General features: G+C 42.4%; 38 protein-coding genes and 3 tRNA genes (1 of these 41 cut by a window edge). 18 read left to right on the plus strand and 23 right to left on the minus strand.

Annotation, left to right across the window (positions count from 1 at the left end):
• The 3 genes in view from DBZ36_RS05420 to DBZ36_RS05430 are tightly spaced (at most 20 nt apart) and all read left to right on the plus strand, a layout consistent with a single transcriptional unit that may run on beyond the window.
• Positions 1-743: the 3' portion of a sulfite exporter TauE/SafE family protein gene (locus DBZ36_RS05420; RefSeq protein WP_120353903.1), read on the plus strand. 76 nt of this gene lie to the left of the window's left edge; only the last 743 of its 819 coding nucleotides appear in the window; the start codon falls outside the window, past its left edge; its stop codon occupies positions 741-743.
• 20 nt (positions 744-763) lie between these two features.
• Positions 764-1,993 carry a pyridoxal-phosphate-dependent aminotransferase family protein gene (locus tag DBZ36_RS05425; RefSeq protein ID WP_120353904.1) on the plus strand — a complete coding sequence of 410 codons (1,230 nt, stop codon included), beginning with the start codon at positions 764-766 and terminating at the stop codon, positions 1,991-1,993.
• A complete protein-coding gene (locus tag DBZ36_RS05430; RefSeq protein ID WP_120353905.1) occupies positions 1,994-3,250 on the plus strand; it encodes an allantoate amidohydrolase in 1,257 nt (418 codons plus the stop codon).
• Between the two features lie 49 nt (positions 3,251-3,299).
• Here the strand turns inward: DBZ36_RS05430 and DBZ36_RS05435 are convergent, their stop codons facing one another.
• On the minus strand, positions 3,300-3,965 hold the full coding sequence (locus tag DBZ36_RS05435) for a class I SAM-dependent methyltransferase (RefSeq protein WP_120353906.1): 666 nt from the start codon (positions 3,963-3,965) through the stop codon (positions 3,300-3,302).
• 403 nt (positions 3,966-4,368) lie between these two features.
• Between DBZ36_RS05435 and DBZ36_RS05440 the strand changes: the two genes are divergently transcribed.
• From DBZ36_RS05440 to DBZ36_RS05450, 3 genes are all read left to right on the plus strand, one after another.
• Positions 4,369-5,307 carry a LysR family transcriptional regulator gene (locus tag DBZ36_RS05440; RefSeq protein ID WP_120353907.1) on the plus strand — a complete coding sequence of 313 codons (939 nt, stop codon included), beginning with the start codon at positions 4,369-4,371 and terminating at the stop codon, positions 5,305-5,307.
• Between the two features lie 86 nt (positions 5,308-5,393).
• Positions 5,394-5,816: a MarR family winged helix-turn-helix transcriptional regulator gene (locus DBZ36_RS05445; RefSeq protein WP_120353908.1), complete on the plus strand. Its 423-nt coding sequence runs from the start codon at positions 5,394-5,396 to the stop codon at positions 5,814-5,816.
• 323 nt (positions 5,817-6,139) lie between these two features.
• Complete coding sequence (locus DBZ36_RS05450) at positions 6,140-6,616, plus strand: ribosome recycling factor family protein (RefSeq protein ID WP_120353909.1); 477 nt, start codon at positions 6,140-6,142, stop codon at positions 6,614-6,616.
• 7 nt (positions 6,617-6,623) lie between these two features.
• Here the strand turns inward: DBZ36_RS05450 and DBZ36_RS05455 are convergent, their stop codons facing one another.
• From DBZ36_RS05455 to DBZ36_RS05470, 4 genes are all read right to left on the minus strand, one after another.
• The gene (locus DBZ36_RS05455; protein ID WP_120353910.1) at positions 6,624-7,130 is read right to left on the minus strand and encodes a DUF3087 family protein; all 507 of its coding nucleotides are present in this window, start codon (positions 7,128-7,130) and stop codon (positions 6,624-6,626) included.
• A gap of 123 nt (positions 7,131-7,253) precedes the next feature.
• A complete protein-coding gene (locus tag DBZ36_RS05460) occupies positions 7,254-8,483 on the minus strand; it encodes an OmpP1/FadL family transporter (protein ID WP_120353911.1) in 1,230 nt (409 codons plus the stop codon).
• Between the two features lie 196 nt (positions 8,484-8,679).
• Positions 8,680-9,399 carry a lipopolysaccharide kinase InaA family protein gene (locus DBZ36_RS05465; protein ID WP_120353912.1) on the minus strand — a complete coding sequence of 240 codons (720 nt, stop codon included), beginning with the start codon at positions 9,397-9,399 and terminating at the stop codon, positions 8,680-8,682.
• A 102-nt stretch (positions 9,400-9,501) separates the two neighbouring features.
• Entirely contained in the window at positions 9,502-10,449 is a 948-nt protein-coding gene (locus DBZ36_RS05470) for a Rossmann-fold NAD(P)-binding domain-containing protein (RefSeq protein ID WP_120353913.1), read from the minus strand.
• Between the two features lie 108 nt (positions 10,450-10,557).
• On the opposite strand from DBZ36_RS05470, the gene DBZ36_RS05475 reads away from it, so the two are divergent.
• The gene (locus DBZ36_RS05475; RefSeq protein WP_120353914.1) at positions 10,558-11,451 is read left to right on the plus strand and encodes a LysR family transcriptional regulator; all 894 of its coding nucleotides are present in this window, start codon (positions 10,558-10,560) and stop codon (positions 11,449-11,451) included.
• A gap of 61 nt (positions 11,452-11,512) precedes the next feature.
• Here the strand turns inward: DBZ36_RS05475 and DBZ36_RS05480 are convergent, their stop codons facing one another.
• Together DBZ36_RS05480 and DBZ36_RS05485 are read right to left on the minus strand one after the other, a co-directional pair.
• A complete protein-coding gene (locus DBZ36_RS05480; protein ID WP_120353915.1) occupies positions 11,513-11,890 on the minus strand; it encodes a hypothetical protein in 378 nt (125 codons plus the stop codon).
• A gap of 390 nt (positions 11,891-12,280) precedes the next feature.
• Complete coding sequence (locus tag DBZ36_RS05485) at positions 12,281-13,414, minus strand: M14 family metallopeptidase (protein ID WP_199711807.1); 1,134 nt, start codon at positions 13,412-13,414, stop codon at positions 12,281-12,283.
• A gap of 196 nt (positions 13,415-13,610) precedes the next feature.
• Between DBZ36_RS05485 and DBZ36_RS05490 the strand changes: the two genes are divergently transcribed.
• The 4 genes from DBZ36_RS05490 (at position 13,611) to DBZ36_RS05505 (ending at position 18,765) form a co-directional block, all read left to right on the plus strand.
• The gene (locus tag DBZ36_RS05490) at positions 13,611-15,077 is read left to right on the plus strand and encodes a bifunctional metallophosphatase/5'-nucleotidase (protein WP_120353917.1); all 1,467 of its coding nucleotides are present in this window, start codon (positions 13,611-13,613) and stop codon (positions 15,075-15,077) included.
• A gap of 17 nt (positions 15,078-15,094) precedes the next feature.
• Complete coding sequence (locus tag DBZ36_RS05495) at positions 15,095-17,032, plus strand: GGDEF domain-containing protein (RefSeq protein ID WP_120353918.1); 1,938 nt, start codon at positions 15,095-15,097, stop codon at positions 17,030-17,032.
• Between the two features lie 65 nt (positions 17,033-17,097).
• Positions 17,098-18,075: an autotransporter outer membrane beta-barrel domain-containing protein gene (locus tag DBZ36_RS05500; RefSeq protein ID WP_147394997.1), complete on the plus strand. Its 978-nt coding sequence runs from the start codon at positions 17,098-17,100 to the stop codon at positions 18,073-18,075.
• 27 nt (positions 18,076-18,102) lie between these two features.
• Positions 18,103-18,765: a lipid-binding SYLF domain-containing protein gene (locus tag DBZ36_RS05505; RefSeq protein ID WP_120353920.1), complete on the plus strand. Its 663-nt coding sequence runs from the start codon at positions 18,103-18,105 to the stop codon at positions 18,763-18,765.
• 81 nt (positions 18,766-18,846) lie between these two features.
• On the opposite strand, the gene DBZ36_RS05510 is transcribed toward DBZ36_RS05505, so the two are convergent.
• The 3 genes from DBZ36_RS05510 to DBZ36_RS05520 form a co-directional block, all read right to left on the minus strand.
• Positions 18,847-18,923 (minus strand) — tRNA-Met (locus tag DBZ36_RS05510).
• Positions 18,924-18,949: 26 nt separating this feature from the next.
• Positions 18,950-19,026: transfer RNA gene (locus tag DBZ36_RS05515), tRNA-Met, on the minus strand.
• A gap of 20 nt (positions 19,027-19,046) precedes the next feature.
• Positions 19,047-19,123 (minus strand) — tRNA-Met (locus tag DBZ36_RS05520).
• A gap of 459 nt (positions 19,124-19,582) precedes the next feature.
• Here DBZ36_RS05520 and rlmKL point away from each other — a divergent pair.
• The 4 genes from rlmKL (at position 19,583) to rmf (ending at position 24,178) form a co-directional block, all read left to right on the plus strand.
• The gene (gene rlmKL / locus DBZ36_RS05525) at positions 19,583-21,679 is read left to right on the plus strand and encodes a bifunctional 23S rRNA (guanine(2069)-N(7))-methyltransferase RlmK/23S rRNA (guanine(2445)-N(2))-methyltransferase RlmL (protein WP_120353921.1); all 2,097 of its coding nucleotides are present in this window, start codon (positions 19,583-19,585) and stop codon (positions 21,677-21,679) included.
• Complete coding sequence (locus DBZ36_RS05530) at positions 21,676-21,924, plus strand: glutaredoxin family protein (RefSeq protein WP_120353922.1); 249 nt, start codon at positions 21,676-21,678, stop codon at positions 21,922-21,924. The genes rlmKL and DBZ36_RS05530 overlap by 4 nt, the downstream gene beginning before the upstream one ends.
• Complete coding sequence (gene uup / locus DBZ36_RS05535; protein WP_120353923.1) at positions 21,918-23,831, plus strand: ATP-binding cassette ATPase Uup; 1,914 nt, start codon at positions 21,918-21,920, stop codon at positions 23,829-23,831. Before DBZ36_RS05530 ends, uup begins: the two co-directional genes overlap by 7 nt.
• Before the next feature lie 170 nt (positions 23,832-24,001).
• Complete coding sequence (rmf, locus tag DBZ36_RS05540) at positions 24,002-24,178, plus strand: ribosome modulation factor (protein ID WP_120353924.1); 177 nt, start codon at positions 24,002-24,004, stop codon at positions 24,176-24,178.
• An 89-nt stretch (positions 24,179-24,267) separates the two neighbouring features.
• Here the strand turns inward: rmf and fabA are convergent, their stop codons facing one another.
• The 4 genes from fabA to rnt form a co-directional block, all read right to left on the minus strand.
• Complete coding sequence (gene fabA / locus DBZ36_RS05545) at positions 24,268-24,804, minus strand: bifunctional 3-hydroxydecanoyl-ACP dehydratase/trans-2-decenoyl-ACP isomerase (protein ID WP_120353925.1); 537 nt, start codon at positions 24,802-24,804, stop codon at positions 24,268-24,270.
• Between the two features lie 84 nt (positions 24,805-24,888).
• On the minus strand, positions 24,889-26,850 hold the full coding sequence (locus DBZ36_RS05550) for an AAA family ATPase (protein ID WP_120353926.1): 1,962 nt from the start codon (positions 26,848-26,850) through the stop codon (positions 24,889-24,891).
• 9 nt (positions 26,851-26,859) lie between these two features.
• Positions 26,860-28,188: a Na+/H+ antiporter family protein gene (locus DBZ36_RS05555; protein ID WP_120353927.1), complete on the minus strand. Its 1,329-nt coding sequence runs from the start codon at positions 28,186-28,188 to the stop codon at positions 26,860-26,862.
• 28 nt (positions 28,189-28,216) lie between these two features.
• The gene (gene rnt, locus DBZ36_RS05560; RefSeq protein ID WP_120354471.1) at positions 28,217-28,831 is read right to left on the minus strand and encodes a ribonuclease T; all 615 of its coding nucleotides are present in this window, start codon (positions 28,829-28,831) and stop codon (positions 28,217-28,219) included.
• A gap of 177 nt (positions 28,832-29,008) precedes the next feature.
• Here rnt and DBZ36_RS05565 point away from each other — a divergent pair, with 177 nt between their 5' ends.
• Positions 29,009-29,893, plus strand: a complete 885-nt coding sequence (locus tag DBZ36_RS05565; RefSeq protein WP_120354472.1) for a flagellar protein MotY — start codon at positions 29,009-29,011, stop codon at positions 29,891-29,893.
• Here DBZ36_RS05565 and DBZ36_RS05570 read toward each other — a convergent pair.
• The 8 genes from DBZ36_RS05570 to rsxA form a co-directional block, all read right to left on the minus strand.
• Positions 29,890-31,743: a diguanylate cyclase gene (locus tag DBZ36_RS05570; protein ID WP_120353928.1), complete on the minus strand. Its 1,854-nt coding sequence runs from the start codon at positions 31,741-31,743 to the stop codon at positions 29,890-29,892. The two genes, DBZ36_RS05565 and DBZ36_RS05570, sit on opposite strands and share 4 nt — an antisense overlap.
• Positions 31,744-31,884: 141 nt before the next feature.
• Positions 31,885-32,520, minus strand: coding sequence for an endonuclease III (gene nth / locus DBZ36_RS05575; RefSeq protein WP_120353929.1), 636 nt, complete (start codon positions 32,518-32,520; stop codon positions 31,885-31,887).
• Positions 32,507-33,196 (minus strand): electron transport complex subunit E, encoded by a 690-nt coding sequence (locus tag DBZ36_RS05580; RefSeq protein WP_120353930.1) that lies wholly within the window; start codon positions 33,194-33,196, stop codon positions 32,507-32,509. Before DBZ36_RS05580 ends, nth begins: the two co-directional genes overlap by 14 nt.
• Positions 33,189-33,866 carry an electron transport complex subunit RsxG gene (gene rsxG, locus DBZ36_RS05585; RefSeq protein ID WP_120353931.1) on the minus strand — a complete coding sequence of 226 codons (678 nt, stop codon included), beginning with the start codon at positions 33,864-33,866 and terminating at the stop codon, positions 33,189-33,191. Before rsxG ends, DBZ36_RS05580 begins: the two co-directional genes overlap by 8 nt.
• On the minus strand, positions 33,863-34,903 hold the full coding sequence (rsxD, locus tag DBZ36_RS05590; protein WP_120353932.1) for an electron transport complex subunit RsxD: 1,041 nt from the start codon (positions 34,901-34,903) through the stop codon (positions 33,863-33,865). Before rsxD ends, rsxG begins: the two co-directional genes overlap by 4 nt.
• Entirely contained in the window at positions 34,896-37,244 is a 2,349-nt protein-coding gene (rsxC, locus tag DBZ36_RS05595) for an electron transport complex subunit RsxC (RefSeq protein ID WP_120353933.1), read from the minus strand. The genes rsxD and rsxC overlap by 8 nt, the downstream gene beginning before the upstream one ends.
• The gene (rsxB, locus tag DBZ36_RS05600) at positions 37,241-37,801 is read right to left on the minus strand and encodes an electron transport complex subunit RsxB (RefSeq protein WP_120353934.1); all 561 of its coding nucleotides are present in this window, start codon (positions 37,799-37,801) and stop codon (positions 37,241-37,243) included. Before rsxB ends, rsxC begins: the two co-directional genes overlap by 4 nt.
• 18 nt (positions 37,802-37,819) lie before the next feature.
• Positions 37,820-38,395 (minus strand): electron transport complex subunit RsxA, encoded by a 576-nt coding sequence (gene rsxA, locus DBZ36_RS05605; RefSeq protein ID WP_120353935.1) that lies wholly within the window; start codon positions 38,393-38,395, stop codon positions 37,820-37,822.
• A 328-nt stretch (positions 38,396-38,723) separates the two neighbouring features.
• Between rsxA and nrdD the strand changes: the two genes are divergently transcribed.
• The gene (gene nrdD, locus DBZ36_RS05610; protein WP_120353936.1) at positions 38,724-40,844 is read left to right on the plus strand and encodes an anaerobic ribonucleoside-triphosphate reductase; all 2,121 of its coding nucleotides are present in this window, start codon (positions 38,724-38,726) and stop codon (positions 40,842-40,844) included.
• A gap of 21 nt (positions 40,845-40,865) precedes the next feature.
• Entirely contained in the window at positions 40,866-41,378 is a 513-nt protein-coding gene (gene nrdG / locus DBZ36_RS05615; protein ID WP_120353937.1) for an anaerobic ribonucleoside-triphosphate reductase-activating protein, read from the plus strand.
• A gap of 59 nt (positions 41,379-41,437) precedes the next feature.
• On the opposite strand, the gene DBZ36_RS05620 is transcribed toward nrdG, so the two are convergent.
• Positions 41,438-43,270 (minus strand): EAL domain-containing protein, encoded by a 1,833-nt coding sequence (locus tag DBZ36_RS05620; protein ID WP_120353938.1) that lies wholly within the window; start codon positions 43,268-43,270, stop codon positions 41,438-41,440.
• Positions 43,271-43,716 lie beyond the last annotated feature (446 nt).

Below are 43,716 nucleotides of genomic sequence, written 5' to 3' on the forward strand. Positions count from 1 at the left end.
GATTGCTCGGTGTGGGAGGGGGCATTGTCATCGTGCCAGTGTTGTATTACATATTTCAATATTTTGGCGTAAGCGCTACTTCAGCCATGGTAATTGCCACGACGACCTCACTGGCTACCATTGTACCCACGTCTATCAGTTCAATAAAAGCTCATCATGCAAATGGCAATGTTGATTGGCTGCTGTTGAGGTGGTTATCCGCTTTTATAGTCATAGGGGTTGTTGCTGGCAGCTTGTTGGTGAGTAAAGTTGGCGGTGCGTGGCTGAGCGGGTTGTTTGGCATTGTAGCCACCATTTCAGCACTAAATATGCTGTTGCGCTCTAATGCAGCGCCGGTGGCAAATGCCCTACCAGGTAAGTTTGGGCAAGGGATAATGGGTAGCTGCATTGGCTTTTTAAGTGTCATGGTTGGTATAGGTGGGGGGACGCTTACAGTACCGACCTTAACCGCTTTTAATTATCCGGCTCATCGCGCCGTTGGCACCGCTGCAGCTGTTGGACTTCTGATTGCTTTACCAGGTGTCGCAACCATGTTGCTAGCAGGCAATGTACCCATTGACGCGCCAATTGGTAACTATGGATTGGTCAACTGGTTGGGATTTGTCTGTATTGTTCCGTTAACTGTTTATTTCTCTCCCATCGGAGCGCGTATTGGAAAGCAGCTTGATAGTGCCAAGCTAAAAAAGGTATTCGCCTTGGTGTTAGCGTTTACTGGGATACGCATGTTGTTACAAGCTTTTTAAATTTGACCAAGGAAGTGTCGATGCAAACTTTTGAACATTTGTCCGCGCCACCGCGGATGCTCATGGGACCGGGTCCTATCAGTGCATACCCACGGGTATTACGCGCTTTAAGTAATCAACTTATTGGTCAGTATGACCCAGCAATGACGAACTACATGAATCAAACCATGGAGCTTTACCGTCAGGTCTTTAAAACCAAAAACGATGCAACGGTGTTGGTTGATGGTACATCTAGAGCTGGGATTGAAGCAGTACTCGTTTCTTTAATTGAGCCAGGCGATACCGTATTGGTACCAATATTTGGCCGTTTTGGGCATTTGTTAAGCGAGATTGCTCAACGTGCTGGCGCTCAGGTAATAAGTTTTGAGGTTGAGTGGGGTACGGTCGTTTCTGATTCCGCGGTTGAACAAGCAATTATCAAGCATAAACCAAAATTGCTTGCATTGGTCCAAGGCGACACTTCAACCACAATGCTGCAACCCTTGCAGGGGATAGGAGAAATTTGTAAAAAACATGGGGTGCTTTTTTACAGTGATGCGACAGCTTCGATTGTAGGCAACCCTTTTGAAACCGACTTATGGCAATTAGACGCGGTGTCAGTAGGCTTACAAAAATGCTTAGGGGGGCCATCTGGCTCAGCACCAATTACCTTAAGCCCAAACGCTGTGGAATTAATCCGTAAACGAAAACATGTTGAAGCCGGGATTCGGACCCAATCCCATCAAAGTGGATCGGCAAGCCGTATTTCATCAAATTACTTTGACTTGGGAATGATCCTTGATTACTGGGGAGAAGAGCGACTAAATCATCACACAGAAGCGACCAGCATGTTGTATGCGGCTCGCGAATGCGCTCAATTGAATCTAGAAGAAGGTCTTGACGAGGTTATTAAGCGCCATCAGTTAGCAGGTGGGGCAATGGCTGCGGGACTAAGAGCCATGGGCTTGAATCTTTTTGGTGACCAAGCGCACAAAATGAACAATGTTGTTGGTGTGGTGATTCCCTCTGAAGTCAACGGTGACGCTATTCGCATGGCGATGCTAAACCAATTTAATATAGAAATCGGGACTTCCTTTGGACCTTTACATGGCAAAATTTGGCGAATAGGCACTATGGGTTACAACGCTCGACTTGATACAGTGCTGCTTACGCTGGTGGCTTTAGAAGCCCTGTTGGTACAAGCTGGGGCTGTGGTTCACAAGGGCGCGGCATATCAAGTGGCAAGTGCGTTTTACTTAGAGGGTTCATAAATGGCTTTTCATTTGAATGATACACAAGCAGAACTGCTTGCAAAACGAGTGATGGGTTATTGTGAAACCCTTGCTAGTTTTACGCAAACTAAAGGAATTGTCGATCGCCGTTATTTAAGCCCGGAGCATCAACAAACCAATCAACAGTTACAAGAATGGGCGCTTAAATTTGGTTTAGAGCATTGGAGTGATCAAGCAGGCAATCAATGGCTTAGATTGCCCTGTGCTAATTTGGATGCAAAGCGTTTAATTCTGGGTTCACATAGCGATACTGTTCCTAACGGTGGGAAATATGACGGAATGCTCGGTATTCTTGCTCCCTTGGTACTATTACAAAGTTTGAAAGAGCAGGGGGCTAGTTTTGCTTTTCATATTGATGTTGTAGCATTTGGGGATGAAGAAGGAACGCGCTTTGGGGCGACTTTGCTTGGTAGCTCAGCGATTGCAGGAAAATGGAAAGAGTCGTGGTTGGACTTAAAGGATAACAATGGAATATGCCTTGCGCATGCTCTTGAGGACTTTGGCCTTGATAGTAAAGCGGTGGCTAGTTCTACTATTGACCCAGTAAGTATCCTTGCTTATATGGAAACTCATATTGAACAGGGACCGGTACTTGAAGCAAAACAACAAGCCTTGGCAGCAGTGAGTGGAATAGCCGGCGCAAGTCGTTTTAATATTAGCTTAACAAGTAAAGCTGGTCATGCTGGTACAGTTCCGATGCAAATGCGTAGCGACCCCTTAGTTTTAGCAAGTACTTGGATTGCCGAGCTAAACCAAAAAGTACTGGCAACGGTTGGTACAGAGCATCCGGTTGTTGCAACCGTTGGTCGTTTAAAGGTAAGTCCAGGTGGAGTAAATGTTATACCCGGAAAGGTTGAGTTAAGTCTGGATATACGCAGCCTATCGGACCCTAGTCGTTTGAGTTTGGCACAAGAACTTTTACAAAACCTCAGCGAAAAAGCACTTAGCTTAGGTATTACTATTAGCATAGAGCAAAGCCATGACGCAGCCGCGGTAGCGTGTGATCCTAAACTGACAAAAATTATTGTTGAGGTCTTAGAGAGTTTAGGTCACAAGGGTTTAGTATTGCCTTCAGGAGCAGGGCATGATGCGATGGTTTTTGCCGATGTAGTGCCAACAGCCATGCTATTTGTACGCTGTAAAGGCGGTATAAGTCACCACCCGGATGAGTCTATTACTATAAATGACGTAGCAGCTTCGCTATTAGCGATATCGGGCTTCATTTCTAGATTTTGACACTAAAGGATTATTGTCGCGAGATATGTATTAATAAGTAGGTACATTTTTAGACGGTTACTTCTAATCGTTGATACTTCAAAATAAAACCTTTGAATTCTTGTTCTAGGTATTTGGTGTGAATTGGTTTCTTCTGAGTGAATGAAAAACCAAAAGCAGCCATTTTGTTACTTAACTTATTTTTCCGTCCGCGACCGGGATCTACAATTATGACTTCGCATTCTGGATTTGCATGAGATTCAATAAAATTTGCTAAAAGATCGATGTGCTCATCTTCGTACAAAAGATCACTGCCGATAATCAAATCAAATTTTCCAAGAGTGTCCGCACTGTTGTTCCAATCAACCCGTTCGAAGGTGATGTTAGCATCACCGTTTAGCAGGGTATTTCGTTGCAAGAATTTTTGTACTTCTGGATGGTAATCGGTAGCAGTGATATCTGCATCTTGTTTATTCAGAACTAGGCTAGAGAGTGCCATACCGCACCCAATTTCTAGTATTCGCTTAGAGTCAGTCGCATAATCAACGATGTAGTGCGCTAGTACCATACTTGAGGGCCAAACCACACCAAAAATAGGCCATGCTGCATCGCAAATACCGAGTTTTTCGGCGATACCATCGGGGTCAGAAAATTCATTTTTATTACGAAGACTACAAAGATGGATATCGACGTTACCAAACTCAATAGTTTGATAGCGTAAACGCAGATCGGTCATTAGCTTGCCTCAAAACTTGGGCGCTAAGCCAATCATCATGGATAAGTGACAAAACGAGAATGTTAGGCAAGGTTACAGTAGTTCAACGGAAAGGCAATGTTTAAGGGCGCGTTAGAGCTTAAGCATATAAAGTTGAGCTGAACCAATTGTAAGTACTTACCATTATTTCCCTCATTTTAGTGTCGTTTTTCTCGTTAAAATCCTACATGTATACCGCAGCCTAGCTATCTGATGTACTCGAAGGTAGGCTTAGCATCACAGCAGCGAAGCGACTTGTAACCCTATAAGTGTCTAGCAATTTGTAGCTAAACGTTTTAATCACAATCGTTTTAGGTCTGAACACAACAGACCTACGGGTTTTATGTATAATAAATTACATATTATCAAATTTGGATTGTTAATTATGTTGCTCGAAGACCTTGTCGTTATTCTAAAAGTTGCTGAGTTTCGAAGCATTACCGGCGCTGCAACACACCTAAATATGCGTACAGCAACTGCAAGCGCTGCTGTTAAACGGGTAGAGCAAAGCTTGGCTTGTGAACTGTTTGTTAGAACGACACGTCATTTGCGCTTGTCACCCGCAGGGGAGCGATACTTACCTCAATGCGCGCAAGCCCTTCAAGTACTTGAACAAGCCAAACAATCAATGAAAGATGAGCAAGGGATATTAGATGGTGAGCTTCGAATTGCTTTGTCGTCGGATCTTGGACGTAATTTGGTCATCCCTTGGCTCGATCAGTTTATGCAGTCCTATCCGCTGTTGAAACTCAGTGCCAATATCAGTGACAGTCGGATCGATTTCTACAGGGATTCAGTCGACATGGCTTTAAGATACGGTTCTCCAAGTGAAGCTAATGTTTATGGTTTTAAAATATGTAAGGTCCCTAGACTGCTGTGCGCAAGCCCAAGTTACCTTGAAAGTTGTGGGGCGCCAACACAACCAAATGAACTTAAACAGCACAATGCTTTGTTGTATAAGTTATATGACCTAACCCAAGATGAATGGCAGTTTCATAAAAATGGCGCTGTGCATAAGGTTAAGCTAAGTGGTAACCGCTCATCCAATGACGGCGATTTGGTTCGCCGTTGGTGCGTAGCAGGGAAGGGGGTAGCGTTAAAGTCTTGTCTTGACATGTCACACGAACTTCTTTCCGGGGAAGTCGTTCCAATAATGACTGATTACTGGGTAGAGCCAACAGAATTGTGGTTAGTTTGTCCTAGTCGCCAGTCGATAACGTCGAGTGTTCGACTATTACGAGACGAGTTTCGTCATCATACCCAAGAATTACTCTCTCAATTGGTAGCCAGCGGAATTATTGAACAGCGCAGTGTGGACGATTAATTTTGTGTGAAGAAGCTGTTTAAACGGTTGAAAACGGAAGTGCTTGCTATATACTTGACTTATCAAGCATATAGCAAGGAAAGGACATGACACCAACAAATTTGATGAAACTGGCATTAGATCAACAACTAATGGCAAGTTTGTTTAGTAGAAAACTAGACAACAATCTTAGCGTTCACGGGATAAGCTTCACTGAATTCCAAATAATGGATCAATTGGCGAAAGTACATCCACAAGCCACTAGTCGAATTCTACTAGCGCAATCAATCGCATTAAGCGCATCGGGTATCACCCGCTTATTAGCACCAATGGAAAAAAATAATTTAATAGATAAGACCAGTAATCCAAGAGACGCGCGCCAAAGTTTGGTGGTTTTAAGTGAAACCGGACTTGAGGTATATGGACAAGCTAGAACTACAGTGGAATTTTGTTGTGAAGAAGCTTACGGATTGCTCAGCCGTGAGCAGCTCGTAAGCCTTAGCGGAATAGGACAGTTAGTCAAAGTATAGAAGTACTAGTTTAAGCAAACAAAAAAGGTGCTATAAGCACCTTTTTAGAAACAATTGTAGCCAGAAAAAATTAACGAAAACGAGAGTCGTCTTTTTGGTCTGCAGGTAAGTTAGCATCGTGGAATTCATTAATAGATACTAAAACAGCTTGAGCGAATGCGCCTATATTTTTAAACATAATGACCTCATAAATGATATATATTCTTGCTTAAATGAAGTATACCAAACGTGATGTAGATCACAATAAAAATGTGATCAATATCACACAAATATAGTGCGAGATGACGATTGTCTAGATTAACGTTTAAAAAAGGGCTGTTTAAGTGACTGATACACAACGGCTTGAGCCGATATCGGTAAGTCTACCTTCCTTGGTTAGAAAATTTGGTTCTGTAGCAGACTTAAAAGACAAGTTTTTGGATTTTGACTGTCGATTAAGCCGGATACGCCGCAGCCGTAATTGGAAGTTAACGGCGAAACGTGAGCAATTGCTCATCGTGTTAGCAGCTTTTGAGAGTAGTAATGAAGCGCAAATAGTTTGGGTGTTAAAGCAGGTTAGAAGTGCTTTAGCTGAATTAACCAAGGTGGAGCAGTCACATTTAGAGTCGCTTAGAGAATACTTCGCCCAACACCATCACAGTAGCGAGACAGAAATGTCACAGCAGCAAGCAATAATGCTGCGCTTAAAGGCATTGCTTAAGCAACAACCGAATCTAAGTGTGAGTCAAGTTATGCAGCATGGGCAGTGCACTCGAATACAAGCCATACATGCTCTAGATGCCGCAGAAGGCCTTGACTAAATTGCGATTAGTACGCGCTGAGCATTTCCGGGTTAAATTGTTTATCGTCGATGCTTAAATTGAATTTGGCTAAGCCGTCGCTTAATTTTTGTTCTCGGATCTGCAGCTCAGACATCAGCAAGGTATTGTTATCTAATTCCCAAATCAAGCGACTGGCTTTGTAGCTATAATCAAGGCTTATAAAAGCGTTTATATCACCGGTCTTAGCTGCCTTCTCAAGTTTTGCAAGCTTACGATTAATACGGTTGAGTAAGGATTTTAATTGTCGAATATATTCAATATCAGCGAGATAGCTGCGACTTTTCAGTTGTGACCAAATAACTAACAGACCCAGCACTGCTGTCACAACACCAGCTAAATTATAAATGAAATTGTCATTTTGTGGGTCAGAAAACAAGTAGATGAAAGCAGTAGAGCTCGCTAAGGTTACTAATATCAACCAAGCAACTATAGCAAAGTAGACGTTACGAGAATTACGGCGATAACGCTCTTTATCTATGGTTTTTAATAACATGGGAAGATTCACAAACGTTTTTAAAACAAATTTGTGCGAATAATAGTGGCTTTAGCGCTTAGAAGAAAGGTTTATCAGTAGAATGCAGAGTCCAAACATTAGTTCGGACTCTATTGTTCAAGCTTAGAACTTATGGTTGTAACTCATCGAGTAGTAAACCGCATCTGAGCGAGTTTGGGCGGTAACTGTGCTTCCCGCAGGTGGTGGGAAGGCAGATTCTTCATTAACCGTAACGTTTTTCCCGCGTACCACAGCAATACCTAAATCTACACTCTGCTTAGCATTAAACGCATATGTTGCGCCGCCGGTATACCACTGGCGATCAGAGTCGGGGATAGAAATTGAACTGGTTTCGCCGACGACTCCGTTATCAAACATATAGCCAGCACGTAGTGTCCATTGTGGGCTAAGGGTGTATGTTCCGCCGACACTATATAACCAAGAATCTTTCCAGTTATATTCTTTTAAAGTTGGTTCAATACCGTTGCCGGAGACAGTAATTTTGTCAAAATCACTCCACGAGGTATGTTGAGCTGTGTAATGTACTGCCCATGTCTCGTTAAGTTGATGAAAACCAGCGATTTGGAAAATACTTGGCACGGGAATGTTTATGTCGTCAAAAGACACTCCACCAAAGTCAACTGTCCCTGATGCTTTAAATTTGGGACTAGCGCGATAGCTCATACCCCAGCGGTGGTTTGGATTAAGCTCAAAAGTTGTACCAACAATACCCCCAATATCCCAGCCATCAGCATCGACATTAATCAATTTCCCTACTTGAGGAATAGCGGACTCTCGAGTTAGTTCACCGCTACCGTAAAGCGCATCGATGCCAAAACCAAGACTCCATTGTTCGGTAATGCGATAAGAAACACTCGCATTCAAATTCATGGTTGTAATATTAGTAACACCCAGTAAATCTGCCGGAGCCAAAGGGTTATTGTTAGCCAATGATGATACGTCGGTACCTGTTCCATAATTTGTAAATGCAGCTAGACCATAAGCCCATTTCTCGTTGATAGGCTGAATATAGTAAATGTTAGGAATCACTTTATTATCAGCTGCATTTGATTCAGAACCAATTGTTGGCCCACCGGCGTAAGCAACATCTTGTACATCAACACTGATATCCGCATAGGTTGCACCAACGGATAGTTCTTTTTGGTCAAACAAAGCCATGGCGGCTGGGTTGCGTGATAAGACCGAGGCATTATCAGCAATTACGGCGTCACCGGCCATCGCACGGCCAAGACCAGCGGCTGATTGCGCGTTAACTTGAAATCCGGCAGCACTGGCTTGACCACAAGCTATAGCGAGGGCAGTTAAACATAAGGTTTGTTTGGATAGACTCATTACAGATCCCTGTTTTAGATGAGCTGCGCGTAATATAAGAGGAATAGTGTTTTATAACGCAGCGCAATGTAATTGCGCTGGATAATAGGGGGCTTGCCAGTAATTAACAACTCTGACCAGACGAACGCTAAATAAGGGGGGACTACATTAGATGATTATTTTGTGACATATCTTGTTAATAGTCAAAGTCTTGCCATTAAGACCAGTTTTTTAGCATAAGTTTTAGTGCTGGAGTTGCTTGGCGTAAGTCCCGGCCTGCGATACCTTTTAGCTTGTCTAGCAAGGGTAATACCCAAGCGAAATGGGCAACTTTTTTCTGCAGTTTCGTGAAGCGAGTATAGCCTTGATTATCAATATAGCCCTGAATTGCAGCATTTGCTTCAGGGGCGCCATCTTCTAATGAATAATATAGTCCGTGTAAAAAAATGAGAAGATCTATACTTTGATCCCAAGCACTGCATGGTTTACCGCTGTGCATTTCAAAATCGATAAAGGTTATTTTATGTTCGTCCCAACAGATGTCGCGTAATGCTGGTCGGCCATGAGCAAAGCCTTGTTGGTGCATTTGAGCTAAAGCGTAACCAGCCTGATAGAAAACTCGTTCACGCTGAGTTAAATCTAAGCTATTTTCGTCTAAATATCGCGGTAAGGCTTGGCCTGAATCTTCGCTGGCAAAAAATTCGTCGCAATACACTATAAGTTTTGGGACTGGGAGCTGTTGTCGATTGAGAAGTTGTAGAGCTTTAATTTCTCGCTTTAAACCAGGTGTGACTATTACCTTATAATAGTCGCGCCAATTTTCTAAAGGTTGTTTGCGCTTAACCCATACCTTTTTTTCGTCTAGAATCATTTCAACAACTCTATGATTTGCCGGTTGTGTTTCTAAGAATTGTTTTACTTGCTCAAGTTGATTCATAGTTTGTCATAGCGGGAAACGTGGCGCACATTATACCGCTAGAACTACGTGAGTCTATCCCTGCCTTTAACGCCGCTTATTTTACACTTTCTATGTGTGTGTTTAAGTTTCTACAGTTAATACCGCGCTTAGCACGTCTTCTAAGGATGATTGTCGATACAGTTGCTCTGGTTCAAGTAAGGCCCGCAGCTTACTGTCGTCAAGTGCCAGGCGTTGCTGCCAAAGATATCGCATTTGCAGTACACCGATCATGTTTTTGTCAACCAAAGCTAAGGCTTTAAGCAATGTCCAAGACCAGAGACCTTTGCCAACATTAATTTTCAGTTGCAGGTCTAAGCTTTGCAGTAGCTGATTAAAATTAAACTCGAGTCCTTGATAATGAAAACAGTTAAAGGATCCTAGTTGCTTGCGTTTTGAAATCAAGTGGACGAAGTTTTCGCTAAGATCCGGTAAGTAGGCCCAAGTATGCAAGGTCTGCGGACTCTCCGGAACTCTTACTATCGTTTTTCGCTTTGCCGAACTAATCAAATGGCTAAACCAACTAGAGCCAGTTTCGTCATCTTGTGCAATAAAGTCGCCTGCACGCAAGATTATAACTTGTGCGCCATTGGCGCTTGCTTGTTGAAGTCGTTGCTCCATTCTTAATCGTATCTCTCCTAGTAGGGTACGAGGATGGGGCTCAAATGTTTCATCGATAGCGTGGTTACTATGCGTCGGCAGGTGATATACATTTCCTGGAAAACAAATAGTCAATTGTTTGCTTTCTGCCAATCGACAAATCCGGTCAAGATACTCAAAGGCATATTTTTCCCATTGTGAATATTTTGGATTTATCGCATAAACAAGTACATCTCCTTTTTTTGGGGAGAGGGGCCACAGTTCAGGCGCAGTGGCGTCAGCTTGAACTAAGCTTTCACCGGGCAAGCCCAAATCCTTAGTTTGACTGCGGCTAATTGCAATAGTCTGGTAATGGTGCTGAGCCAATGATTTGCGCATACTTAAGCCAAAATTGCCGTTTGCACCTAAAACGAAAACCTTCGAGTTATTCATGTTTCTATCCTCCACAGTTAAGTTACGGATACAATGCATTTAATTTAGAGCATAAGGAATGACCAATATGCTATGGTAGTTATCTGAATATGAATAACGAGGCCGAGCATGGATAAGCTAAATTGGGAGTGGATACGTTGGTTTATTGCCTTAAGTGAACACGGGTCAATTAATAAAGCAGCGGCTAGCCTTGGTGTCTCGCAACCGACTTTAAGTCGTAATCTCGCAACCTTAGAGCACCAATTAGAATTAAGCTTATTTAAACGAAGTAATCAAGGGATCGAAATAAGTGAGCATGGCCTTAAGCTTTTAGATGCAGCGCGCCAAATGAGTAAGGGCGCCGATCAGATTTTGCGAACAGTGCAAGGCTCGCAGCAAGATATAAGTGGGACAATCCGCATTTCGGTTAATGAAATTATTGCTTTTTATGTTATGCCTCGGCTTATAAGTGAATTTAGAAGGCTGTACCCGCGCATTCAAATTGAGCTTGTTGTAAGCAATAGTGTTAGCAGCTTAAGTAAACGCGAAGCTGATTTAGCGATCAGAATGTTTGCACCGACTCAGCCAGACTTTGTAGCAAAGAAACTTCCAGATTTGCCGCTCAGCTTCTACGCAAGCCATGACTACATCGCTCTAAATGGCGAACCCAAAACGCCGGAACAACTACTTCAACATAGCCTAATTGGTTTTGATCAAAGTACCGAGTCTATAGAGGCTGCTGCTCGATTAGGTTGGAAAATTAAACCAGAAAACTTCGCAATTCGATGTGACAACTTGCTAGTTTCTATCCAATTATTGTTGTCTGGAGCAGGGGTACTAGCAACGCACAAAGGTTTGGCACAACAATATAGACAAATAAAAGAGCTAGAGGTGTTTAAAGATACGCTTAGTTTAGAATACTGGCTGGTTTGTCATCACGATGTCCATACTAATCCGCGCATACGTTTGTTGATGAATTATATTTCTGAGCAACTGTCGACTAACCCATATAATCTTAAATAGATCACGCGACAAAAGCGCCTCACTAAGGGCGCGCAACCATCTATTCTGTAATCAGATCAAACTAGAACTGATATCGAACACCCGCGCTGAATTCTAGTTTTACATCAATACTATCGACCAGGTAAACAACAGGTTGTGCTTCGATATGGAAGTTAAATTGTTCAACCATGGTCTGGGCACCAAAAACTGCCCGTGCTCCAAGCTTGTGATTTTTATGGTCGCTTAGTTTCGCGCCAAATCCGTAGTAGAAATATTCACTTTGGTCGAAATCAAAAAGTTTGTCGCCACTGATGGAAAACTCGTTGAAACCTACATTAACTCGTATGTCATCTACTTTTGCGCTGATCCCATTGTCACTACCAAACATAAGACCGACTTGTGTTGCACCGATGGCACTATGGCTCAAAAGTAAGCTTGTTAAAGCAATTAGTTTCTTCATGTTGTCTCTAGGTGTAAAAACGGCTTAGTTTAGAGTTATACTCCTAAATTATCAATATAGGCAGCTGTATAAGTTGTTGTATTAGTGATTTGCGTTTCAATCTACTGTGGTTTGGAGGCTCTTCAAGGTAAAGCTATGTAAGCAAGCCTAATCACTATATGCGCTTAGTAAGACATTACCTTACTATGGCTTTGGGGCAGAGTTATTGTTACCAGCAAACTTTTTTGATCTCTTTGATCAGCCACCTTGAAGCCATAGTCTATTGTTTTTATGGATATTTATCTCAAGGTAAAACGACCACCAATTAAAGCTGCATCATCTTATAGATAATTAGGCCGCAAGCGGACTTTCGTTTGCGGTGTCCATATTTACAAGGGCGGTAAGCTCGCGCTACATATCAAACTTTTTTTGTAAGGCTTCATAAATCGGTGTTAGTAAGTCGGCGCCAAGTATTTTTGAGCGCTCAGCTGACCATCCCACTTGTTCATCGGGTAGGTTTTCATTATCTTTAAAGGGCATTTCAATGGTAAATGCGAGGCAACCAAATTCGTTTCCGACCCATTTAGTTGCGACCGTTAAGTTGGCTTCTCCGAATTGAGAAGGTGCATATCCTTTCTCAATTTGGAAATCAGGACTAGCTTTTAAATAAGCGTTTTTAAAGCGTTGCTCCAGTTGCGCCATTTGATCTGTAAATTTGGGGACGCCTTGGCAACCATCAACAAAGTTGACGGGAAGCGCTTCATCACCGTGAACATCAAAATACATATCTACGCCACTATCAAGCATAAGCTTACGTACATGCAAAACTTCAGGACTAGACTCAATACTTGGGTCTAACCATTCACGATTTAAGTTTATACCTTTAGAATTAACTCGAAGATTACCTAGTGCAGAACCATCAGGATTCATGTTTGGTACGACATAAAAACAACAACTTGCTAGCAGTTGCCGTCCTATTGGCTGTGCATTATCTAGCAATCGTTCTAATAATCCTTCAATAAACCACTCGGCCATTGTTTCTCCTGGATGTTGGCGAGCGGTGATCCAGATTTTTAGTGCATTCGCTTCCAAAGAGCCAATTTTGAGTAGGGAAATGTCTCGGCCTTGCGCTGTTGTACCTAAGTTGTGTTGTTGTACGCGTGGATCAATCGCCGTAGAAGCTATTAAATCTAAATGACGCTCTTCGCTATAGGGAGTGAAGTAAGCAATGTATACATTGTTGTGTGTTGGCGTAAAGCTGACCACTAGTTGACCGTTGGTATAGGTAGTCGGCACTCGAAACCAGTTTTTTCTATCATAAGATGCTACGGCCTGATAATTATCCCAGCCGTCAACATAAGCTGCTTCGTCCGCATTTTCGAAAACGAGTCGAGATTGCTGGTCCTGGCACCCTTGGAGCGCGAAATGAAACCACTGGAAAAACTCAGAATTGGTGTCTTTTGGAATCCTTAAACGAATATTATTGAAATCCGAAGCTTCAATAAGTTCAATGTTGCCACTGTGGAAGTTACTGTTTACTGATATTGTTGAAGTCATTATTTATCCCGAGCGAGTTACTAGTCGTTTATAGGTGCAAATGTAAGGCTTTAGAGGTCGATTTGGTAGTACTATAAATAAGTTTGGCTTTAGATTTCTAGAGCGCTGGCTATTATAAATCTCTTCCGACAAACTCGATTCAGTAGTAACGTAAGTCTATGGAAACATTCGCTAGGGCAGAGGTATGAAACTAACGTATTTGTTGTTTGCTTGTTGTATGACATTGCCCTCGCTAAACGCAGTGGCAGCTAAGCTTCAAATTGTCTTTACCTCTAACATTCCAAACATCATTGATGACGATGATAAAGTAGGCATTACACAACTTGCCGGCTTCTACGAAAATTTGGAAAAACGAAATCCGCAAGGCGTGTTGTTTTTGCATGGCGGAGATAGTTTATTTCCCAATGCTTTGTCTAATTACGACCAGGGTGCGCATATGATTGATGTACTCAATCATTTGCCCATAAGCCTTATGTTTGCCAACCAAAGTGAATTTTCCTTAGGTGTTGATAATCTGAGCCTACGTGCATACGAAGCTAGCTTTCCTTTGATACTGAGTAACATTGTTGATACACGAACTTGGGATTCAATCGAAGGGATCCAGCCCTCGTATATTTTGTCAGCAAATAACATTGATGTTGGCGTGTTTAGCCTGGTTGATAGTTCGATAACATCCAATTATGTAATTCCGAATGTAACGCTTCTTGATTTACAAAATAGTATCGATGATTCTGCGGAAAGCCTAAAAGAACAAGGTGCTGATTTCATTGTTTTGATGAGTGAAGAGGACTTACTGGTAAAACTCGAGGGTGTTGATCTATCTGAAATTGATTTACTGCTGTTAGCCAACAGTGGTGAGGACTATGTTGATCTTAACGCTAAACCGGTTAGGGTTAAAAGTGGAGGTCAGGATGGCGAAGTTGCGCTTATTAGCATTGATACGCAGCATAATATAGAGGCAACTATTCAAAGCTACGCTTCGAGCCAGAGTAGTCTTCAGCTGGAACTTGTTATTCAAGCGTACGTTAATCGAATTGATTCGTTTTTGTCTCAATACCTCTATACCACAACTCAAGAGATCTCTACTAAACGCGAAGACTCTAGGGTCAAAGAAACAGTTTTTGGTAATCTTGTCGCAGACGCAATACGCGCTTATCTAAGTGCTGATATCGCGATAGTAAATAGTGGGTCAATACGTGGGGAACGGATCTACCCTAAAGGAAGCCAAATTTCTCGTTTAGATATTCGACAAGAACTTCCATTTGGTTCTGCTGTTTACGCTATCGAATTGACCCCGCAGGAACTGAAAAAAGTTCTGGAACATAGTTTGTCAGGGTTACCTCAGGCCAAGGGACAGTTCCTACAAGTCTCAGGTATCAACATAGAGTACGATAGTCAGCTGCCTGCAGGAAAGCGAATAATTTCGTTGAAAAGAAATGGGCAAGCGTTAACGCAAAATACTTATTCACTGGCAGTTTCAGAGTATCTATTAAAAGGTGGCGACGGTTATGCGATGATAGCAAACAAAAAACCTATGTCTAATCAACACTATTCAAGGTTAACTTGGGAGATAGTATCCGAATACTTACTTGCCAACGAAAACCTAGTGTCAGCAGATATCGGAAAACGGCTAATCGATTTAAGCCAATAGTGGAATAAGGAAATGACTTGAGCTCAAACAAGACACGCTTTTATCATAAAATTGGTTGGCGAGTTACTTTTAGCTATGCTTTGTTAAGCTTTCTATTGATCGCTTTAAGTATCTTCAGTGTTCAACAAATATCCTCTTTTTTGCAAATAGCTAAACATAGTGAGCAAGTCGAACTACCGAATCTAAAGAGTTCTACGAGCATACAATTAATGGCTACTGAGCTTGAGTCAAAAGCGAGGCTGGTTATTGCCTCCGCGACCATTTCACAAACCCGTCTATATTTACAACAAAGCGCCGAAATATTTGATTTGCTTAGCGACGAACTTGCCCGCTCGCAGCAGAGCCGAAATCTGTTAGAGCTAAATGAACTTGTTCAAGAAATGGAAAATACCTTAAGGCAGTTGGTTGCGATAAAACAACAATTGATAGATGACAACCGAGACTTCAAAGATAGTGTTGAGTCTATTGCCTTGCAAGTTGTTCCTTTAGCAAGAGCGGCGGTGTTATCCGGTCAAACAACACCCGTTACGCTCTACATAGAACTGACAAAACTTAGAAGTCTAGAGAAGCCATTTGAGCGAACAAAGTCTAGAATTAGTCTGACCCGCTTAACTGATGCGCTTAACAAAGAAATTGAACAATATCCTGCTGAGCTACATCAAGGTTTCTATAGCGTATCGAAGTTAATCGAATTTGAACTTATTGAAAAAATCAATTCGGTTAATCAAATGTCCCGCCAACTCAATGGCTTGTCTACACAGTTTAAAGTTTTATTGTCAGCAATGGCTTCTAACTCTAGAAAAGACTACAACGCCTTCGAAAACAAAGTCTCACAGAACACAAACTTGTTGGTTAACAACGCTCAGTACACGGTTAAGGTGTTGCTTTGGTTGATCGCTATTTCGTTTGTGCTTATGGCGCTTAACTTACGTTATTTACATCGTGCTTTGTTTTTGCAAAGTCGTAAGCTTAGTCGTTATTTGGGGCAACAAAGCTTGAGCGAGGAAAATATAAACGAGTTTGATCGACGTAACGAGATAGGTCTTTTGGCAAGAACGATTTACCGTTCACAGCAAACAGTAGTACAACAAAAATTGGAGTTGCAACACAGCAACGAATTGTTGGCAAAAATCTTGGAGCATGTGGATTTAGCCGTGGTTCTTATTCATGGTCAGGTAATTCAAGCTTGTAACTTTGTCTTTCAAAATGAGTTTTCTGCACAAATTGGACAATCGAGTCTAAATATTCCGGGTCTGTCGGAACAGCTTATACAACACGACCTTTCAAGTGTTGGAGATCAAATGCAGCAACTTGGCGAAGTCTACTACGACGAGCAACGTGAGCATTGGTACCAAATAAACGCAATAGAAGTGCATTGGGAACAAAAGCCGTCACTGCTTTTAATGATAAAAGACGTTACGGAAGAACAGCTAAGAGTTCAAAATTACCAATATAATTTAAGCCAGGCGCAACATGATGCGCTTATTGATAGTTTAAGCTCATTGTATAATCGTAAACGCTACGATATGGAATGCCAAAATCAACATAGTGGTTTATTAAAACAAGGTTTTTCGTTACTGGTACTGGATATTGATAACTTTAAAATCTACAACGATACCTTAGGGCATTCACGCGGTGACGAAGTTATCCGGCAAGTGTCTAAGGTTCTTACGTCTAGTATTCGAGAAACGGATTTAGCTATTCGCTACGGTGGGGAAGAATTCGTGTTGATTCAACATGGAAGTGATGTCAATGACGCGAAACAATTAGCGCAAAGAGTTGCTGATCGCCTAGAGCAACTACGTATACCGCACCCTATTGCCCCTGGTGTATATGTAACTTTTAGTATTGGTTGTACTGATTCGAGTCAAGCGGACAGCTTAGAAGCGTGTTTCAGTTTAGCTGATAGCCGTTTGTACGAAGCAAAAGAAGCGGGTAGAAATTGTATCCGCTAAGCTATAGCAGGACTGCAAATGCAGACCTTATTTTAAGCGGTAATAAAGACGCGTTTGTAGCAAGAATGCGCTTGGTTTGGCGGCTGGTTTTAGTTGCCATTATTAGTCTCTGTATTAGTGCTATATCAGCTTCAGCCTCAGCATCAGACAAAGCTTCAGCATCAGATACTCGTCTCAATGACGCCGTAAATCAGCGGCTCGTTGGCGCCCTAGCGCTATTTGGTTTTGCGGCGGTTCCTAGTGAAACGGCAAGTGCTATTTTTCTAGATACAGGCCAAGAAGACACAACTGGAACTGATTTTAAAGCCGGTCAAATTGGTGGTGGATTTACCTGGAGCGAACAATTTCCTCTCTATCTAGAGGGATTTGTTGGCTGGAATCGTTACGACCCAGTTTTTCTCTTTTCAAATGGTGACGAACAGCGCAAAACTGAAGCTAAGTGGACAAGCTTTGCCTTATCGGGGGCTGTGGGCTGGGATTTTGAAATTTATGACAATATCGTTCTTCGTCCAATGGGTCTGGTTGCCCTGGGTATCGTCACCAGTGATGTCATCATCGGACTAAACTACTTGCAGCGGCAATTTGACGATGATCTCGGCTTCTTAGATAGTGGTCAGTTAAGTGCTGGTGGTCTAGGTGGCTCTCTAGCTTTGGTCTATAACGAACGCTGGCTTAATGATTGGGAAGCAGATGTAATATTGCGCCATACCAGGCTGTATGTGCAACCCATTGCGGGTGACAAAGATATATCGGGACAAGCAAAAGCCTACACGACTTCACTTTGGTCAAGACTTCGAGTCCCTACCGGATTTACTGCCTTCCAGCGTCCTATCAGAACCGTAGCTGAGTTTTCTGCCGGATACTATGACGGTGATCAACAACGTATTTTTAGTAAACCGTGGTTATTTCAAGTCGGTTTGGGCGGCGAAATAGATGTGTCAAAAACTAAGATCCCATGGGTAACCACCGCTCGAGCAATGCTTCGGTATACTCAGGGAGATCGAGTCGAAGGGTTTTCGTTTGGCTTAGCGGTCAGCTTTTAATTGCACAACAAACGAGTCGGGGAAAAAATGAAATCAAAATTAGCACTAGTTCTACTTAGTATTATTTGCACCAACGCACATGCTAACGAATTTACTGACAGCCTAAAATCTGGAACCGATAAAATCGGAGAAGTCGCAAAAAAAGGGGTTGAAGCGGTAGGGAACACAATCGAATCGACCAGCGAATTGGTTAGCGATGAAGAAACACCACAGGCTACCCGAAATAAATTGGATCTGATGGCCAGCGACATCTTAAAGCGTTTATTAGCTGAAAACAACGAGGCTGCTGGCGCCTATAAAAAGAGCGCTGGTTATGCCGCTTTTGATATGCGACGCGTCACAATTTTCCCGCTATCGGTAGGCTATGGCCGCGGCGTAGCAATTCAAGCAAGCGACAGCGCAAGAACTTACATGCAAATGGGGACTGGCGGAGTGGGAGCCGCATTTGGTATTGGTGGATTCGAATCTCAGTTTGTCATTATGTTTGAGACAACAGCAGATTTTAGTCAGTTTGTGGAAAATGGCTACGATGCTTCTGCAGATGCTAGCACTATGGAAGGCGATGAGCGCAATAGTACAGACGTTAAATTTGTTGATGGGCGATCATTTTTCGTATTAAGTAAACAGGGTTGGTTGGTTAACGCTAACGCCTCAGGCACAAAATATTGGAAAGACAAAGACTTAAACTAATATTAAGCTTGTTGAACTGAGGTAAAGTGAAGGTAATCAGAAAGTTTAATTAAGTAGTTATGGGGTTTGTACTATACACGTTGGTTGCGGGAGCAGGATTTGAACCTACGACCTTCGGGTTATGAGCCCGACGAGCTACCAGACTGCTCCATCCCGCGTCCGTGTATATTTTTTGCTGTGTCGATGGTTGCGGGAGCAGGATTTGAACCTACGACCTTCGGGTTATGAGCCCGACGAGCTACCAGACTGCTCCATCCCGCGTCGACTATCAAACAAACAATTGGTTGCGGGAGCAGGATTTGAACCTACGACCTTCGGGTTATGAGCCCGACGAGCTACCAGACTGCTCCATCCCGCGTCCGTTTGATGGGGTGCATACTAGGGCGAGTTGCAAAGCAAAGCAAGAACTAATCCAAAGTTTCTGTCCGTTCGCTCAATTTATATTCTCTTGTCGATAATCTAAGCTAAAATCTGCGGAGATAGGACAAGTTTTGAACGAAAACTCTCCTTATGAGCCTCCTATTCGCTGCTGTATTAAAAAGATAAAGCGATACAGCTAGTTAATTGCTATTGAAATAGTACCGACGCTAGTTAATTAGGCTCGTTTATAGAGTTTTGGCTCTTTTAGAATAGCAAAATGAGGATGCCAAAATAGTATCGGCCAATCAAAAGCGCGACAATACAGATACCGACAGCAGTTGATAATGATTCCACACACCTTATTGGCAAGCGCTAGTTAAGCTAAAAGATCTAAACTTAATGGGTTAAATACACTAAACAGGCTATAATCCGCCGCGACTTTATAATTGGAATACTCATGCAACAATTTTTTGCCAGCTGCGCCATGGGCTTAGAACAGCTTATCGACGAAGAACTACAACAATTAGATGCTCAAACCATAAAAATGGGAGTAGGCGGACTACGCTTTGAGGGTAGTTTAGAAACCGCCTATCAAATGTGTTTGTGGTCACGTTATTCGTCTCGGGTCTTAATGACACTTGCGGATACGCGCTTTGATAGCAGCGACAGCCTGTACGCGGTAGCAAATGATATTGTTTGGGAAGACTATTTCGAAATCAATCAAACCTTTGCCGTCTATTGTAGTGGTACCAATCGAATTATAAACAATAGTCAGTTTGCTGCGTTACGCGTTAAAGACGCAATTGTCGACCGTTTTGCCCGGCTTCAAGGGGATAGACCTTCGGTTAGTAAAGAAAGCCCTGATGTACGTATCATGGTGCATATATCTAGAGAAAAAGTAATGATTTCCCTAGATTTGTGTGGCGAAGTTCTCAGTAAACGAGGCTATAGAACTGAACAAGGCGATGCGCCGCTTAAAGAAAACCTTGCAGCAGCGCTGGTTAAACGCGCTAATTGGACTGAGAAACGGCTTGTTGATCCGATGTGTGGTTCTGGAACAATCCTAATTGAAGCCGCTATGATGGCCGCCGATATTGCACCTGGGCTAAATCGCTATTTTCACCTCGAAGCCTTGGGTAATTTTGATGCCGATATTTGGCGTACAGTTCAAGAACAAGCGCTTGAACGTCGCGAAAAGGGCTTAGAAAGCTGCGACCGTCAGTTGATTGGCTACGATATAGATAGACGCATGATCACTATTGCAAACGCCAACATCGAACGAGCAGGCCTAAGTAAACTTATTTCGGTACATCGACAAGATGCGGTATTAATTGATAATGCGCCTAAAGAGAAAGGCTTGATTATCAGTAACCCTCCTTATGGAGAACGCTTAGGGGAAGTGACCAGCTTAATCGGCTTGTTCTTAGGTCTAGGCGCAGTTATCAAAAACCATTTTTCAGGTTGGCGCGTAGCACTATTAAGTAGTACACCGGAGTTATTCGACTACTTGCGTATGCGTAGTCATAAGCAATACAAGTTTATGAATGGCCCCTTAGATTGTGTGTTCAAGCTCTACGAAGTGGGTGAGCAAGAGACCGTACACCAACACCAATACGCGGAAGATTTTGTAAATCGTCTTCGAAAAAATAAAAAACGTTTAGCTAAGTGGCTAAAGCGTGAAGAAATTACTTGTTATCGTTTATACGACGCTGACCTACCTGAGTACAATGTTGCCGTTGATATCTATGATGATTACATGGTGGTCCAAGAATACCGGGCGCCAGCAATCATTGATCCAAATAAAGCCCGTCGCCGTCTTATGGATTTATTAACGGGTCTTATCCAGTCTGAATTTGTTGACAGCGACAAACTGATATTCAAACAGCGTTCTCAGCAAAAAGGTAAAGATCAGTATCAGCGTAAATCTGAAAACGAAGAACGCATGGTCGTAAGCGAGTTTGGTGCCAAATTCTATATCGATCTTGTGTCTTATTTAGATACGGGGCTATTTCTTGATCATCGTAATATGCGCCATTATCTACAGCAAAATTCAAAAGATAAACGGGTGCTGAATTTGTTTGCTTACACTGGCGCTGCAAGTGTCCACGCAGCTATTGGTGGAGCGAGTCAAGTGACAACCATCGATATGTCGAATACATACCTAGATTGGGCTAAAGACAATTTTAGACTAAATGATCTTAATATCTCAAAACATGCCTTTATGCGTGCTGATTGTTTACAGTGGCTTTCACAGCCTGTGAGTCAACAGTACGACTTGATATTTTTAGATCCGCCTACCTTTTCAAACTCGAAGAAGATGAGTCAAGTCTTTGATGTGCAAAATGATCATGTGGATCTGATTCGCAAATCTGTCGCAAGGCTTCGTCCAGGTGGATTGCTTATATTCTCCAACAATAAACGCCAATTTAAAATGGATACAGACGGCTTAGCCGAACTTAGTCTAAGTATAGAGAATGTATCCTCAAAATCTCTTTCTCCAGATTTTGAGCGCAAGCAAAATATCCACAACTGTTGGTTCATCAGAAAATCATGAGCGAAGCAAAATTCGTTTTGTACCATACGCAAGGATGTCATTTGTGCGAACAAGCGCATGCCTTGTGGCTTGAGATAAATTCTGATTTTGATATTCAGCTATTGGATATTGTGACGCAAGAGCAACTTAGTAAACGTTACGCTTATAGCATTCCCGTAATACGAAACCTAGATCAAGGTGACGAGCTAGCTTGGCCGTTTGATGCCAAGCAGCTACAACAATTTATACAGAGGACAGTGTGTTAATAAATCTTCAAGATGCGTTTTTAGCTTACGGTGATACGCCACTACTAAAAAATGCCGACTTTCAGGTCGATGCCAAAGAACGATTATGTCTGGTCGGGCGAAATGGTGCCGGTAAAAGTAGTTTAATGAAGGTATTGGCTCAAGAAATCCAATTAGACTCGGGTAAGCTTCAGCTTGTAAATAACACCGTTGTTGCTCGTCTACAACAAGATCCCCCAACGGCAAGTGAAGCGACTGTTTATCAATATGTAGCTCAAGGCAGCCCTAAAGTAGGCAAAGTGCTCAGTGACTACCATTTAATTATGGATGAGTACGCACTTGATCCAAGAGATGACCTACTTGAAAAAATGGGTCATCTTCAAGAGCAAATTGAAACCCTAGATGGCTGGAATTTTGATAGTCAAATTCAGCGTGTCATCTCATTGCTGTCTTTAGACAAAGATGCATCGCTTACAGACTTATCAGGTGGTTGGTTGCGTAAAGTAGCTTTGGCCCAGGCACTAGTAATGCAACCAGACGTTTTGCTACTTGATGAACCAACAAACCATCTCGATATAAAAACGATTCAATGGTTAGAAGAGTTTCTAAAAACCTTCGGTGGCACTATCGTGTTTGTAAGTCACGACCGTCAGTTCATCCGTAATGTTGCGACGCGTATTGTAGATATTGACCGAGGTGTTTTCACGTCTTGGCCTGGTAACTATGATCAATACCTAGAAGGTAAAATTGAATGGCTGCGAGTTGAAGAATTGCAGAATGCTCAATTTGATAAAAAACTGGCTGAAGAAGAAGTATGGATCCGTCAAGGAATCAAAGCGCGCCGTACGCGTAACGAAGGGCGCGTACGAGCTCTAAAAGCGCTACGCGTGGAACGTTCTGATCGGGTTAAAGCCCAAGGTCAAAGCCAGATGAGCGTTGACTCTGGTCTTAAGTCAGGAAAAGTAGTATTTGAAGCTGAGCAAATTAGTTTTCGTTACGATGCCCAAACACCTATTGTTGAACCTATCGATCTACTGGTGATGCGCGGCGACAAGATTGCTTTGGTCGGTCCAAACGGATGTGGTAAATCCACACTTATTAAAATGCTTCTCGGTCAACTTGAACCAAGTGGCGGCACGATTAAAACAGGTACCAATCTTGAAGTCGCTTATTTTGACCAATATCGTCAAGAGGTTGACCCAGAAAAGACCTTGCTGGAAAACATAGCTGGCGGCAGACAGATGGTTGAGGTTGGTGGAAAAACCAAGCATGTGATGGGCTATCTACAAGACTTTTTATTCCATCCAAAGCGAGCATTTACACCCGTAAAAGCGCTTTCTGGCGGAGAGAAAAACCGACTACTATTAGCTAAATTATTTTTAAAGCCAGCAAATATTCTTGTACTCGATGAACCAACCAATGACTTAGATGTTGAGACTTTAGAACTACTTGAAGAACTGATTTCTGATTATAAAGGAACGGTATTGTTGGTGAGTCACGACCGTAGCTTCATTGATAATACGGCTACGGCACTTTGGAATTTCACGGGTCACGGTAAAATATCAATCCACCATGGTGGCTATCAAGAGCTTGAACGCGTACAACGGATTGCTGAAGCTAGTGCTAAACCAAGCGCTAAGTCTGAACCGAAGAAATCAACAACCGCCCCAGTAGCGCAAAAAATAAAACGTAGCAAAATGTCGTTCAAACTTAAACATGAATTGGATGAAATGCCAAAGGCTTTAGAAAAAGCAGAAGCCTTAGTCGACTCACTCCAATCGATAGCCGGTGCTAGTGACTTCTACTCCAAATCTCAAGACTTTGTTCAAGAACACTTAGAAAAGCTTGCAGATGCCGAGCATAAACTAGAACAAAAACTCGAACGCTGGGAAGAGTTAGAAGCTATAAAACTAGATTCCGAAACGTAACACGATCTATATCACAATTATAAAAGTGGATGTGATTGCTTAAGTAATAATCAAGGTCTTGCAATAAAAACGTCAAAATTGATCTTTGACGTTTTTTATTTATTGGCGGATAGTGAATAAGTTGCAACACGCAATATTTAATTACTTCTGATCTTGATGAGGAATCGTCTATGAAAAGACAAAAACGCGATCGTTTAGAACGAGCACACGCCAAAGGCTATCAAGCTGGTTTAATTGGAAAGTCCAAAGATGCATGCCCATATGAAATGGTTGATGCGAAAGGGCAGTGGTATGGAGGTTGGCGCTCTGCAGTTGAAGAACGCGTTACGGGATTGGAAACCCATTAGCTTTTTATTTGATTTTGATTGAAACACAATGAATTTAAGTAAGCAAAAAGGCCCAAGAGGGCCTTTTTTAATGACTAAGATGTCGAAAGCTAAAAGGTACTGGTGTCTGTAAACAACCCAACTTTTAAATCTTTAGCGGTATAGATAACACGACCGTCAACTAAGACTTCACCATCGCCAATCCCCATAACAAGTTTGCGCATAATTACGCGCTTCATGGTGATACGGTAGGTTACTTTTTTGTTGGTAGGCAAAATTTGACCGGTAAATTTAACCTCGCCTACGCCTAGCGCTCGGCCTTTGCCTGGACCACCGCTCCAACCTAAGAAAAACCCGACAAGTTGCCACATCGCGTCTAAGCCTAGGCAACCTGGCATAACTGGATCCCCTGGAAAGTGACAATCAAAAAACCAAAGGTCAGGCGTAATATCGAGCTCAGCGACAATTTCGCCTTTACCAAATTCACCACCGTCAGCGTTAATCGTAGAGATACGATCCATCATTAACATATTTGGCGCTGGAAGTTTGCTATTCCCTTCGCCAAACAACAAGCCTTGACTACAATCGAGCAGATCTTGGCGCTCGTAGCTGTGTCTACCTTGTTCTTTTTGTGACAATTGCGACATCTGTATACACCCTTAATAAATTTGACGGTATTCTAGCGAACACGTGTACGCTAGACAACTCCGATCTCGAATAAGATCCTAATTTTAGTTTGTTTTTTGACTAAACAAGTCCTTTATGCGACTTAACCAACCAAAATCGTCGTCTTTGTCATCATTGTTGAGTTGCTCTATCCGTTTAACGATTGCCGCCAGTACTGTATTTTCGTGGTCTGGACTACTTAAAGGACAGTCAAAAAATAACGCAATAGCTTCGCTTAAGTAGTTTACTGGATAGATATGAAATTCACCTAGACCAATAGCGTCAACTATGTCGGGCCGAAGGCATAATTGCTGTACATTGGTTGCGGGAATAACAACACCCTGTTTGGTATGCGAGCCTAAGCTTTTACAAACATCATAGTAACCTTCGATTTTTTCATTAATACCGCCAACCGCTAGAACTGAACCACTTTGGTCAATAGCGCCGGTTACCGCCAAACTTTGGTGAATCTCGATTCGAGAAAGCGCAGACAGTAAAACCAATAAGCCGGCAAGCGACGCACTGTCGCCATCGATGTCACTATAGCTTTGCTCAAAAACAATACTCGAAGAGAATGGGAGTTGATGGTCACTTGCGAGTAGCTGGTTAATGAAGTTTTGTATAATCATCATTGATTTAGCATGAATGTTACCACCCAATTCAGCTTTACGTTCAATGTCGATAACTTCGCCGTCGCCATTGTGAACACTTGCTGTTATGCGCATCGGTTCACCAAAACTCAGACCAACACCCTCATGTTCTAGAACTGAAAGCCCATTGATTTGAGCCACACACTTACCTTTGACTTCAAGGTGAACAAACTTCTCAACAAAACCCTGATTACTATAGTGACGAGCGGCACCTATCTGCGCTTGAAGTAGGCTTTGGCACTGATGTAGTTGAGCAAAGCTATAAGCACTGTTGAACTGTTGTTGGTGTAATCGAAATACTCGCAGCATAGAGCTAAAATAGAGGCTTAAGTAGTCACGGTGTTCAGCTAATCGGGTAGAGCGCTCAATTGCATATTTGGCCGCTTCAGTATTGAGTACCGGTAAATCCTGCGTTGTTAGCAAATAATTGAGTTGGCTTAAATATGCAGTTGTGCTGTCTTGATTGCGAGGCATCTGCGACTTAAGTTCGCATATATCGTTAAAGATAGCGCCAGCACTTGGGTCCATTTCATGGAGGCCATGAATCAATTCAGCGTCAGCATAAATGACTATTTTTATTTTACAATCTAAATCCGGTAAATCTGGGATTGGACTTTCGTTGAATCGCGCTGCACTTTGCCACTGGACTTTTTTAGATTGAACTACAGCCTTGAGTTCTAACCATAGCTCTGGGTGACTCAACAAGGATTCAAGTTGCAGCGCAATTACTTGTTGTTTTTGCGCGTGTAATGCGCCGCTACGCAGACGTACAAGCTGACTTTGTCGATTATATTCACAACTGCCAAAAAGTGCTGTTCTGCTTGCGATGTCTATGATTGGCGATGAAGAACTTTGACTTAAGCTCTGTAAGCTTTTTATACATGTTTGCTTGGATTGAGGGTGCTGCCACAAATAATCTGATAAACTCTTAAAGTAATCTATAAGCGCGGCATGCTGCGAATAGACTTTATCGGTATTTAAGGTACTAAATATAGTTTCGAGTTGTGTTGCTTGCGTTTCAAATAATTGCTTTAAGTCATTGATTAGGCGCGTGTCGTTCGGTGCATCTAATTCAAATATGCAGTGTGTCTGACTAGACCAAGGGCTTGGCAAAAATACCATTGCGCTTGTTTCAAAATGCTCGGGCAACTGATCGACTAAAAAGCTACGTACATCAAGAAACGAAGGGCTCTGAAGTAGCATAATCGAGGGGCCTTCGCTTGCAACGAAACGTTCCATAGCGCTACTTGCTATAGGATTTATCTGCGCCCAACTGGCTGTGTTTGAAATTGGAAAGTCGGGTAGCATGTAATCAAACTGTAGTTGAGATAATTGCAGTTCTTTTACGAGGCTTAAACCCTCAGTCGAATCTGTCATGTATAAATCCTATAACACAACCGCTGCTAGCCAACCGGCAACCAGCAGAGGAATGTTGAAGTGTAAGAACGTTGGGATCACGGTGCCGCTAATATGATCATGTTGGCCATCTATATTAAGGCCTGCCGTCGGACCTAAAGTTGAATCCGAAGCCGGAGAGCCTGCATCACCGAGCGCAGCCGCGGTACCCACTAGTGCCGCAATTGCCAGGGGTGAAAACCCGAGTTCAATACAAAGCGGCACATAAATCGCCGCAATAATCGGGATGGTTGAAAACGATGACCCGATCCCCATCGTTATTAATAATCCTACTATCAACATCATGGCGGCAGCTAAGTATAAATTGTTGCCCAAAATAGCAGTTGCTGCATTTACTAACTCTGGAATGCCTCCCGTTTCGCGCATTACATTGGCAAAGCCTGCAGCAGAGATCATAATGAATCCGATCATTGCCATCATTTTAACGCCTTGTACAAACAAATCTTGCGCAGTGTTTGAGTTAGCACGGGTAACCAGCATTAACATAACAAAACCTGAAAGCGCACCCATAATGATTGAATTAGAGTACAACTGAATCGCCAGTGAAGCAGCTACCGCGAGCGCACTTACAATGATATTACTGGGCACTAGCGTTGATTTTTCTGGCGTCGCAACAGTGTTTGATTTTTTAGCGTATACACGCGGCTTACGATAGCTAACAAAAACCGCAATGATTAAGCCAAAAACCATACCTAAAGCCGGAATAGCCATTGCAGTTGGCAGTTCAGTGGCATTAATGATAAGTCCATTATCGACTAGATTTCGGTGGAGTAGCTGATTAATAAAAATGCTGCCGAAGCCTACAGGCAAAAACATATATGTTGTAACAAGACCAAAAGTAATACAGCAGGCAACCGCGCGTCTATCAATCTCGAGACGATCAAATACAGCTACCAATGGCGGAATTAATATAGGAATAAACGCAATGTGTACTGGAACTATGTTTTGCGAACTAATCGCCATGAGTACAACCGATGCAAGAATTATCCAGCGTAATACACCTGCTTTTCCTTCGTCGTTATGACCTACGACTTTTTTAATGATCATTGAAGCGAGGTAATCGGTGAGACCAGAATGAGCAATAGCGACAGCGAAGGCACCTAACAAGGCGTAGCTAAGCGCTATCTGTGCGCCATCGCCAAGTCCTTGTTCAAAGGTTGCAATAGTGGTTTGTAAGTCTATTCCGGCAATCAGTCCACCAGTTATAGCAGCCACAATGAGTGCAAGAACAACATTAACACGGATAAAACTGAGCGCGAGCATCATTACAACGGAAATGAGGACCGGATTGGTTAGCATTAAAAAAACCTTAAAAATAAAAAATGGATTACTTACTTTCGGCTAGAGGCCATCCGCCAAGTGTTTGCCAACGATTAACGATGTGGCAAAACAACTGCGCTGTTTTCTGAGTATCATACAAAGCACTATGCGCCTGTTTGTTGTCAAACTCGATACCGGCTTCTATACAGGCTTTTGCCAATACCGTTTGCCCGAGACTTAGCGCACTAAGACTGGTGGTGTCTAAACTGACAAAGGGGTGAAATGGGTTACGTTTAATACTTGCTCGCGAAGCCGCTGCATGCATAAACCCAAGATCAAAACTCGCATTGTGGGCAACCATGACGGCACGATTACATTGCTGTGCTTTTAGTTGCTTACGCACCAGCTTAAAAATCTCTTTTAAGGCGTGTTCTTCGCTTACTGCGCCACGTAGCGGATTAGTTGGATCTATACCAGTAAACTCTAATGCCGCTTTTTCTAGGTTAGCACCTTCAAAAGGTTCAACGTTAAATTGAATTTCATCAATGACATATAACTCACCAGAAGGGTCAAATCCAAGCAAACAGGCAGCTATTTCTAACAAAGCATCTGTTTGTGCATTAAAGCCTGCGGTTTCCACGTCGATAACAACTGGGTAATAGCCACGAAATCGACCTGCCATTAGACTTTCTGCGCTCACACATACCTCAAAATTTTTAACTATAAAAACGACGCGCTATTATGCCAAAAGCAGCTTGGCATTGGTAATATGATTTTACTAAAGTTTTTACTTATCGAGCCGATACCGGTATTAGATGGACTATACCTTGTCCTTGGGCTAAAGCTTTTGGGAAAAAAGATGATACAGCTACGACTTAGTGTTGGTATTGCAATTAGCAGCTTCGCAATCGGCGTGCAAGCGCAAACCTTTACCCGCAGTTACCAAGCACCTTTAAATGATTCGGTCTGGGTTGTTTCAGAAACGAGCCCTATACAATGCCGTATTGATCATATTATACCCCAATATGGTACTGCGAGTTTTACCAGTAAAGCATCAAAAGATATTAACGTGGATTTCATACTTGATTCTTACCGGAAAGTGGCGAAAACCCAAGAAGTAGTACTCAGAAGTGTGCCGCCAACTTGGAAATCAGGTAATCCGGTAAAACCAATTAATGATTTGCGATTTTATCAGCAATTTGATGGCTACGTGAATGACCAAAGCGCTTGGCAAATGCTATCGGAACTTGAAGCTGGTTATTCGCCAACCTTTTACTTCAAAGATTGGTACGCTAAAAATACAAGCACGTCAGTAGGTTTGTCTTCGATAAACTTTAGAAACACGTATAGCGAGTTTTTAAGTTGCTTAAATCGCTTACTTCCTTACAGCTTCGATGATATCTCGTTCACCGTATTGAATTACCAAAGCAACAGTGATGCCCTAACTGTTCGTTCTAAACAACGACTGCGTATGATAGGGGAGTATGTGAAGCACGACCCGCGTATTGATGTGGTCGTTATACAAGCTCACACGGATAGTTATGGCGGACGATGGACCAACCTAGAGCTGTCGAAAAAGCGAGCGGATTCTATCAAAACGTTTCTAGAAGAGGCCGGTCTAGATAGTGGTGTCATCGAAGTTGATGGGTTTGGAGAGACGCGCCATATTGCGCAAAACAATACCGCTTCCTCGCGGCAAACCAACCGCCGGGTCGTCATATCTCTTGGGAAAGCGGTGCTTTAAAAGTCACCTTGCAGGCGTTCTTTGGTTAAACGCTTGTGTAAGTAGAGTTGTTGGTCCGCAAGGGCCACCAACTCATCAAAGCTAGCAAGCTTGTTGCTTCGATGATGTCCTATTTCGGCATCAAGAAAAAAAGGCATGGTTAATTCACAATTTCGCATCTGTATTAGTCGCCTGAATTTATTCATCAGCAAATGACTGGCGTTCTCAGAGGCTTCAAATTCAACAATTAAGAATTCATCCCCTCCCTGGCGCGACACTAAAGCCGTATCAGAGACAATTTGTTCCAAAATTTCCGCAATACATTGAATGGCTTTATCACCGGCGCTATGTCCATGGTTATCATTAATCGCCTTCAGTCCATTTAAGTCGGCACAATAAACATCGACATAACTTTGCTCTGTTAGTTGGTCCAAACGTTCAGCCCATAGCGCATGTGCACCACGACGATTGAGTACCCCGGTTAAGGTATCTTTGCTTGATTGTTCTAACAAGTATTGGCTTTGATCTTTAAGTTGTTGGGTTAACTTTTCTAAGCGTTGCTGAGCACTGTCGCGCTGCGCTATTAAATGTGCACCCATAATGCTATGTGAAATATGACCACGTAAGATGTCCAATGCTTCTTCAGCACCATCCGAAATATCCAAAATCAAGTACCCAAAATGGGTTTTATCAAAAAACAAACTTTGAATTGCAAGCACATCGTAATTTAGCTGTTTGAGCATTTCATTTGGAAGCAATTGTTTACATTCAAAAATTTGCTGTGTATCGACCGGTATGATTTGGTAATTTTGGTAAGCAAAGAGTAGCCGAGCATATTTCAAATGCTGGGTTGGTGATTCTTGAACATACTGCGTGATATAACAACCCCTAACGTGATAATGCTTTAAAAACATCGCTAGTTTTTGATAAAAAACTTCAAGATCAAAGCTTTGTATATTCTCGTGAATTTGCCGAGTTGCGTTGTAGATTGAAAAGTTAGGGAGCTTGGTTTGTATATGCGGCTCGCAGCCGCAGCTATTTCTGAATACCAGCTCGCTTGGAATAACGATATTTTGCTTAGCATTCGGCTGCTCGAGCTCGCTAAGTAGTTGTTGGATAGCAGTCCGTGCGATGCTAGCAAATGGGTGAGAAACAGTTGTTAATTGTGCTGAATGAGCAAGTATTTGATCATCAAAGCCGGTAATAGCCCAGCGATTTTGCATCCACGGAACGTGGCATTGGATATAGTCGAGTGCAGCAACTGCCATGTCATCATTGGCAAACATGATTGCGCTCGGACTTTTGCCCAGTTTTTGAAAGAACTGTATTGCCAGCTTTCCAGATTCTGGGCGGTAGTCTCCTTCAAAGACGTAGCTTGGATCAAAGTGTAAACCTAGGTCTTTAAGCGCGTCCTTATAGGCTTGCAACCGTTGCTGCGATTCTTGGTTAAGTATAGGCCCAGTAACAAACCCAATAGATTCATGACCATGCACTTGGTGCAGGTGGCAAGTGAGGTCGAACATAGGCTGATAGTTATCGATGGTGATGCAGCTAAGATCGCTCATTGAATAACTTGTAACGACAATTGGCTTTTTGCTTAAACTACGGATGTAGGTTTCGGCTTGCTGTTTATCATGCCAATTCGTAAACGCTGCACCAACGACGATTGCAGCATCAAAATTACTGTCGTCAATATGATCGAAAATAGTATTATGAAAGCTTTCGCTTGCATAAGGAGAATTCGATTCTCGTCCTATATAAGTCAAAATACGACAATTTTGAACGATCGCCTGTTGTTTTAGCTCTCGGTAGAAAGCTAAAATTGCAATTGATGCAATATCATCACAGATTAACGCGATAGTGCGGCGCATATATTTCCCTATAGCTTGTACCACTTTTGAAGCTGCAAAAAACCTAGTACATACGAATTAGGCGCGCTTATTTGCTGCTTCAATCTCAATTGTATCGGCATTACAACATATAGAAGATGCTAGGTTAATAGAAAATAAGGCTTAGTCGCTTGTTTTGTCTTTAAACTCACATAAATCTTCAATAAGACAGGCTCCACAGCGCGGCTTTCTAGCTGTACAAATGTAGCGACCATGGAGGATAAACCAGTGATGTACATCAAGTTTGAACTCTTTAGGTACATTTTTAAGCAGTTTGTTCTCAACTTCGTCAACATTCTTTCCAGTAGCAAACTTACTTCGGTTAGAAAGACGGAAAATGTGCGTATCTACAGCAATTGTTGGCCAGCCAAAAGCGGTGTTTAATACAACATTAGCGGTTTTTCTACCTACACCTGGAAGTGCTTCCAAGGCTTCTCTGTTTTCTGGAACTTGTGATTGGTGTTGCTCAACAAGTATCCGGCATGTTTTTATGACATTCTCAGCTTTTGAATTGAACAAACCAATGGTTTTTATATACGACTTTACGCCATCAACACCTAATTCCAAAAGCGTTTCAGGTGTATTGGCAACGGGATACAATTTAGCCGTCGCTTTGTTTACGGATACATCAGTTGCTTGAGCGGAAAGCAAAACCGCAATAAGCAATTCAAATGGTGAATTGTAGTGCAGTTCAGTTTCAGGCTTGGGATTTTGTGCCTGCAATCTTGATAGGATTTCATGGCGTTTATGTTTGTTCATTGTGGTTAATTGGCTCCAATATTACAGCTGGTTTTGAACGTGATTCCAATGCCTTATCAATTGCATTCTTAGCTGCAATTAGAAAACCCATAACTAAAAAAGCTCCGGGTGGCAGAACCGCTAACAATAACTTGTGATCGCTTTGATACACGACGATCTCAAGTTGTTTGGCCCAATCGCCAAGCAGTAAATCCATAGACGCAAATAGAGTTCCAGCGCCAAGCACTTCGCGTACCATTCCGAGTATCAGCAAAACGAGCCCGAATCCTAAACCCATCATTAATCCATCAAAGGCAGCTGCTTTAACGGTATTTTTAGCCGCAAATGCTTCGGCACGTCCAATGATGATGCAGTTGGTTACGATCAAAGGAATGAAAATTCCAAGATTTAAGTAAAGCTCATAGGTATATGCATTCATTAGTAGTTCAATGCAGGTTACAAAAGCTGCAATTACCATCACGAATACAGGGATACGAATTTCTTTCGTTACCTTAGTTCTTATCATTGACACGGTAATATTCGATGCTAACAGAACCACCATGGTTGCTAGGCCCAAACCAATCGCGTTAACAGTTGAATTGGTCACAGCAAGTAAGGGGCAAAGTCCTAACAATTGCACAATACCTGGATTGTTTTTCCACAAACCGTTGTTAGCTATGGCAGCAAAGTTAGTCATCTTGGTCATCCTTAAGCATACTGTCATCCCCGCAATTATATGCTTGCTCTAAGATTTCACTTTGGTGCATACCTTGATAAACCAGCGTGTTTTTTACGGCTTTTACTACCGCTCGAGGAGTGATCGTGGCACCAGTAAACCCATCGAACATACCACCATCTTTGGTGACAGCCCAGCGTGAGTCATTACTCTCATGTAAGCTTTTTTCCGAGAAACTTTTTATCCAATCGCTTTTACGGATGTCGATGCGATCGCCAAGTCCGGGTGTCTCTTTGTGTGAAATGACTCGAACATCCAGTACTTTCTGAGTTAGATCACTTGCTAGTAGCAAATCTATGTCACCGTTATAACCATCTGGCGCGGTGGTTTGAAATACCATAGCGACAACTTTATCTTGCTCTTTAGCTAGCCATACAGATTTTTTCTGATCTGAGCCTAGCAAGGGATCTTGTTCAAGTAAAATACAGCGTTCGAGTAAATTTTGGTCGAGCATGTTTTGCGGAAGCACTTGGCTAAAGCCTTTAATAAGCTGTTGTTTGCGTTGTTGTTCTATCGCCTCTTTAGTGGCCCAATGTGTAGCAACTACAAGCGAGGTTGCTACAAAACCAAAACTAGCCAATGACAATGCTAGCTTCATTATACTGCGAGGGGATGTTGACGAACTCTTCATTTTTGGTATCCGTATACGCGGTCGCGAATATAGTAATCGATCATGGGTACACAAATGTTTGCTAACAGTACCGCAAATGCCACACCATCTGGGTAGCCTCCCCAAGTTCTGATAACAAAAACCAGTAAACCGATAAGCGCGCCGTAAACCAAGCGTCCTTTGTTGCTAGTGGCAGCCGAAACGGGGTCAGTTAGGATAAAAAATGCACCGAGCATAGTCGCACCTGAAAGTAATTGAATCGAAAGGCTAACACTTTGGTCGGGCGCTATGATTTGCGATAATAGGGTAAGAGTGCTTAAGCTTAATAAGAAAGAAACAGGAATATGCCAACGAATCGCTTTAGACAAAATAAGCCCTAAACCACCGAGCAAAAATGCGAGGTTAACAATGTTCCAACCTTTTGGTCCCCAACTATCAAACATAGCTTGTTGAATTATTTCGCTAGACGTTAGTGATTGATCTAGACCAGTTTTAAATGCATCAAGCGGTGTGGCAAGTGTAAATCCATCAATGCTAAGAACTTGCCTTAAACTAAATCCATCTTGTGTAAATCCATAGATAATTATATCAAAAGCTTGTGTAATACTTAGTTGATTTGGTAGAAGTTCTGCCGCGGGTGACCAAGAAGTCATCAATACTGGAAACGAAATAAGTAGCAACACATATCCAGCCATCGCTGGATTAAATAGATTATGTCCTAGTCCACCATATAACTGTTTTACAATTATAATCGAAAAGCTTACCCCGATGATGGTTAACCACCAGGGCGAGTAGGGAGGAATAGATACAGCTAACAGCATAGCTGTTAACAGCGCACTATTATCTTTTAGATAAATAAAAGGATTACGTCGACGTAAAATTTGTATCAAAGCTTCACAGAAATATGCGCAGACGATTGCTAACGCGAGTTGAATTATTACGCCATAACCAAATTGCCAAATTTGCGCGATTATTCCGGGGACAAGAGCGCAACACACGATAAGCATTAGTTCAGAGGTTTTCCGCTGTACCCGCATATACGGGGATGAACTAATCATTTTGAGCTTCCTTTTCTTGCTTTTTAGCTTTTGCTCTGGCTATAGCAGCAGCTACGGCTGGATTTTGGATTGGTTTAGGCTTAGATGGTTGAGGCTTTTGGTCATCTGAACTTGTCTGTTGTTTCTTTGCCTTTGCTCGGGCTATTGCAGCGGCTACGGCAGGGTTCTGCTTGGTGCTAGGCGCTGATGCTTCAGTTTCTTGAACCTCTGCGCTGGCTTGTTGTTTCTTTGCCTTCGCTCTGGCGATTGCGGCGGCTATAGCAGGGTTCTGCTTGGTGGTAGGCGCTGATGCTTCAGTCTCTTGAACCTCTGCGCTGGCTTGTTGTTTCTTTGCCTTCGCTCTTGCTATTGCAGCGGCTACAGCAGGGTTCTGCTTGGTGCTAGGCGCTGATGTTTCAGGATCTTGAACCTCTTCATTACCTTGCTGTTTCTTTGCCTTCGCTCTGGCGATTGCAGCGGCTACGGCAGGGTTCTGTTTGGTGCTAGGTGCTGATGTTTCAGGCTCTTGAACCTCTTCATTACCTTGCTGTTTCTTTGCCTTTGCTCTGGCGATTGCAGCGGCTACGGCAGGGTTTTGGCTTTTGCTAGGTCTTGGGTCTTTGGCCACATGAGACTCTATGTTGGCTTGTTGCTTTTTGGCTTTAGCGCGTGCAATTGCCCCGGCTACTGGGTCTAAGTCCGCTTGTGAATCACCACTTGTTTGTTGAGTATTTTTAGCTGCTAAACGCTCAGCTTTCTTTGCTTTACGTGCTTCAATTGCTGCTTGGTTATCCGGCACCAGCTCGCCGTTATCCAATGTTTTAGCTTTTGCTTGTTGTTGCGATTTAACACGTGCTAAAGCAGCTGCTACGGCATCTCCATCCGAGCTATCGGCAGCTTCCTGACGGCGTTTCGCGGCAAGCTGATGTTGTTTCTTACGGGCCTCTTTTTCTTGTTCTAAACGTTGCTGGCGATTTTCATGACGCATTTTAGCGCGTTCTGCATCGAGTTTGGCTTGGACTTGTAGTCGAATTGCAGCCTTGGTCTCGCGGTACTCTTGAACCAATGGTATCTCACTAGGACAAACGAACGCACAAGCACCACATTCGATACAATCCATAACTTGATATTGTTTTGCCTTCTCTAGATCTTTGCTTTGACTGTACCAATGCAATTGTTGTGGCAGTAATCCAATTGGACAAACTTGAGCACATTCACCACAACGAATACAAGCTTGAGCCGGTTTTATTACTTTAGCTTCATTGTAGAGAATACAATTGCTAGTTTTAGTAACCGGTGCCTGACAATCATTAAGCATAAAACCCATCATTGCGCCACCTACGATAGGTCGACTAAGCGTTTGGGAAGGACTAGGGCATCCATTTTGTTGCAATAGACTCTCAATGCTAGTACCGATAGGAACCCAAAAGTTTCGCGCTTGTTCAACGTAGTCGCCAGCTAAGGTTACTACGCGTTCTATAAGTGGTTTGCCATGGACAACCGCCTGAAAAACTGAATAGGCGGTTCCTACATTTTGTACCAAAATACCTTGGGCAATTGGTGGCATTCCGGCACTAATTTCTATACCACTTACAATTTGGATTAACTGCTTTTCACCACCTGATGGGTATTTTGTAGGCACTACGCGTAGTTCAATATTTGGGTCTTTGACGGCGTCTAATGCACTTCGAATCGCCGCAATTGCTTTTGGTTTATCGTCTTCAATTGCAATTAAGGCTAAACTTGCAGTTGAACAGTGTTTGATAATTTGGACGCCACTAACAATATCGTTAGCGTAATTTTGCATCAGACTACTATCGGCAGTGATATACGGCTCGCATTCAGCGCCATTGATAAGCAGCAGGTCTATGTCTTTGCTTTGATTTATTTTTATAGCTGTGGGGAACCCAGCGCCACCCATGCCACTGATGCCACAGTCATGGATACGTTGAATAATAGTTTCTACGTTTTCATCCAATATGCTTAACGCTGGTTGCGCTTGTACACTGTTATATTGATGGTCGTTTGTGATAACAACCGACATGACATCTAATCCGCTTGCATGGGTACTTGGGCGTTTTTCGATTGCAGTAATTACGCCTGAACATGGCGAATGCACAGGTGGTGATTGAAATAATAGTGACTGAGATAAGGCTTGTCCTTTCAGTACAGTGTCGCCAATAGCTACAATGACCTTTGCTGGACTGCCAATGTGTTGCTGCAGCGCGACTACACATTCATCACTACAAGTAAGCTGGTAAACCTGGCTAGTATCAATATTAGATTTGTGGGTCTGAGGATGAACTCCACCGCGAAACCGGTGCAATATGCCAACTTTTGCATTTTCTAACCAGTTATTCATGGTTGATCCTCTTCAACAATGCGTACATCTATTTGCTGAAGTTTCCAATCCCAATTACTTGGAGTCGTGGCAACGGGTCGCATCTCAATGCAGTCGGTTGGGCAGGGGGCAACACACAACTCACAGCCAGTACACTCTTTAGCTATTACAGTATGCATTTTTTTGTTTGAACCTAAGATTGCGTCGACGGGGCAAGCTTGAATGCATTTTGTACAACCAATACAGGCATCCTCAACAATAAAGGCAACCATTTTACCGTCTTCTTCTTTATGAGCTGATTCAGCTAAGGCAATTGGCTCTACGCCCAAGAGGTTTGCAATCTCGATGATAGTTTCTTCGCCACCTGGCGCGCATTTATTGAAGGCTTCACCATTGGCGATGGCTTTTGCATAAGGTTTACATCCTGGGTGACCGCATTGAGCACATTGGGTTTGCGGTAGTATGGCTTCGATTTCATCAGCCAAAGGATTACCTTCAACACGAAATCGAATAGCGGCATAGCCAAGGATTGCACCAAAAATGAGGGCGAGTGCAGTTAGAGCAAAAAGTGCTGACACAAGTTATTCCAAAATCAATTAAAGCAGGCCTGAAAAACCCATAAAAGCAAGCGACATTAGGCCTGCGGTAACCATAGCTATGGAGGCACCCTTAAAAGGTAAAGGTACATCAGCACTAGCAATTCTTTCACGCATCGCAGAAAACAATACCAATACCAAACTAAAACCTAATGCTGCGCCTAAGCCGTAGATGATTGACTGTAAAAAGCTATGAGCTTCGTTAATGTTGAGCAAGGCTACGCCAAGTACTGCACAGTTTGTCGTGATTAGCGGTAAATAAATGCCAAGTAAACGATGTAAAGTAGGGCTCATTTTTTGAACAAACATTTCTGTAAATTGCACAACTACAGCAATCACCAAAATAAAGCTCATGGTTCGTAAGTAAGAAATACCTAACGGGATAAGAATATAGTGCTCAACTAAATAGGAGCTTAACGAAGCTATAGTCAATACAAATGTAGTAGCCATTGACATACCGATAGCCGTTTCGACTTTACTCGATACGCCCATGAACGGACATAAGCCCAAAAATTTAACTAATACAAAGTTGTTAACCAGTACCGTACTGATCAACAACAGCAAATAATCCACGATGGCAAACCAAGGCTAAATACGATAGCCGTATTATCACTTGTTGCAGCACTTGAAACAACCGTAAACAAAGTAACGTTATTCAAAAGGCAAAAGTAAAATAAAGGACTTGATCACCGTAAAATTTGATCGGGATCATTGAAGGCTTAAATGGCTCTATTTCTCGCTGGCGTCAACATGTTGGGGTAACTACACTTATCGCATACTACATATGGTGGTTCAAAGGGATTATGAATACACCCACATTACCTTGTCTTAATCATCGCTTCGCTGAATATCTTCTGCTATCGGCGATTTTTGGGTGCTTTACTTTTATTGGAGTCAATCGAAAATGGCGTTAGTCGTAGTCAAACGTGATGGCAATCGCGTCGCATTTAGTGCAAAAAGAATTCAAGATGCAGTTCAAAAAGCAGCCGATGCTATTGACTACAAAGACGAACTGATTGCAAAGCATGCTGCCCAGGATGTTGAGAAGCTCTTCGCTCATCTTGAACAAGTTGAAATAAAATTGATTCAACAAGCGGTAGAAGACAGGTTGATGCTTGCTCCTAATAAAGAAATTGCCCGGGCTTATATTGAGTACCGGCACGATAGAGATCTTGCTCGAGAAAAACAAAGTGTATTGAATCACGAGATCAGAGGCCTGGTCGAGCAAAGCAACGCTAGTTTACTTAACGAAAACGCTAATAAAGACAGTAAAGTGATCCCCACCCAGCGTGATTTATTAGCTGGGATTGTTGCGCGTCATTATGCAAAACAGCATTTGCTTGACCGAGATATCGTTGATGCTCATGAACAAGGGGTTTTGCACTACCACGATCTGGACTATGCGCCGTTCTTCCCAATGTTCAACTGTATGTTGATCGATTTAGAGGGCATGTTGACCAAAGGGTTTAAAATGGGCAACGCAGAGATAGATACCCCTAAGTCTATTATGACTGCGACAGCGGTAACTGCTCAGATTATTGCGCAAGTAGCGAGCCACATCTATGGTGGTACAACCATCAATAGAATTGACGAAATATTAGAACCTTATGTGTTATCTACATATGCTAAACACCTAGAACTAGCGAACAAGTGGGGCATAACGGCGGCTGAAGAGTACGCAACAGAGCTTACAGAAAAAGACTGTTACGATGCATTCCAATCGCTTGAGTATGAAGTAAATACCTTACACACCGCTAATGGACAAACGCCGTTTGTGACCTTTGGGTTTGGGCTGGGTGAGTCTTGGGCTAGCCGATTGATTCAGCAGTCAATTTTAAAGAACAGAATCGCAGGTCTAGGTATCAATGCTAAAACGGCAGTTTTCCCTAAACTCGTGTTTGCGATTAAAAAGGGTCTTAATCATCAATTAGGCGATCCAAACTACGATATTAAGCAACTTGCACTTGAATGTTCGACCAAGCGTATGTACCCCGACATTCTAAACTATGACAAAGTTGTTGAAGTTACTGGTTCATTTAAAACCCCTATGGGTTGTCGCTCGTTTTTGGGCGTCTATGAAGAAAATGGCGTACAGCAACATGACGGACGCAATAATTTAGGCGTTGTCAGTCTAAATCTTCCTCGAATTGCTATAGAAGCTAACCGTGATGAAGCGAAATTTTTTGAATTGCTTGAAAAACGTCTACAGCTCAGTCAAAAAGCGCTTCAAACCCGAATCGCTCGCTTAGAAGGTGTAAAAGCACGCGTAGCGCCAATTCTATATATGGAAGGTGCTTGTGGTGTTCGTTTGCAAGCTGATGACGAAGTTCTACAAATATTTAAAGATGGCCGGGCATCAATATCTCTTGGATATATCGGTTTGCATGAAACCATTAACGCTCTTTATGGTGTAGATGAACACGTTTTTGATAGTCAAAATAAACGACAAAAAGCGCTTGCCATTGTAGCTAAGTTGCAAGCTGCAACTGAGCAATGGAAAGAAGAATCTGGGTATGCATATAGCTTGTATAGTACCCCGAGTGAGAATTTGTGTAGTCGTTTTTGTGCAATAGATGCAAAAGAGTACGGCTTAATCGAAGGTGTGACTGACAAAGGCTATTACACCAATAGCTTTCATTTAGATGTCGAGAAAAAGGTTAATCCATTCGACAAAATTGATTTCGAGATGCCTTATCCAGCAATTACCAATGGTGGTTTTATCTGCTATGGGGAATATCCTAATATGCAGCATAACATCGAAGCGCTAGAGCAAGTCTGGGACTATAGCTACGAACGGGTTCCTTACTACGGTACCAATACCCCTATTGATGAGTGCTATACCTGCGACTTCTCCGGTGAATTTGATTGTACTAGCAAAGGATTTGTCTGTCCTAGCTGTGGAAACAGTGACCCTAGTAAAGTTTCTGTCACTCGACGCGTGTGCGGTTACTTAGGTAGTCCAGATGCAAGACCATTTAACTTTGGCAAGCAAGAAGAAGTTAAACGTCGAGTTAAACATCTTTAACAAACCTTCTAGGTGAGTGATATGAATTACCATCAATATATCCCTGTTGATGTTATTAATGGCAAAGGCACACGCTGCACCTTGTTTGTCTCTGGTTGCGAGCACCAATGCCGAGGGTGCTATAACCAAGCTACATGGCGTTGTGATTCAGGTTTTGTTTTTGACGACGCCATGGAACAACGGATCATTGATGACTTAAATGACACGCGAATTGTCCGTAAAGGCTTGTCTCTTAGTGGTGGCGATCCACTTTATGGGCCTAATGCTGACGCAATCTTACGTTTAGTTAAACGGGTAAAACAGGAATGCCCTGATAAAGACATTTGGTTGTGGACTGGTTATACCCTTGAACGATTTACATCTAAACAGCGGGACATTCTGAACTATATAGACGTACTTATTGACGGCAAGTTTGAGCAGTCGCTAAAAGATGCCAAACTATTGTGGCGCGGCAGCAGTAACCAACGTGTATTTGAAGTTGACGAAGCTTTACGTCGGCAAAAGATATCAATCAAAGAACTTAGAATAGCGTAAGACAATCATCTGCGAGTCGAGCGACTCGCAATTTAGTTGTCATTGCAACAGCGCGTCAATTAAGCAATCATCGATTGCGGTTTACCTACTAGATATCCTTGTATGCCATCAATATGGTAACGCTCTAACAGTTGGCGTTGCTCCCTATCTTCAACACCTTCTGCAATGGCTAGTACATTGAGCTGATGAGCAACGTCAATCACTAGTCGGCAAATATGCTTACTTGCTACGTCAGTCGCTATGTTTTCAATTATTTTTCGATGTAGCTTAACGTAATTTGGTTTAATTTCTTCAAGTAGCTTGAAAGAATCGAAGCCTTCACCAAAATGACTAATTGCAACCCTGCAGCCTAGTCGGCGTAATACAATGCAGAAGCGCAAACAAGCGTTCTGATGTGCGAGCAACACATGCTCTGGAATTTCAAAGACTAGTTTTTTGCATAAGCCCAAATCCAAATTCAACTCGCGTTCAAGCCAGATTAAAAAGCTTTTACTTAGCAGTGCATCTTCGCTGATATTAATACCAAAATGACGGTCCGAATGTTGTGTTTTCGGAATAGTTTTTAGTATTTTTCTAATTACTGTTTTTTCTAGATTTTCAGCAAAACCAAGTCGTTGAGCCATCACAAAGGTAGTTTGAGTTGGCAGATAGTTATCTTGTGCGTCTTTAAAGCGACAATAAATTTCACTGTATCGTTGAGACATTGTTGCTGTGGTTTGAATCGCTTGGCTTTCAAGGGTTATGTTGCCGGCATCGATAACCTGCTTGAGAATTTGGCCCCATTGCTGGTCATCGTCGACGTTAACTTGGTCGTCTTCTTGAATAACCCATCCGTCCAAATTAGTTAGTTGAGCGCTTGCGATTCCAAGATACAAACGACGCATAAGATCAACATAATTACCTTTATTATCGAGATGAGTCGCTGCGACTACTGCCGTAGAATCGTAATTTTGTTTAGAGCTATAATGCTGTATTGCTGAACACAACTCGCTGAGAAACAACGATAACTGCTGCTCGGTTTTAAATTCACCAAAACATACAAACTCAGCACCGTTAAAATGAAAAATGAGGCGTTTGCTAACTCTTGATGAAGATGAATCAATTATTTGTTTTAGATCAACAAGGTATCGGTCGCCATGTTCACCACCCAACGTTTCGTTGATTTTTGCAAGCTGGGTTCCACGAATAAACACTACAGCACTATGGTTTTTTATATCACCGTCGTTTAGTCGCTCGTTAATGTAGTCGTTAAAACTCAACTTATTTCTTAGACGGGTGAGGGGGTGTAGCAAGCTATTTTGATAAATGTTGAGCTTTTCTTCTTCAAGCGATTGTTGAGTCTGTTTAACCTCTTGTTGTTGCTGAGTTAACAACTCCCCAATGTTCCCCAATACAGGGTGCTTAGGGACTAAACCACTTTGAATTAAAGACTCTAGACTGTCGTGGGTGCTACGTAAGATTCGGATGTAAACCAATATTAGTAATAGCCAGCTAATCAGGACTACTGCTAAAAAGCTCGTGAAAATACTTATTGGCCCGTCCAAAATTCGAGCCGTATTTAGATGGCCAACGACGTAATTGCTATTTTCCGAAATAACGAATTTTCTATTAGTACGAGGAAAAATAGAAATAAGCCAATGAGTTGAGGTGTCGCTGTTAGCTTGAAATCCATTAATATCAATATCTTCTAGATTGTAGTGCTTTAAAAGAGTCTCTGTCATTTGTTGGCTTGCTTCTGCATGCCTGAGATGCGCAGCTATTTGTACCAGTGTGTTATCTTTTTCTCGTTGGACATCTTCACTTGCATTACTAAATACCACCAAAAAGAAGGCCACAATAAGTGCTGTAACGATAAGTGTACTAATCGATATGAATATCTTTAGCTCACGCATTTACAAATAGATTTCCTGAGGTGCTGTATTTAGTGATCACTAGTTTAGCGGAGATAAGCCTTTGCGTATAATACTAATTGAGTAAACTGAGGTAAAAACAAACAGTTTGATGGGGAAGTAAAGCGAGATTGTTCACAATCTTAGTTTTAGGAGTTTATTGATGTGTATTGAAAGCAGGAACGAAGGGTAATACCAATCCCATTATATTTTTGGTCTTTTACCTTGTTGTACTAAAACGCTTAGCTTTAGGAAGAAGTTGCGGTTATTAGCGGTCTAATGACAAGAGTTATGACGCCAAGATTGGTGTTTTAGTCAAACAATAGTGATCAATAAATTACTGTGATTGGTATAATTAAGAGTTGAAGCTTGGCATTTTGTTTAGTGGCTCCCCAGGTTGGAGTTGAACCAACGACACATGGATTAACAGTCCACCGCTCTAACCAACT

Origin of the sequence: Alginatibacterium sediminis, assembly GCF_003610775.1 — a bacterium.
GTDB classification, from domain to species: domain Bacteria; phylum Pseudomonadota; class Gammaproteobacteria; order Enterobacterales; family Celerinatantimonadaceae; genus Alginatibacterium; species Alginatibacterium sediminis.

Excerpts from the sequence above, each read along its gene's own strand:
- DBZ36_RS05425 (WP_120353904.1), top strand. The coding sequence starts at position 764 with ATGCAAACTTTTGAACATTTGTCCGCGCCACCGCGGATGCTCATGGGA.
- DBZ36_RS05430 (WP_120353905.1), top strand. The coding sequence starts at position 1,994 with ATGGCTTTTCATTTGAATGATACACAAGCAGAACTGCTTGCAAAACGA.
- DBZ36_RS05435 (WP_120353906.1), bottom strand. The coding sequence starts at position 3,965 with ATGACCGATCTGCGTTTACGCTATCAAACTATTGAGTTTGGTAACGTC.
- DBZ36_RS05440 (WP_120353907.1), top strand. The coding sequence starts at position 4,369 with ATGTTGCTCGAAGACCTTGTCGTTATTCTAAAAGTTGCTGAGTTTCGA.
- DBZ36_RS05445 (WP_120353908.1), top strand. The coding sequence starts at position 5,394 with ATGACACCAACAAATTTGATGAAACTGGCATTAGATCAACAACTAATG.
- DBZ36_RS05455 (WP_120353910.1), bottom strand. The coding sequence starts at position 7,130 with ATGTTATTAAAAACCATAGATAAAGAGCGTTATCGCCGTAATTCTCGT.
- DBZ36_RS05460 (WP_120353911.1), bottom strand. The coding sequence starts at position 8,483 with ATGAGTCTATCCAAACAAACCTTATGTTTAACTGCCCTCGCTATAGCT.
- DBZ36_RS05465 (WP_120353912.1), bottom strand. The coding sequence starts at position 9,399 with ATGAATCAACTTGAGCAAGTAAAACAATTCTTAGAAACACAACCGGCA.
- DBZ36_RS05470 (WP_120353913.1), bottom strand. The coding sequence starts at position 10,449 with ATGAATAACTCGAAGGTTTTCGTTTTAGGTGCAAACGGCAATTTTGGC.
- DBZ36_RS05475 (WP_120353914.1), top strand. The coding sequence starts at position 10,558 with ATGGATAAGCTAAATTGGGAGTGGATACGTTGGTTTATTGCCTTAAGT.
- DBZ36_RS05480 (WP_120353915.1), bottom strand. The coding sequence starts at position 11,890 with ATGAAGAAACTAATTGCTTTAACAAGCTTACTTTTGAGCCATAGTGCC.
- DBZ36_RS05490 (WP_120353917.1), top strand. The coding sequence starts at position 13,611 with ATGAAACTAACGTATTTGTTGTTTGCTTGTTGTATGACATTGCCCTCG.
- DBZ36_RS05500 (WP_147394997.1), top strand. The coding sequence starts at position 17,098 with ATGCGCTTGGTTTGGCGGCTGGTTTTAGTTGCCATTATTAGTCTCTGT.
- DBZ36_RS05505 (WP_120353920.1), top strand. The coding sequence starts at position 18,103 with ATGAAATCAAAATTAGCACTAGTTCTACTTAGTATTATTTGCACCAAC.
- rlmKL (WP_120353921.1), top strand. The coding sequence starts at position 19,583 with ATGCAACAATTTTTTGCCAGCTGCGCCATGGGCTTAGAACAGCTTATC.
- DBZ36_RS05530 (WP_120353922.1), top strand. The coding sequence starts at position 21,676 with ATGAGCGAAGCAAAATTCGTTTTGTACCATACGCAAGGATGTCATTTG.
- rmf (WP_120353924.1), top strand. The coding sequence starts at position 24,002 with ATGAAAAGACAAAAACGCGATCGTTTAGAACGAGCACACGCCAAAGGC.
- fabA (WP_120353925.1), bottom strand. The coding sequence starts at position 24,804 with ATGTCGCAATTGTCACAAAAAGAACAAGGTAGACACAGCTACGAGCGC.
- DBZ36_RS05550 (WP_120353926.1), bottom strand. The coding sequence starts at position 26,850 with ATGACAGATTCGACTGAGGGTTTAAGCCTCGTAAAAGAACTGCAATTA.
- DBZ36_RS05555 (WP_120353927.1), bottom strand. The coding sequence starts at position 28,188 with ATGCTAACCAATCCGGTCCTCATTTCCGTTGTAATGATGCTCGCGCTC.
- rnt (WP_120354471.1), bottom strand. The coding sequence starts at position 28,831 with ATGGCAGGTCGATTTCGTGGCTATTACCCAGTTGTTATCGACGTGGAA.
- DBZ36_RS05565 (WP_120354472.1), top strand. The coding sequence starts at position 29,009 with ATGATACAGCTACGACTTAGTGTTGGTATTGCAATTAGCAGCTTCGCA.
- DBZ36_RS05570 (WP_120353928.1), bottom strand. The coding sequence starts at position 31,743 with ATGCGCCGCACTATCGCGTTAATCTGTGATGATATTGCATCAATTGCA.
- nth (WP_120353929.1), bottom strand. The coding sequence starts at position 32,520 with ATGAACAAACATAAACGCCATGAAATCCTATCAAGATTGCAGGCACAA.
- DBZ36_RS05580 (WP_120353930.1), bottom strand. The coding sequence starts at position 33,196 with ATGACTAACTTTGCTGCCATAGCTAACAACGGTTTGTGGAAAAACAAT.
- rsxG (WP_120353931.1), bottom strand. The coding sequence starts at position 33,866 with ATGAAGAGTTCGTCAACATCCCCTCGCAGTATAATGAAGCTAGCATTG.
- rsxD (WP_120353932.1), bottom strand. The coding sequence starts at position 34,903 with ATGATTAGTTCATCCCCGTATATGCGGGTACAGCGGAAAACCTCTGAA.
- rsxC (WP_120353933.1), bottom strand. The coding sequence starts at position 37,244 with ATGAATAACTGGTTAGAAAATGCAAAAGTTGGCATATTGCACCGGTTT.
- nrdD (WP_120353936.1), top strand. The coding sequence starts at position 38,724 with ATGGCGTTAGTCGTAGTCAAACGTGATGGCAATCGCGTCGCATTTAGT.
- nrdG (WP_120353937.1), top strand. The coding sequence starts at position 40,866 with ATGAATTACCATCAATATATCCCTGTTGATGTTATTAATGGCAAAGGC.
- DBZ36_RS05620 (WP_120353938.1), bottom strand. The coding sequence starts at position 43,270 with ATGCGTGAGCTAAAGATATTCATATCGATTAGTACACTTATCGTTACA.